This window comes from Streptomyces flavochromogenes (genome assembly GCF_000717595.1).
Taxonomy (GTDB): domain Bacteria; phylum Actinomycetota; class Actinomycetes; order Streptomycetales; family Streptomycetaceae; genus Streptomyces; species Streptomyces flavochromogenes.
Genome location: NZ_JNZO01000002.1, coordinates 1 through 54,833 on the forward strand (window position 1 = coordinate 1; position 54,833 = coordinate 54,833).

Sequence of the window (54,833 nt, forward strand, 5' to 3'; positions counted from 1 at the left end):
CCTCCCGTCCGCCTGGCCGCTCCCCTCCCGCCGGCCGCTCCCTCCCCGTCGGCTCCGCCCCTCCCGCCTTCCCGCCTCCTCGGGCCGGCCCAACCCTTCCCGCGGTCTCGGCCCCCTCCTCGCCCTGGCCTACGCCCGTACCCCGGCCACCCTCCTCCTCCACGCCGCGCTCAACCCGTCCGCGGCGCTCACCGAGCGGGCCGTCGGTGGGGGGATCCGGGCCACCATCCCGCTGCAGGCCGCGCTCGCCGCCCGCGCCGGAGCGCCGGGGACCGCGCTCGCACTGCTCGGCCTGGTCCCGGCCGCGCGCGCCCTCGCCCGGAAGGTGAGCCCCACATGAGCACCGCCCGTCCCGCCTCCCGTCGGCCGGCCCCTTCCCTCACCGGGGCCGCCGTGCCGATCGCGGCTCCTGCCTCCTCCCACTCCTCTCCGCGTTCCCCGGGCCGCCCGCGGCTGGGCTACGGCACCAACGGCCTCACCGATCTGCGACTCGACGACGCCCTCGGGCTCCTCGCCGATCTCGGCTACGACGGCGTCGGGCTGACCCTCGACCACATGCACCTCGACCCCCTCGCCCCCGACCTGGCCGCCCGCACCGCCCGGGTCGCCCGGCGCCTCGGCGAGTCGGGTCTCGGCGTGACCGTCGAGACCGGTGCCCGCTACGTCCTCGACCCGCGCCGCAAGCACGGCCCGTCCCTGCTCGACCCGGAACCCGAGGGCCGCGCCGCCCGGGTCCGGCTCCTGCTGCGAGCCGTTCGGGTCGCCTCCGACCTCGGCGCGCACGCCGTGCACTGCTTCAGCGGCATCCTCCCGGCCGACACCCCACCGGACGAGGCCTGGAAACGGCTCACCTCCTCGCTCGCCCCTGTCCTGGAGGCCGCGGAAGCCGCCCGCGTCCCCCTGGCCGTCGAACCCGAACCCGGCCACCTCCTCGCCACCCTCGACGACTTCCACCACCTGCGCGGACTCCTCGGCGACCCCCCGCCCGCCGTCCTCGGCCTCACCCTCGACATCGGCCACTGCCAGTGCCTCGAACCCCTCCCTCCCGCCGACTGCCTGCGCGCAGCCGCACCCTGGGTGCATCACATCCAGATCGAGGACATGCGCCGCGGTGTGCACGAGCACCTGCCGTTCGGCGACGGTGAGATCGACTTCCCGCCGGTGCTCGCCGCCCTCTCCGAACTCACCGCCGCCGGCTACCCCGGGCTGACCGTCGTCGAGCTGCCCCGCCACTCCCACGCCGGCCCCGAACTCGCCCGCACCTCCCTCTCCTTCCTGCGCCGGGAGGCCCCGACATGCTGACTGTCGCCGCGGCCGCCCGCGCGTGGCTGGACTCCGCCCTCGCCGAGGCCGAGGCCCGTGCCCCCGGGTGGGAGGAGCGCTTCGTCGCCGCCGGCCGGCACTGCGGGCGGGAACACGCGGACGAGGCCCGCACCCTTCTCCTCCGGGCCGCCGGGGCCGACTCCGACACCCTCACCCGTCTCTACCGGCACGGGGCCGCCACCGAGCGCCGCGCGGTCCTCCTGGCCCTCCCGGCCCTCGTCGCTGGCCCCGAGGCCGTGCCCCTCGTCGAGGACGCCCTCCGCACCCACGACACCACCCTGATCGCCGCCGCCGTCGGCCCCTACGCAGCCGCTCATCTCACCCCCCACGCCTGGCGGCACGCCCTCCTCAAATGTCTCTTCACCGACGTCCCCGTCACCGCAGTCGCCGGACTCGCCGAGCGCGCCGCCGGTGACGGCGAACTCGCCCGGATGCTCGTCGACCACGCCGCCGAACGCACCGCCGCCGGCCGCGACGTCCCCGCCGATCTGACCCGCGTCCTCGCCCTCACCGCCCCCACCGAGGAGTCCTGATGCGCATCTTCGACCCGCACATCCACATGACCTCGCGCACCACGGACGACTACCAGGCGATGTACGACGCCGGTGTCCGCGCCCTCGTCGAGCCGTCCTTCTGGCTCGGCCAGCCGCGCACCTCGCCCGCCTCCTTCCACGACTACTTCGACTCCCTCCTCGGCTGGGAGCCCTTCCGCGCGGCCCAGCACGGCATCGCCCACCACTGCGCCCTCGCCCTCAACCCGAAGGAGGCCAACGACCCCCGCTGTGTGCCCGTCCTCGACGACCTGCCCCGGTATCTCGCGAAGGACGGTGTCGTGGCCGTCGGCGAGATCGGCTACGACTCCCTGACACCCGCCGAGGACACCGCGCTCGCCGCCCAGCTCCAGCTCGCCGCCGACCACGGCCTGCCGGCGCTCGTCCACACCCCGCACCGCGACAAGGTCACCGGCCTGCGCCGTACTGTCGACGTCGTGCGCGAGTCCGCGCTCGCCCCGGACCGCGTCCTCCTCGACCACCTCAACGAGACGACCGTCAAGGAGGCCGCCGACAGCGGCTCCTGGCTCGGCTTCTCCGTCTATCCCGACACCAAGATGGACGAGGACCGGACGGTCGCGATCCTCAAGGAGTACGGCACCGACCGCGTTCTGGTGAACTCGGCCGCCGACTGGGGCCGCAGCGACCCCCTCAAGACCCGCGCCGTCGCCCGGGCGATGCTCGACGCCGGCTTCACGGACGACGACGTCGACCAGGTCCTCTGGCGCAACCCCGTCGCCTTCTACGGGCTCAGCGGACGTCTCCACCTCGACCTCCCCAGCCCTCCGGACCTGCACGAGGGCAACTCCGTTCTCCGCGGCGGGGAATGAGGAGTCCCCATGCGCTTCCGGCACCCCGACGGCTCCACCGTCCACCTCGCCTACTGCACCAACGTGCACCCGGCCGAGACCCTCGACGGCGTCCTCGCCCAGCTCCGCGATCACTGTGAGCCGGTCCGCCGACGCCTCGGCCGTGACCGCCTCGGCATCGGCCTCTGGCTCGCCCGGGACGCCGCCCGCTCCCTGACCACCGACCCGGCCTCGCTTCGCGCCCTGCGCGCCGAACTCGACCGCCGAGGCCTCGAAGTGGTCACCCTGAACGGCTTTCCGTACGAGGGGTTCGGCGCCGACGAGGTCAAATACCGCGTCTACCAGCCCGACTGGACCCACCCCGATCGTCTCGCCCACACCACCGACCTCGCCCGGCTCCTCGCCGCGCTGCTTCCCGAGGACGTCATCGAAGGCTCCATCTCCACCCTGCCCCTCGCCTGGCGCACCGCGTTCGACGCCGAGGCCGCCGCCACCGCGCACGGCGCCCTGACGACGCTCGCCGGGCGGCTCGACGCGCTGGAGGAACTCACCGGGCGGAGCATCCGGATCGGGCTCGAACCGGAACCCGGCTGCATCGTCGAGACCGTCGCCGACGCCGTCGCCGCGCTCACCACCGCCCCGAAGCCGAGCCACGCCCCGAAGCCGAGCCCCGCACCGAACCCGAGCCCCATACCGAACCCGAGCCCCGTACCGAACCCGAGCTCCGCTCCGAGCGCCGGATCGACCCGAATCGGCGTCTGCCTCGACACCTGCCATCTCGCGACCTCCTTCGAGGACCCGCGCACCGCCCTGGACGCGCTCGCCGCCGCCGGCATCCCGGTGCCCAAGGCGCAGCTCTCCGCCGCGCTCCACGCCGAGCACCCGCACCTCCCCGAGGTCAGGGCGGCGCTCGCCGCGTTCGCCGAGCCCCGTTTCCTCCACCAGACCCGCACCCGAACCGCCGCCGGCCTCCGAGGCACCGACGACCTCCCCGAGGCGCTCGCCCCCTCCGACCACCACGCCACGACCGCCCACGGTCTCCCCGACGCGACCCCCTGGCGCGCCCACTTCCACGTCCCCCTGCACGCTCCCCCCGCCCCACCGCTCGGCTCCACGCTCCCCGTCCTCCGGGACACTCTCGCCCTCCTCGTCGGCGGCCCGCACCCGCGCACCCACCACCTGGAGGTCGAGACGTACACATGGCAGGCCCTTCCTCCCGAGAGCCGCCCCCGCACCAGGGCCCGGCTCGCCGACGGCATCGCCGCCGAACTGACCCTGGCCCGCGACCTGCTGACCGACCTCGGCCTCAAGGAACTGCCATGAGCGACCCCGCGCCCGCAGCCCCGCACGCATCCACCGCCACACCCGCACCCACCCCCCTTCTGGTCCTCGACGTCGTCGGTCTCACCCCAAGGCTCCTGCCGCACATGCCGCACCTGGCCGCCCTCGCCCGCGGCGGCTCCCAGGCCCCGCTCTCCACCGTCCTGCCCGCCGTCACCTGCACCGCCCAGACCACCTTTCTCACCGGCACCCTCCCCGCCGAACACGGCATCGTCGGCAACGGCTGGTACTTCCGCGACCTCGGCGACGTGCTGCTGTGGCGCCAGCACAACGGCCTCGTCTCCGGCGACCGCCTCTGGGACGCCGCCCGCCGCACCCATCCCGACTACACCGTCGCCAACATCTGCTGGTGGTACGCGATGGGCGCCGACACCGACATCACCGTGACCCCCCGCCCCGTCTACTACGCCGACGGACGCAAGGAACCCGACTGCTACACCCGGCCTCCGGCCCTGCACGACGAACTCACCGAGAAATTCGGCACCTTCCCCCTCTTCCACTTCTGGGGCCCCGGCGCCGACCTCGTCTCCAGCCGCTGGATCGTCGACGCCACCCGTCACATCCTTCGCACCCGGCGCCCCGACCTCGCCCTCTGCTACGTCCCGCACCTGGACTACGACCTCCAGCGCTACGGCCCCGACGACCCGCGCTCCTTCCGGGCCGCGGCCGCGCTCGACACCGTCCTCGCACCGCTCCTCGCGGAGGCGCGCGCCGAGGGCCGCACGGTCGTGGTCCTCTCCGAGTACGGCATCACCCGGGTCGAGCGTCCCGTCGACATCAACCGCGCCTTGCGGCGGGCCGGCCTCCTGGAGGTCCACACCCAGGACGGCATGGAGTACCTGGACCCCATGACCTCCCGGGCGTTCGCCGTCGCCGACCACCAGATCGCCCACGTCTACGTCAAGCGCCCCACCGACCTGCCGGCCGTTCGGGAAGCCCTCGCCGACCTTCCCGGTCTGGAGCGGCTCCTCGACGACGACGGCAAGAAGGAACACGGCCTCGACCATCCGCGCTCGGGGGAGCTGGTGGCCCTCGCGGAGCCCGACGCCTGGTTCACGTACTACTACTGGCTCGACGACGCCCGGGCCCCCGACTTCGCGCAGCTCGTCGAGATCCACCGCAAGCCCGGCTACGACCCCGCCGAACTCCTCATGGACCCGCTCGACCCCTACGTGCGGATCAAGGCCGCCAGGGAGATCGCCCGCAAGAAGCTCGGTATGCGGTACCGGCTCGCGGTCGTCCCTCTCGACCCCTCGCCTCTTCGCGGCAGCCATGGCCGCCTCCCCGCGAGCGACACGGAAGGTCCGCTCATCCTGTGCTCCACCCCCCGCGCCCTGGACGGCCGCGTCGCGGCCACCGATGTGAAGAACCTGCTGCTCAGGCTGGCCGGGGTCACGGAGACCCCGACCTGAACCCGCGCAGTCGACCGAGTCCCTCCGACCGCTCGGGATCCTTCCGGTCCCTCCGGAGCCCCGCTGATCCCTCCAGCCGAATCCAGTGAAGCAGGCCTTTCCGACAGCCAAGGAGTTATCCACAGATGAGTCGCACGCGCCGTACCGAAGCCGCCAACGACCCCGAGCTCGTCCACAGGCTCAGCCGACGGAACATGCTGGGCGTCGCCGCCGGCGCGACCGCCGCCGCGCTGCTCGGGGCGGCGGCCCCCGCCGCCGCGGCGGCCGAGGCCACCGCATCGCCCGGCCAGGGGCACGGCCGCCCCGTCCTGCCGCCCGGCCGTCTCGGCATCCAGCTCTACTCGCTGCGCGACAAGGTCGCGACCCTCGGCTTCGCCGCCGTCTTCGCCGAGCTGCAGAAGTACGGCTACGACGAGGTCGAGTACGCCGGATACAGCCAGGGCTCCGCCGGCCCCATCAGCCTCGCCCAGCTCAAGCGCCTCACCCGCGACCACGGGCTGCGCCCGATCGGCAGCCACGTCGGCTACTACGCGAGCGACCCCGGCGCGTACACCTTCGCCCAGAACCTCGACCGCGTCCTCGACGACGCGGCAGCCCTGGGCCTGCCCCACATCGGCACCGCCTCCGGGCCGTGGCGCTACGGCTCCACCGTCGACGGCTGGAAGCGATGCGCCGAGGAGTTCAACCGGTTCGGCGCCGCCGCGAGGAAGCGCGGCATGAAGTTCTACCAGCACAACCACTCGGAGGAGTTCTCCTTCGCAAGCGACCGCCCCGACGTACGCCTCTACGACGTCCTCCTCGCCGAGACCGACCCCGACCTGGTGCACCTGGAGATGGACATCTTCTGGGCGTACGTCGGCCAGTACCGCTACTCAGTCCGCCCGGACGGCACCCCCGCCCCGTTCGACCCGCTCGACTACGTCCTCGACCAGCCCCACCGCTATCCGCTCTTCCATGTGAAGGACGGTGACCGGGACGACTCCGCCGTCCCCTACGGCTACCGGATGACGGACGTCGGTGACGGCGACATCGACTACCGGCGCTTCATATCGGCGGTCAACCGCACCCGCCACGGCCGGAACGCCCACCACTGGCAGGCCGAGCACGACAACCCCGTCGACTCGCTGACCTTCGCCCGCAAGTCGAGCGCCCACCTCCACTCGCTGCGGGAGAAGGGCCACTGAACGGCCCGAGGGCCTCGGCCTCCCGACCGGAGACCTGTGGGCCGCCGAACGCCGTGCCGCCGCACTCTGTGTGAGTGAGTGGCAGCACCCCGTGCGGACGGTCGGGAGAATCGGGACTCGATCAAGGTCAGTGGGGTGGCTCCACCCCACTGACCACGGAAAACGCTGGTGAAAGCCGCCTGGAACCCCTGGTAGAGTTACATCTGTCGCCGCGAGGGAAACCCCGCAGTGGCAGACACCTTGTCCGGGTGGCGGAATGGCAGACGCGCTAGCTTGAGGTGCTAGTGCCCTTTATCGGGCGTGGGGGTTCAAGTCCCCCCTCGGACACCAGCGGAAATGCCGGTCGATCTCGTATCGACCGGCATTTTGCGTGGTGCGCGGCGCCCCGGCGGCCCGGGGCGGCAGCGGGAACGCCCGCCTATCCTGGGGGAGTGATCGACAACATTCCCCCGTGCCCCCAGTGCTCCGGCGAGTACACCTACGAGATGAACAATCTGGTGGTGTGCCCCGCCTGCGGACACGAGTGGGTGCCGGCCGCCGACGGCGCTGGCGCCGCCGCAGGTGCGGAGGCGGAGGAGCGCGTGATCAAGGACGCCGTCGGCAACGTGCTGAACGACGGCGACACGGTGACCGTCGTCAAGGCCCTCAAGGTCAAGGGCAACCCCTCCGGGATCAAGGCGGGCACGAAGGTGCGCAACATCCGCCTGGTCGACGGCGTCGACGGACACGACATCGACTGCAGGATCGACGGCTTCGGCGCCATGCAGCTCAAGTCCAGCGTGGTCAAGAAGGCCTGAACCGCGCGGCGGCCCATGCCGTCGTGCGAGCGGCGGAGGCACGCCATGGTCGAAGGACGGACTCCCGGACCGACCCTGTCGGACGGCGGCAGACCACCTGCGGGAGCGCCGTCCGGTCCGCTGAGCACCCCGTCGTCCCAGGATCCCCCGCCGCTCCGCCGGCGGGTCCTTCTCGTCGCGGTGGTGGGCGGGCTGGACCTCGCGACCGTGGTGGTGCAGGTCAGGGACGGTGAGGGCTGGGAGGGTGCTCGGGTGTTCGACGGCGCGCCGCCCCACCTCGGACTCGGGCTCCCGGGCACCCTGCTGCCCGGAAGGAAGGCCGTGGGCGGCTACGGATTCGACATGCCGCCGGCCGAGAACCCGGTCCTCGACGTCGAGGTGAAGGTCGGCCCCGGCCGGCCCGCCCTCTTCTGGAGCGGCGACGTCGGATAGCGGCGGTCCCTATGTCTTGCGTGCCACCACCAGGCGGCAGCGCGGGCTTCCGTCCTCGCGGGTGCCCAGGGTGTCGACGGACAGGAAGGTGACCTCGAAGCCCGTGTCCTCCAGACGGGCGCGGACGTCGCCGAGGCGGAAGGTGCGGTAGTACATGACGAACGGTGGGCGCCAGACCGCGTTGCGGACGCGCATCGTGGCGTCGAAGCCCCACAGGATCCAGTAGAGGGGGGAGCCGACCGGGGGCGGGGCCCCGATGGGGAAGGCGAACGTGCCGCCGGGGCGCAGGGAGGCGTGGACCTGGGCGAACAGGGTGCGCTGCTCGTGCGGCAGGAAATGGCCGAAGGCGCCGAAGCTGACCGCCAGGTCGAAGACCGGTGCGAAGGGCAGGGCCAGGGCGTCGGCGCGGACCAGGCCGGCCGTGGGGTGGGCCTCGCGGGCCCGGGTCAGCATGCCCGTACTGAAGTCGACGCCGGTGATCGGGCCCGCGCACACCGAGCGGAGGACGCCCAGGCCGGCGCCGGTGCCGCAGCAGACGTCGAGGCCGGAGTCGAAGGGGCCGAGCGTCTCCAGGGTCTGGGTGACGGCGGTCAGGAGGTGTTCGGAGGTGCGGAAGGGCGTCGCGTCGAACTTGTCCGCGAGCAGGTCGTAGCCGTGCTCGACGGAGGAGAGGGCCTGGACGGTCAGCTCGCGGAGGCTGGGACCCTGCGGGGTGAACATGTCTCCGAGCCTATGTGGTCGGAGGCCGCGCGGGCGGGGATTGTCCGATCTTGTGCCGGTCACCGGACGTGCGCGGAGGGTGGCCGCCGCGCGTGGCCGTGTGCTGCCGTCCGCGTCAGAGTGCGCTGCTCACCGGCGGTCCGGCCCAGGACGGCGCGATGCCGGTGAGTTGGCAGACCAGCAGGTAGAGCGGGATCGGCGGCGTGTAGGGGGAGGTGCCGTCGGGGTGGTGGATGAGGCGCGGCCGGCGGTCCGGGATCTCGGCGCCAGGCGCGTAGCAGGCGGGCAGCGGCCAGGTGACGTCGTGGTCGGAGCCGGCCGGGACCAGCCACCACCACCAGTCGGAGTCGGCGTAGACGCAGCCCTTGGCGGGGAGGCGGGAGAGGATCTTGAAGCCGAAGCGGGCGGGGACACCGACGGCGTCGCAGCCGAGGCCGGTGTGGAGTCCGACGGGGACGGCGAGGCGGGTGGCGCCCAGTTCGCGGGGGCGGGCGGAGCCGGTGGCTCCTCGGGTGCCGAGGAGTTCGGCGGAGCGGCGGGGATCCGGTACGCGTTCGCCGGAGAGGGACCTGCGGGTCCCGGGGAGCAGCGGGATCATGCGGGTGGCCATCGACCTCAGCACGTTTCCCCCATGCCGTGGGCCAGTTCCGCCCAGACGACCTGGGCCGTTCCGTGTCCGGTGCGCTCGGCGCCCCAGGCGGTGCACAGTGCGTCGACGATGAGGAGTCCGCGGCCGCGTTCGTCCTCGCCGCAGTCGCGTATCCGCGGGTCCGCCGGGCCGCCCTCGTCACGCACGGCTATCCGGAGCGTGTCCTCGCCCTCGCGGAGCTCGCATATGAAGCGGTCGCTGGCGGTGTGCACCACGGCGTTGGTGACGAGTTCGGAGACGACCAGGGCCACCGTGTCGCGGATGGTGGGGTCGCAGCCCCAGAGGATGAGCCGTTCCTCCGCGAGCCGGCGGGCGCGCGCGACCGACGACGTGCGGGCGGGGAGCTCGTAGGCGAAGCGGCGGACACCATCGGTATCGGTCTGGGGCTGCGGGCGCTGGGCCATGACTCGGGGACTCATGAGACCTGAAGGCTGCGCGTTACCAGAAGCCACGACCGGTTCCTCACAACAAGGGGCAGGAGTGCCGTACGGCGCTGTCGCCGTGGCGCGGTGGCGCACGGCGGCAGCGTGTACTGGTTCACACCGGAACACTGTCCTCCTGAGTCGGACACTTGGCAAGTGGCACTCTGAAAATTCCAGAGTGCTGTGTTCTCTCTGGCCCGGCTTCGTGGCACACTCGTCGAAACAGTGCGTCGGGGAGGTCTGAGAGTGAGCGAGCCGCGGTCCGCCCCCACGGTGGGACAGGTCGTTCTCGGCAGGCGCCTGCAGGATCTGCGGGAGCGGGCCGGCCTGAAGAGGGAAGAGGCCGCGAAGATCCTCCGGGTGGCCCCGGCCACCGTCCGGCGGATGGAGACCGCCGAAGTCGCGCTGAAGATTCCGTACGTGCAGCTCCTGTTGAGGGAGTACGGGATCACGGACTCCGAGGCCGAGGGGTTCATCGCCCTCGCGGAGGAGGCCAATCTCCCCGGCTGGTGGCAGCGGTTCCACGATGTGCTGCCCGGCTGGTTCTCCATGTACGTCAGCCTGGAAGGGGCGGCCAGCCTCATCCGGGCCTACGAGCCCCAGTTCGTCCCCGGTCTGCTCCAGACCGAGGACTACGCCCGCGCCATTCTGCGCAGCGGGGCGGTCGGTGGCGGCAGTGATGCCGGCAAGGACGAGGACGCCGAGCGGCATGTAGCCCTACGGATGGAGCGCCAGTCCCTGTTGACCAGGGAGGACGCCCCGAAGTTCTGGGTGATCATGGACGAGACGGTGTTCCGCCGACCGGTCGGCGCCGGGCCCGAAGTGATGCGCGACCAGCTCGACCGGCTGCTCGAAGCGTCGGAGCTGCCGAACGTCACCCTGCAGATCGCGGAGTTCGCGTCCGGCCACCACCCCGGCACCTACGGACCGTTCGTCCTCTTCCGCTTCGCCATGCCCGAACTGCCGGACATGGTCTACAGCGAGTACCTGACCGGTGCCGTCTATCTCGACGCGCGCCCCGAGGTGGCATCCCACCTGGAGGTCATGGACCGCATGGCGGCGCAGGCCGCGACTGCACAACGCACGAAGGAGATTCTCCGGAATCTCCGCAAGGAGCTGTGAATGGATCGCATATACAACGGCATGCCCGCCGCTGAGCTCGGTGCCGAGGGCTGGCACAAGCCGTGGAGCGGCGGGAACGGGGGCAACTGCGTGGAGGCCATGAAGCTGGCCGACGGCAGGGTCGCCGTGCGACAGTCCGCAGACCCTGAAGGACCAGCGCTCATCTACACCCACGGAGAGATCGCAGCTTTCATCCAGGGGGCCAAATCCGGTCAGGCTGACTTTCTGCTCACCTGACCCCTTCCGTCCCACCCCTACCGTCGCGTAACTCTTGTTGTAGTGCCACTCGTTCATCCCGACCAGGAGCGCCGATGACCCAGGACCCCGCATCCCCGCGGAGTGAGATACGGATCGACACCAGCACGCCGCATCCGGCGCGCATGTACGACTGGTTCCTGGGCGGCAAGGACAATTACCCGGTCGACGAGGCGATGGCACGCCAGCTGCTCACCGTCGACGCCCGTGGCCGGGACATGGCCCGCGTCAACCGGGCCTTCATGCACCGCGCCATCCGCTGGCTCAGCGCCCATGGCGTCCGCCAGTACCTCGACATCGGTACGGGCATCCCGACCGAGCCCAACCTGCACCAGATCGCGCAGGAGGCCGCGCCGGAGTCCCGCATCGTCTACTGCGACAACGACCCGATCGTGCTCGCGCACGCGGCCGCTCTGCTGCGCTCGACCCCGGAAGGGGCCACCGAGTACATCCAGGCGGACGCCCGCGAGCCCGAGGTCATCCTCGAAAGGGCCGGAAAGGTCCTTGATTTCGATCAGCCCATCGCGCTGTCGATGCTCGCCCTGCTGCACTTCGTGGGGGACGAGGACAACGCGTACGACCTGGTCCGCAAGCTCGTGGACCAGCTCGCGCCGGGCAGCTACCTGGTCCTCTCCCATGTCACCGGGGACTTCAACCCCGAGGGCGCGGCGGAGGCGGTCGCGATGTACAAGGCGCGCGGGCTGACCCTGCGGCCGCGGTCGCGCGACGAGCTCGCCGCGTTCTTCGACGGTCTCGAGTTCGTCGAACCCGGGGTCTCGCTCACCGCCGAGTGGCATCCGGAGCTGGGCGAGCCGGTCCCGGTGCCGGGCGACGAGCCCATCCCGGGCTGGGCCGCGGTGGCCCGCAAGCCCTGATCGGATCCGTACGGGAGGAGGCCCCGCCGACATGTCGGCGGGGCCTCCTCCCGTTGCGGGCTTCCTCCGGCGTCCGCTACGGCTCCACGAGCGTCACCAGGAATTCGCCGGTCCCGCCGATGTTGCCGGCCGCGTCGATCGTGCGGTACTCGATCCTGTGGGTGCCGTAGTCGGGGGTCGCGTCGTCCCAGGGCACCGCACGGCTCCGGCCCAGCTTCCCGTACACGAGGTCGTCGATCACCGTGCCGCCCGGCGAGAAGCGGAACGGCGCGTCCGCGTCCGTCGGCCAGCCGTAGTACGTGTACCAGCCGTCGCCGTCCACCCGGAACTGCCTGACCACCGCGCCCTCCTGGTCGTCCCGTGCGGTCAGCCGCATGGTGAACGGTCCGTCGTACACGTACTCCACGGGCCGGCCGTGCCGCCCCACCGTGCGCAGGGGTTCCGAGAGTTCGTACGAGGCCGTCGCCGGGCGGGCGTCCACGGTCCAGCTCAACTCCTCGTCCGTGCCCGCGATACGTGCCGTCAGCGTGTGGGTGCCCGCGGTCTTCGGCACTGAACGCAGGTCCAGGTCCCGGTCGTTGGGGCCGGTGGCGACGGGGCGCCCGTCAAGTCGCCAGCGTACGGCCGGGGTGCGGTCCACCGGGTGGGTGGTGTCGGCATGGACGACCGACCGGGCGCCGACGGGCGCCCCGAGGGGGGTGTGGCCGGTGAACGCGGCCGGGGTTCCGTCGCGCACGGTGGTGAGTGCCGGGTCCACCGTCCAGCCGACGGTCCGGGTGAGCGCCGCCGAGCCGCGGACCGCCGGGTCGCGGACGAAGGGCGTCGGGTCGGTGACGGTCGCCGTGAGCGTGTGCGTCCCGGGGGAGAGGCGCAGGGCGCGCAGGTCGACGGTGCGCGCGCCCCGGGTGGGCAGCGTCCGCCCGTCCAGGCGCCAGGTCACGGCGAGCGCCCCGCCCACCGGGTGCAGGGTGTCGACCCACACCGTCCGGTCCGCCCCGACGGGTGAGGTGTTGGGTGTGTGGCCCTGGACCAGGTTCACCTTGGCGGAGATCGCCCGGACCATCACCTCGCGCTCCACCTGGTCGAAGGCGTAGCCGAGGGTCTTCATCAGCGAGTGGCGGCTCGGGCGCCAGACGCCCTTCGTGCTGTACATGCCGCCCTCGTGGCGGCCGATGACGCCGCCCGACTCGCTCTCCTCGCCGAGCCACCGCCACCATTTGGCCCGCTGCTCCCGCATCTGGGGCTCGGTCAGGAGGGTGTGGTGGGTGGAGGAGGGCTCCGGGCCGGAGTACGTCTCGCCCGGCACTCCGCGCGCGTAGTAGTCGTACTCGTCCTGGAGGCCGCCGAGCGAATGGCCTATCTCGTGCGGGGTGATGAGGGACGAGAGCGCGTTGCCGCCGGAGGCGGTGGCGTAACCGCCGCCCGCGCCGCCGTAGGTGGAGCTGTGGGCGAGGGCGACGATCTGCCGGTTGGCGCCGCTCGTGCCCGGGACGAGGTCGGCGAGCGCGGCGGCCTTCCGGCTGTCGACGGTCAGCAGCCGCTGCACGCTGTTCGCGTTGCAGCCGCCCCAGAACCCCATGTCGAGCGCCGTGTCACGGGCGGGGGCGTCCAGGCCGGGGTCGCAGTCCACACCCGACTCGGCCGAAGGGGCCTCCACCGCCCAGACGTTGATGTACGAGCGGTAGGAGGCGAAGGGCTCGATGCTCCACAGGGTGTTCAGGTGCCGGTCGAGGTCGGCGCGGAACGCCGGCATCTCCGCCGCGGTGTAGCCGTCGCCCATGAACACCAGGTTGAACCGCCGGTCCGCGGGCCCGGTGGTCTGTACGGGGACGACGGCCGGACCGTCACCGGGCGTCGGCGTCCCGGCCGCCGCGGGTGCGGTTCCCACCAGACCGGCGGCCAGCAGGCAGACCGCGACGACGCGGGCCACCTCTCGTCGAACTCCCGTGCGCTGTGAGGTCATGGGGCGCGAGCCTAGGCCGCACCCCTGTTCTCGTAAAGTTGTTCGTCAGTCGTATGCCTTCACGACGGTTTCGTCGGTGTCCGCCGCCGCTTCAGTGCCGTAGGTACGCAAGACCCGCGTGCTCCGCCGTGTAGCCCTCCACCAGGCGGCGGGCGACGGTCACCGAGTCGACCAGCGGATGGAGGGCGAAGGCCTTGACGGCGGTCGCCCGCGAACCGCTCTCCGCCGCCGCGAGGACCTCCCGCTCCACCGCCTTCACGGCCGTCACCAGGCCGACCGCGTGGTACGGCAGCGGGGACACCGACACCGGGTGGGCGCCGTTCGCGTCGACGAAGCAGGGGACCTCGATCACCGCGTCGGCGTCGAGCGCGGCGAGGGTCGTGCCGTTGCGGACGTTGAGGATCAGCGTGGCCCGCTCGCCCCGTGCGATGGCCCGCATGAGGGCCAGCGCCACCTTCTCGTAGCCGCCCGACTCCAGGTCCTCCTCGTCGCGCTCCCCGATCCCGGCGGCCTCCCGGTTGGCGGCCATGTAGGTGGCCTCCCGGTCGGCGAGCGTACGGTGCCAGGCCGCGAGGGCCGGAGTGTCGGGCTTCCCCATCTCCTGGTAGAAGGCGTCCTGTTGGTCGCGGAGATAGGCGCCGCGCGTCCGCTCGGCCGACCGGTAGGCCGACACGGCCTCCCGGTTGAAGTAGTAGTAGTGCAGGTACTCGTTGGGGATCGCGCCCAGGGAACGCAGCCACTCCGGGCCGAAGAGCCTGCCCTCCTCGAAGGAGCCGAGTGCCTCCTCGTCGGCGAGCAGCCGCGGCAGCTCGTCCCGCCCGTCGATCCGCAACCCCCGCAGCCAGCCGAGGTGGTTGAGGCCCACGTAGTCGATCCAGGCCCTGTCCGGGTCGGCGCCCAGGATGAGGGCGACCCGGCGGCCGAGTCCGACGGGGGAGTCGCAGATGCCGACGACCCGGTCGCCGAGGATCCGGGACATCGCCTCCGTGACCAGGCCCGCCGGGTTGGTGAAGTTGATGACCCAGGCGTCCGGGGCGAGTTCGGCGATCCGGCGCGCGATGTGCACCGCGACGGGCACGGTCCGCAGCCCGTAGGCGATGCCGCCGGCGCCCACCGTCTCCTGGCCGAGCACCCCCTCCGCGAGCGCGATCCGCTCGTCCGCGGCCCTGCCCTCCAGACCGCCGACCCGGATCGCGGAGAACACGAAGTCGGCCCCGCGCAGCGCCTCGTCCAGATCCGTCGTCGCCGTGACACCGGGCGCGTCCGGCACTCCCTCGCCCTGTTCGGCCAGGACCCTGGCGATGGCCGAGAGCCGCCCCTCGTCCAGGTCGTACAGGGTGACGTGGGTGACCCGCCCCTCGGCGTGGTCGCCGAGGAGAGCGCCGTACACCAGCGGCACCCGGAACCCGCCGCCTCCGAGAATCGTCAGTTTCATGCTCGTACGCTACTCGGACGCCTCCCCCGAGCAGCGGGATCCCGCCCCGGCGTCCACGCGGCCGTCCACATGCCGGGCGCCCGCCCCTGCGCCGGGGGCGCCCCCTCCGCCGCCTGCTCCCCGGCCGCGCGCCCCGCCACTCGCCCCCGGCGGGCGCACCGGTACCGCGCACCCGGTGGGGGACAATGACGGCATGTCCCGACGCAAGACCCGCCCCCGTACGTCCCCCGCCCGCCCGGCCGAGCCCGCCGTGACCGCGGAGTCACCCTGTCCGTGCGGTCTCGACGCCGCGTACGGCGCGTGCTGCGGCCGGTTCCACACGGGGACGGGCGGCAGCGCGCCCACCGCCGAGCTGCTCATGCGCTCCCGTTACAGCGCCTTCGTCGTCCGAGACGAGGCCTATCTGCTGCGCAGCTGGGCGCCGGAGACCCGGCCCGGTGAGGTCGACTTCGACCCGGGGATGCGCTGGACCGGCCTGGAGATCGAGGCGGCCACCGACGGCACCGCCTTCCACCAGCACGGCACCGTCACCTTCACCGCGCGCTACGTCCACGGCGGTGAGCCCGGCGCCCTGCACGAGCGGAGCCGCTTCGCCCGTCACGAGGGCGCCTGGGTGTACGTGGACGGCGACGTCGGCGAGTAGCGCATAGCCGGGGAGCGCGGAGCCGGCGGGCCGCGGGGGCCCGGGGTGACCCTGAGCGGTCCCGGGTCAGGCGCCGGTGGTCCTGCTCAGGGCACGCCCGTCGTCCATGCCGAGCGACCGGTCGGGGAGGCCGTTCGCGAGGTCCTCGGCCACGACCCTCTTGGCGATGGCGTCCGTCGCCACCCGCAGTTCGGGGCCGCTCGGCCGACCGCTCTCCTGCTCGACGCGGTCGGACAGCCAGTCGCCCCACGCGTGCGTGATGACGTCCGCCTCGCGCTTGCCGGCCGGGGTGTGGGAGAGCAGATGGCCGTCGCGGGTCAGGAACCCCTCGTCGACCATCCGGTCGAAGACCGGCAGCAGCACCTCGGGCGGGACCCGCCGCCCCGCCGAGATCAGTCCCAGGCTCGCGTGGCCGACCGTCCGTGTGTAGAGCTCGACCTGCATCACCGCCCATGCCCCGGCCGTGTCGAGCCGTGTGTCGGAGACGTCGAGGATCCGCCGGGCGGTGGCGAGGTCGATCCGGCGCATGATGCGGCCCACGACCAGTTCCAGGTGCTGCGCGGAGTCGCCCGACGAGGTGGGCGCCGAGAAGCCCTCGCCCATGTCGGGCGCGGCGGCGCGCGCAGAGTCGCGGAGCGTCACCTGCTTGAGGAAGAGCGCGACGACGAAGCCGACGGCGGCGACCGGCACCGTCCAGAGGAAGACGGTGTGGAGGGTGTCGGCGTAGGCGTTGACGATGGGTTCCGCGACCTGGTCCGGCAGGCCGTGCACGCCGTCCGGGCTCTGCGCCGCCTGCGCGACGCCCGCCGGGTCCAGGCCCTGGCTCCCGGCGACGGCCGAGGCCTCCGCGACCCCGGCCCGGAGGTTGGGGGTGAGGGAGTTGACGTAGATCGTGCCGAAGACGGCGGTGCCGAAGGAGCTGCCGAGCGTGCGGAAGAAGGTGACGCCGGAGGTGGCGGTGCCGAGGTCGGCGTAGTCGACGGTGTTCTGCACGGCGATGGTGAGGACCTGCATGCACAGTCCGATGCCGACGCCGAGCACGAACATGTACAGCGACGCGAGCCAGGTGTCGGTCCCCGGTTCCATCAGCGACAGGAGATAGAGCCCGAGGCCCATCACCAGACAACCCACGATCGGGAAGGTCCGGTAGTGGCCCGTCTTGCTGACCACGTTGCCGCTGAAGATGGACGCGATGAGCAGACCGATGACCATCGGGAGCGTACGGATGCCGGAGACGGTCGCCGAGTCCCCGTCCACGTACTGGAGGTACGTCGGCAGGAACGTCATCGCACCGAGCATGGCGAAGCCGACGACGAAGCTCAGCACGGAGCAGACGGTGAAGACCGGATTGCCGAACAGCCGCATGGGCAGCATGGGTTCCGCCGCGCGGGTCTCCACCCAGCAGAACAGCCCGAGCGCGATGACACCGCCGACGAACAGCCCGATGATCACGGGAGACGTCCAGGCGTACTCGTTGCCGCCCCAACTGGTCGCCAGGATCAGGGCGCTGGCTCCGGCGGCGACCAGCGCGATGCCCGCGTAGTCGATGACCGGCTTGCTCGCCGAGCGTACGGAGGGGATCGTGCGGGCGGCGGCGATCACGACGAGGATGGCGATGGGAACGTTGACGTAGAACGCCCAGCGCCAGCTGAGGTGGTCGGTGAACAGACCGCCGAGCAGTGGGCCGATGACGGTGGAGACCCCGAACACGGCCCCGATCGCACCCTGGTACTTGCCGCGTTCGCGCAGCGGGATCACATCGGCGATGAGCGCCATCGAGGTGACCATCAGGCCGCCCGCGCCCACACCCTGCAGGCCGCGCCAGACGATCAGCAGCGTCATGTTGGTGGCGAGTCCGCAGAGGAACGAGCCGGTGATGAAGACGATCGCCGAGATCTGGAAGATCACCTTGCGGCCGAAGAGATCGCCGAACTTGCCGACGAGGGCGGTCGCGACCGTCTCGGCGAGCAGGTACGAGGTGACCACCCACGACATGTGGGCGGCGCCGCCGAGGTCCGAGACGATCGTGGGCAGGGCGGTGCCGACGATCGTCTGGTCGAGCGCGGCGAGGAGGACACCCAGCATGATCGTGCCGAAGACGATGTTGCGGCGGCGGCGGTCGAGCACGGGTGGCTCGGTGGCGGCCGGGGGCGCGGGCGCTGCGTCGCTGGTCGTGGTCACTCTCGCAGCGTCACATCGGCCCCGACCGGGTGCATGCGGGGGACGGCCGAACGGCGGACCGGCGAGGAGTGTCCGGTCGGCCCCGTCAGGGCGTGACCGGCAGCTTCGGGTGGTGCTTGGCGAGGATCTTGTTGGCCCGGGCGAGCGCGGCGAGGGCGTTCTCCCGGTCCGCCCGGTCCTCCGCGCAGAGCGGTCCCCGGAAGCTGTACACCTCGCGCGCGGCGCAGTCCGCGTCGATCTCGGCCTGGAGGACGTGCAGCGGCAGGCAGGAGCCGATCAGCGCGGCCACACGGTCGGGGATCGGGACGGGTACGAGGCGCGAGGGCGAGGTGATCACGGGTCAGTCCTAGTGGGTCCGGGAAGCGTACGGAAGGGTCTGCCCTCCATACGTACCGGATCGCCGTACGGGTTCCGGCACGGCGATGTCGCGGTGGGGCAACGACGCGACGGTGCTCCGGCGGGGCGTGCGGGAGCCCGGGCGGGGGAGCGGGTACGGCCGCCGGGCGCGGCCGGGGACGTTCTCGCAGGTACGGGCCCGGGTGGCCGGCGCGGGAATGTTCACCGTCCCTGCGTATCGCTCGTGAGTACGACGAACACAGGCGTGATGCGGGGATGTCGAGGGCGGCGGGACGCTTGCCGAATGTGAAGCATCTCACTCGGCGGATCGGCGTCCTCCGGACAGTGTCCGGACGCTACGTCAGGATCTCGGACAGGTCGTACGAGACGGGCTCGTCCAGCTGTCCGTACCCGCAGGACTCCGGCGTCCGGTCCGGGCGCCACCGCTTGAACTGCGCCGTGTGCCGGAAGCGGTCGCCCTCCATGTGGTCGTAGCCGACCTCGCAGACCCGCTCGGGCCGCAATGCCACCCACGACAGGTCCTTCTTCCCCGACCAGCGGCTGGGTGCGCCCGGCAGTCGTGCCCCCGCGTGTGCCGCCTCCTCCGCCCAGGCCGCCCAGGGGTGTCCGTCCGGCGGGTCCATCCGGAGCGGTTCGAGCTCCTCGATGAGCTCGGCCCGCCGCTGCGCGGTGAACGCCGCGCACACGCCGACGTGCTGGAGGGCGCCCTTGTCGTCGTACAGGCCGAGCAGCAGCGAGCCGACCACCGGTCCGCTCTTGTGGAAGCGGTAGCCGGCCACCACGACATCCGCCGTCCGCTCGTGCTTGATCTTGTACATGAGGCGGGCGTCCGGCCGGTACGGCAGGTCGAGCGGCTTGGCGATCACCCCGTCCAGGCCCGCGCCCTCGTACTGTTCGAACCACTGGGCGGCGAGTTCGGCGTCCCGCGTGGCCGGTGCCAGATGCACCGGTGCGTCCACGCCCGCGAGCATCCGCTCCAGGGCCTCCCGGCGCTCGCTCAGCGGAGTGTCGAGCAGCGACTCGTCCCCGAGGGCGAGCAGGTCGAAGGCGACGAACAGCGCCGGGGTCGTCTCGGCCAGCATGCGGACCCGGGAGTCGGCCGGGTGGATCCGCTCGCTGAGCCGGTCGAAGTCGAGGTGGCCGCCGTGCTCGATGACGATCTCGCCGTCGACCACACAGCGCTCCGGCAGCCGGGCCGCGAGCGCCTCGACCAGCTCGGGGAAGTAGCGGGTGAGCGGCTTGCCGGTACGGCTGCCGATGACGACATCCGGCCCGTCGCGGTGCACGATCGCGCGGAAGCCGTCCCACTTCGCCTCGTACTGCATCCCGGGCGGGATCCGCTTCACCGACTTGGCGAGCATCGGTTTCACGGGCGGCATCACCGGAAGATCCATGAGGCGATTGTCCGGTATGCGGGACTTGTCGGCGAGCCCTAGGCTGACCGGCATGGCAGGCAAGGCGGCAGCGGTGGAACTGGAAGTCGGCGACCGGACCGTACGCGTGTCCAATCCGGACAAGGTGTACTTCCCCGAACCCGGCTACACGAAGCTCGACATGGTCAGCTACTACCTGGCGGTCGGCGACGGTGTCACCCGCGCCCTGCGCGACCGTCCCACCACCCTGGAGCGCTACCCCGACGGGGTGACCGGCGAGTCGTTCTTCCAGAAGCGCGCCCCGAAGTACCTCCCCGACTGGATCCCGACCGCCCACATCACCTTCCCCAGCGGCCGTTCCGCCGACGAGATGTGCCCCACCGAACCGGCGGCCGTGCTCTGGGCCGCCAACCTCGGCGCGGTCACCTTCCACCCCTGGCCGGTACGCCGCGACGACACCGACCACCCCGACGAACTCCGCATCGACCTCGATCCGCAGCCCGGCACGGACTACGCGGACGCCGTCCGCGCCGCCCACGAACTGCGCGCCGTCCTCGACGAGCACGGACTGCGCGGCTGGCCGAAGACCTCCGGCGGACGAGGCATCCACGTCTTCGTCCCGATCCTGCCGAACTGGACGTTCACGCAGGTCAGGCGAGCTGCCATCGCCTGCGGGCGGGAGCTGGAGCGCCGCATGCCGGAGGAGGTCACCATCAAGTGGTGGAAGAAGGAGGAGCGCGGCGAGCGGATCTTCGTCGACTACAACCAGACGGCCCGGGACCGCACGATCGCCTCCGCCTACTCCGTGCGTCCCCGACCGCACGCGCCCGTGTCGGCGCCGCTGCGGTGGGAGGAGGTCGACGACGCCGTGCCGCGGGACTTCGACATCAGGACGATGCCGGTCCGGTACGCCGAGGTGGGCGACGTCCACGCCGACATGGACGACGAACGGTTCAGCCTGGAGTCCCTGCTCGAACTGGCGCGACGGGACGAGGCGGAGCACGGCCTCGGTGATCTGCCGTACCCGCCGGAGTATCCGAAGATGCCGGGTGAACCGAAGCGCGTGCAGCCGAGCCGGGCGAAGAGAGAACCATCCGAAGAGGAGTGACGGGGTGGGCCGGCCCTTTCCGGGAGGGGGGTCGACCCACCCCGCTGTCTCGACCTTAAAACAACACGAACGGTCGTGCTAGCATTTTTTCATAAGCCCGACCGAGGAGATCCGGCATGTACCCGATGGCTCCGCTCGTACGCACCGTCCTGAACACTGCCGCCCGCGTCGCCCCAGGGCCCGCCGGACGCCTGGCATTCCACCTCTTCGTCCGCCCGCTCGGCCGGGCCCGGCCGAAACCCCAGGAGCGGGATCTCTTCGCCGCCGCCCGCACCGGACGGCTCCAGGTCCGCGGCAAGGACGTGGTCACGTACGCCTGGGGTGACGGCCGCCGGCCCGTCCTGCTGGTGCACGGCTGGTCCTCGCGCGCCTCGCGGCTCACCGCCTTCGCCGAGGCGCTGCTGGAACGCGGCTACAGCCCCGTCGCCTTCGACGCGCCCGGCCACGGCGAATCCCCGGGGCGGGCCAGCAATATCGTCGAATACCGGGAGATCATCCGGCAGTTGCACGAGCGACACGGTGACTTCGACGCCGTCGTCGCCCACTCCTTCGGGGTCCTCGCCGCCCTCTTCGCCCTCCGGGACGGCGTCCGTGCGACCCGATTCGTCGGCATCGGCGGAGTCGGCTCCTTCGATCTGCTGATCAAGGGCTTCCAGGCCGGTCTCGGCGTGGACGACCGGGTCCTGCGGTGCATGCGGGACCATGTGGAGCGGCGGCTCGTGCCGGGTGAACCCGGCATCTGGGACCGCTTCGGAGCGGACCGCGACTCCGGCGAACTCACCGCGCGCATCCTGCTGTTCCACGACGAGGGTGACGACATGGTGCCGCTCGTCCACTCCCGGCGGCTCGCGCGCGCCCACGGCGACCGAGCCCGCCTCGTCGTCACCCAGGGGCTCGGCCACCGGCGCATCCTGCGGGACCCGGAGGTCGTCGGCGAGGCGGTGGAGTTCCTGGCGGCTCCGGCGGGTGAACCGGCGGCGGGGGAGCCGGTGGCCGCGAGCTGAGAGGGGCGCGGGGGCGGTGCGGGAGCTCAGCCCGGCGCCGCGTCCCGCTCCGCGGCCCGGCCTCTTCCCCCCTGCTCGGGCCCAGCCTCGTCGCGCTACCGGCCTACTCGGCGTCGAGGTCGACCCGGCCCCTGTCCGTGGCCGAGGCGCGCAGCCGGGCGGTGATTCCCCGCTCGGCGCGGTCGTACGTCTGCGTGTCGCCGAGCAGGACGGACTGCGCGTTGGCCGCTTCCATGAGGGCGATCACCTCGAAGGCGAGCTGCTCCACATCCAGGTCGCCGGCGAAGTCGCCGACGGCCTGAGCCTCCGTCAAAGAGCTTTCCATGTAGGCGTTCCAGTCGCGGCGGGTCCGGGCGACGGCGTCGTGGACCGGGCCCGTGCGGGCGTCGAACTCGGCCGAGACCGCGTAGAAGAAGCAGCCGCCGGCGAAGACCCGCTCCGAGGAGTACGTGAGCCAGTTCCGGCACAGCTCGCGCACCCGCCGGGCCCCTGGCGGCACGTCCTTGAGGGGGGTCACGACGTTCTCGGCGAAGACGGCTGCGGCGGCCCTGATCGTGGAGAGCTGGAGCTCCTCCTTCGAGCCGAAGAGGGCGAAGACGCCGCTCTTGCTCAGCTTGAGCTCGGTGGCGATGCGCCCCAGGGAGAGGCCTTCGAGCCCTTCAACCGAGGCGATGTCCATGGTCCGGCCGAGCACGAGCCGCCGGGTCTGGTTTCCACGCTCGACGCGCCCGTCCGTCTTGGTCACGGTGTCGCTCATGCCTCCATCCTACTGAACGCACGACCGTGCGGAAACTTTGTCGCCCGCCATCGAGCGCCCATCGCCCGCCGCCGGTGGTCCTCCGCCGGTGGTCCTCCGCCGGTGGCCCGCCGCCGGTGGTCCTCCGTCCGTCCGGGCTAGCCGGCCCGCTCGCCGGGGTCCCTCCGTTCCGCCGGGGCGAGCAGCAGCACCTCCAGGGCGCGGGCGCAGGCCCTGGCCTGCGCGAGGTACCAGTCGAGCCGGGCGTCGGTGATCAGCTCCGGTGTCGCCCGCACCGCGAGCGCGAAGCGCGCGTGCCCCGTCCGTTCCAGGACCGGCACGGCCACGGTCCGCACCCCGTGGGCCGACTCCCCGTCGTTCAGGGCGTACCCGGCTTCCCGTACGCGAGCCAACTCGGCGGCGAGCGCCGGAGGTTCCACGATGGTCCGTTCGGTGAACGCGTACAGCGGCGGCAGGGAGCGCGGGCCCGCCTCGCCCGCCCGGGGCCACGCGAGGAGCACCTTTCCGAGCGCCGTCGAGTGCAGCGGCCGGCGCAGCCCCACCTTCGGCGTCACCGAGCCGCCCGCGACGATCACCACGTGCGGGCCGCTGCGCAGGGCCAAGTCGGCTGTGGCGCCGGTCCGTTCGGCGAGATCGGACAGCTCGGGCGCGGCCAGGTGCAGCCCCCGTTGGTGGTACGAGAGCCGTCCCAGCTCCGTCATCGCCGGGCCCAGCCGGTAGCGGGCGGTCCGGGCGTCCTGCTCCAGGAATCCCGCACCGAGCAGGGTCCGGGCGAGGCGGTGTGCGGTGGACGTGGAGAGTCCGAGTCGTCGCGCGAGGTCGGAGGCGCTCAGGTCGGGCCCGTTGTCGTGGAAACAGTGCAGGACATCCAGTGCACGGCGGACCGCCTGGGCGCCCGCCGGGGGTCGGGCGATGCCGGCCTCGGTCGTCATAGGGTTCGCTCCCCGTGGGTGATCGGGCTCCCACGCTCCCACATGGCGGGAGCCGAATCAGGGCCCGGGCGAGGTCGGAAACATGCCGTTCATACGCAATCCCACATGGTGGGAGGCGAGTTGTCGCCGACGGAGCTTCCGTGGCAAGGTTCCGGCCAAGCCACCACAGCGACACCGAGCCGGAGGGAGCAGGGCCGGTCATGAACGCACGACGTACCGATCGACGTACCGCACGTCGCACCGCGCGATGTGTGCCCACCGCCTCTCCCGCGCCGCTCGTCCTCACCCGCCGCCGCCACATCGACCTGGCGCGCGTCGCAGGGGCCGGCTGTCGCTGAGGTACCGCGGGGCTGACGTCGTCGGCTGACCCCATCCGCACGGCGCTCGCGGCGGTGCTCCGCGACGACGCGACGGGCGCCGACGTCGCGGTCGGTGCGAGATCCGGTCCCATGCGGGTCTCCCGCCCCGGGCGGGCACCGTTCCCACGCGAGGGTCCGGACCCACGCGAGGATCGCCACCCGACCGGATCCCCGCGTCCTCGTCAGGTCCCGCGTCCTCGCCAGGTCCCGCTTCCTCGCCGGGTCCCGCTCCTCGCCGGCAGACGCGTCCGCGCGTCCGTCCGCGCGTCCGCCCGGCTCCCCGCCGCGTGCCGCCCATCGGTCCGACCGGCCTCCCCCATACCTCCGTACCCCCGTACCCCCGTACCCCCGTACCTCCTTCGCCCTCGCCCCGGCAGCGCCCCCGCCGACGCTCGACGTCGCCGCGCGCCCGGTCGCCGCCCACGCCGTCCCACCTCACCCCGGGAAGTCCCTCCATGACGCCTGCCCGCGTGCCCGACACGCTCTGGTTCACCCGCTGCCCCGTGCCCACGGCCACCGGTGTCGCCGCCGATCGTGGCTGGCTGGAGCGGGAGTTCGCACCCGACGGCATCGCCGTCCGCTCCCTCCAGGACGCCGACCCCGGCGCCGACCGCGCCACCCACTTCACCCACGCGCTGCCCGGCCTCTTCCGGGAGGGCGGCAACGTGCCCGCGCTGTGGGCCCGTTCACGCGGCGAACGGACCCGGCTCGTCGCGCTCACCTGGATCGAGGAACGTCAGGTGGTGCTCGTCGCTCCCGGTTCCCCGGTGCGGGGAGCCGCCGCCCTGCGCGGGCTGCGGCTCGCCCTGCCCCGGCACCCGGTCCCCATCGACTTCTGGCGGGCGATGGCCCTGCGCGGCTTCGAGGGCGCACTCGCCTCCGCCGGGTACGGGCTCGGCGACGCGCGCCTCGTCGACGTACCCGCCGACGGGCATCGGGGCCAGTGGGCCGCGGAGCTGGACGCCCTGCGCCGGGGTGAGGTCGACGCCGTGTACGTGAAGGGCGCACTCGCCGTCGAGGCGGCCCGCCGCGCCGGGGCCGAGGTGGCCGTGGAGCTGGACGCCCTCCCCGACCCCGCGCACCGCGTCAACAACGGCACCCCTCGTCCCCTCACCGTGCACCAGGACCTCCTGGACGAGTACCCCGAGCTCGTCGCCCGCTTCCTGACCGTCCTGCTCCGCGCCGCCGACTGGGCCGCCGGCGAGCCGGACGAGGTCGCGCGGATCCTCGGCGCCGAGACCGGTGCGGGTGCCGAGGGCGTCGCGGAGGCCTACCGCCCCGGTACCCACCGCACCCTCCACCCGGACCTGTCCGACACCCGCCTCGACCTGCTCACCCGGCAGGAGGAGGCGCTGCGGGCCCACGGTTTCCTGCCCGAGGCCGTGGACGTACGCGCCTGGGCCGACCCTGAGCCGCTGCGACAGGCCCGCCGGCGGGCGGCCGCCGCCCCGGTGGGGACGTCGCCGCAGCCGATTCCGTGACCGGCCGCCTCGTCACCACCGCCCCACGCCCACTCTCCGCACCCCGAAGGACGACCGCCATGCGCCCACTCGCCCCTCTCACCCCGCCCGCCACTCGCACCACCCGCGTCGCTCTGGCGGTCCTCGCCACCCTCTCCGTTCTCACCGCCTGCGGTGGCAGCCCCGCAGCGGACTCGGCCGTCGGCCAGGGCACCGGAAACGGGCCGAAGGGAGCGAAGGGCACGGTCACCATCCGCATCCCCGACCCCGGGAACGCCGGCGTGCTCGCCCGTGGCAAGAAGGACGGGAGCCTCGACAAGGCTCTCGCCGCGGTCGGTGCCAAGGTGGTGTGGACCGGCAGCGCAGGTCCCTTCGCGCCCGCCGCCCAGGCGATGAACGCCGACCAGCTCGACATCGCGACCGGCTCGATCACCTCCGGCATCACCTCCCTCTCCCAGAGCCCCGGCTTCGCCTTCTTCACCGCCACGGCCCCCGACCCCGTCGGCGAGGGCATCCTCGTCCGCGAGGGCTCGGACATCGACTCCGTCGAGGACCTCGTCGGCCGCAAGGTCGCCGTCAACAAGGGCGGCACCGGCGAATACCTGCTCCTCAAAGCCCTCGCCAAGGCCGGCGTCCCCGCCGACCAGGTCGAGCGGGTCTATCTGCGCCCGGACCAGACCGCCGCCGTCTTCAACGCCGGCCAGGTCGACGCCTGGGCCGTCTGGTCCACCTACGCCGTGGCCGAGATCGGCGCGGACAAGGCCCACTTCGTGGCCGACGGCACCGCCATCGGATCCGACAACTACAGCCTCAACGCCGTTCGTTCGGGCTTCGCCAAGCAGCACCCCGAGGTCGTCAAGGCGCTCTACGCCTACCTCCACGACAACAGCGTGAAGGAGAAGAAGGACCCGGCCGCCTATCTGAACGTCTTCACCGACGCCGGTCCCACCGCCGTCGACGGCAGGGCCAAGGAGGTCCAGATCTCCTTCATCGGCAAGGGGGGCACCGTCGACCCGATCCGGCCCGAGGACATCAAGCGCTTCGAGACGGTCGCCCAGTTCTACGCCGACCAGAAGGTCACGCCGGACAAGGTCGACATCGCCGCCCACCTCCTCGACATCGAGAAGCTGTCATGACGGCCCCGGCCACCGCCACCACAGGCCCCGCGCCCGCGCCCGCGGCCACGAAGGAGACGCTCGCGGACGGCGGCGGCCCCGCCGGACTCGTCACCCCCCGCCCGCATGTCCGCCGCCCCCGCTCCCGGACGTACTCCCTGACGGTCCGCACCCTCGGCCCGGTCGCCCTCCTCGCCCTCTGGTGGACCTCCTCCGCCACCGGCGTCCTCACCCCCGACGTGCTCGCATCGCCCTCTCAAGTCATCGACGCGGTCGAAGAGCTGTGGGGCAACGGGCAGCTGCCCGACGCGCTCGCCACCTCCCTCACCCGCTCGGGCATCGGTCTCGTCATCGGTCTCGCCGCCGGGCTCACCCTCGGCATCACCACCGGCTTCACCCGGCTCGGCGACGAGCTGCTCGACTCCTCGCTCCAGACGCTCCGCACGATCCCGTTCCTCTCCCTCGTCCCCCTCTTCATGGTCTGGTTCGGGATCAACGAGACCGCGAAGATCCTGCTCATCGCGGTCGCCACCACCTTCCCGATGTACGTCTCCACCAGCGGGGGCGTCCGCAACACCGACCGCAAACTCGTCGAGGCCATGCGCAGCTTCGGGCTCGGCCGACTCGCGATCGTCCGCCAGGTCGTCCTCCCCGGCGCCCTGCCCTCGCTCCTCGCAGGACTGCGGCTCTCCATGACGCTCAGCGTCATCGCGCTCATCGCCGCCGAGGAGATCAACGCCACCGAAGGCATCGGATACCTGATGTCCCAGGCCCAGAGCTACGCCCGCACCGACATCCTCGCCGTCTGCATCCTCGTCTACGGCCTGCTCGGTCTCGCCGCCGACGTTCTCGTCCGGGGCCTGGAGCGGATCCTCATGCCCTGGCGCACGGCCGGCCCCGGGGGAGGAGCCCGATGACGTCGTCCACATCGGTTCCCGCCACGGCGGTACGGGTACGAGGCCTGCGCCGGGTCTTCGGCGCCCGATCCGTCCTCGACGGTCTCGAACTCGACCTGAGACGAGGCGAGTTCCTGGCTCTCCTCGGTGCGAGCGGCAGCGGCAAGACCACCCTGCTCCGTATCCTCGGCGCCCTCGACGGAGCCGACGGGGGAGAGGCGCTCGTCCCCGAGGCCCGGACGATCGTCTTCCAGGAACCGCGGCTCATCCCCTCCAAGAAGGTCCTCGCCAATGTGACCGTCGGCCTCCCGCGCGGCGCCGCGACCCGGGCCACCGGACTGCGGGCGCTCGCCGAAGTCGGTCTCGAACGTCACGCGGACGCCTGGCCCGCCACCCTCTCCGGCGGCGAGGCCCAGCGCGTCGCGCTCGCCCGTGCCCTGGTCCGGGAGCCCGAACTCCTGCTCCTCGACGAGCCGTTCGCCGCCCTCGACGCGCTGACCCGGCTCCGGATGCAGGACCTGGTCGGCGAGCTGCGCCGGATCCACCGCCCCGCCGTGCTCCTCGTGACGCACGACGTCGACGAGGCCGTACGCCTCGCCGACCGGGTCGCCGTCCTGCGGGACGGCCGACTGGTCACCGACGAGCCCGTCACCGTCCCCCGTCCCCGAGACCCCGGCGACCCGGCCTTCGTGGCCCTGCGCCGCCGCCTCCTCGCCGACCTGGGCGTCCACGCGCCCGGCGAGGCGGCCACCTCCATCCCCGGGCCCGCCCCCGCATCTCCCGAAGGAGCCTCCGCATGAGCGTCGTCATCGGTGTCCACCGCAGCAACCCCTCCCTCTACCACCTCTCCCGGCTCGGTTACGCGGAGGAGGAACTCGCCGCACTCGGGGAGACCGTGACCTGGTACCCGTACACCGACGGAGTCCGCACGGGTGCCCATCTCACCGACGGCACCATCGACTTCGGCGGCACCGGCTCCACCCCGCCGGTCACCGCGCAGGCCGCCGGACACGACATCGTCTACACCGCCGTCTCGGCGCCCCGCCCCGACCACGGCGCACTCCTCGTCCCCGAGGACAGCCCGGTCCGTACCGTCGCCGATCTGAAGGGCGGCACCGTCCATCTGGCCGTCGGCTCCTGGCAGACCCACCTCGTCGCCAAGGCCCTGGACGACGCGGGACTCTCGTACGCCACCGACATCACCGCCGTACGCGCCGACCCGGGCAGCGAGGAGAAGCTCCGTACCGGCGCGATCACCGCCTGGGTCGCCCAGGGCGCCGAGCTCGCGGCAGCCCGCCGCGCCGGCGGGCTGCGCACCCTGATCCGTACCGGCGAGGTCATCACCGACCGGTCCGTCTTCTTCACCCGCCGCGACCTCGCCGAGCAACGGCCCGAAGTGGTGGAGGCGCTGACCCGGGCGCTCCGGCGGGCCGACGACTGGGCCGCCGCGCACCCGCGCGAGGCCGCCGAGATCGCCGCCGCGGACCAGGGCGGCACGGTCGACGACTGGGAGACCGCGCTGCGCGCCCTGCCCTGGACGATCGAGGAGATCGGAGAGGAGTTCGTCGCCGAGCAGCAGCGGGCGGCCGACATCTTCCACCGCACCGGGTTCATCGACCGCGCGATCAGCGTCGCGGACGCCCTGCCCCGGAAGGCCGGCTCCCGATGACCTCACCGGCACCCGAAGTCCTCTGGTACATCATCCCGCGCGAGGGCGCGTACCCCTGGGAGCCGGCGGGCCGCCGTCCCGTCGACCTCGGCTACCTCGCACACCTCGCCGGAACCGTCGAACGCCTCGGCTACACCGGTGCGTTGCTGGCCACGGACCTCTACGACGTGTGGCCACTGGGTTCGGCGCTCGCGGCCTCCACGAGCACCCGGTTCAAGCCGCTGCTCGCCGTCCACCCGGGGCTGATCGCGCCGACCCTGCTCGCCAAGATGGCGCTGAGCTTCGACAACCTGTTCGGCGGCCGGCTCCGCTTCAACGTGGTCAACGGTTCCACCGCCTCGCTGCGCGAGTACGGGCTCCACGTCGAGCACGACGAGCGGTACGAACTGAGCGCCGAGTACTGGTCGATCGTCAAGCGGCTCACGGCGGGCGAGGTCTTCGACCACAAGGGCCGCTTCTACGACCTCAGGAACGCCGGCGCCTCCTTCCGCGACCTGCGGCCCGTCCAGGAGCCGCACGTCCCGCTCTGGTTCGGCGGATCCTCGGCGCCCGGGATCGAGATGGCCGCCGAGCACGTCGACGTCTACCTCACCTGGGGCGAGCCGCCGCACCTGCTGAAGGAGAAGCTCGACCACGTACGGGCCCGGGCCGCCGCCCACGGCCGTACTCTCCGCATCGGCCTGCGCCTCCACCTCATCGTCCGCGACACCGAGGACGAGGCGTGGGCGGCGGCCGACCGGCTCCTGGACGTCACCAGTGAGGCGACGTACGCGCGGCAGCTCGGCGAACGGGCGGGCGAGGACGGCGTGGGCTGGCAGCGCCAGTTCCGCCAGCACGGCGGCAAGGTGCCGGCCAGGGCCCGCGAGCTGGAGACCCACCCGAACCTCTGGCCCGGCATGAGCCTGTTCCGGCCCGGTCCCGGAACGGCGGTCGTCGGCTCCACGGCCCAGGTCGTGGAGCGGCTCAGGGAGTACCGGGACCTGGGCGTGGACACCTTCATCCTGTCCGGAAACCCGCTCCTGGAGGAGGCGTACCGGGTCGCCGAGACCGTTCTTCCCGCCCTGGGTGTCAGCCGCTGAGATCCCACACGGTCCATTCGGTGAACGGTTCGTCCTGGACGTGGATCCGGGTGCCACGTGCCACGACCCGGCGGCGCCCGATGGGCCTGCCGTCGGGCCGGGTGAGGAGAGCGGCACCCGTGGGCTCGACGGCGGTGTCGGTGAGTTCGCCGTACGCGATCCGGTCCTCTTCGTCGCCGTATCCGCCGAAGAAGGCGACCCGCCCCTCGTGGACGGCGACCGCCGTGGCACCCCGCACGGTGTTGGCACGCACGCGCACGGGCCGGTCGGGGCGGATCTCCAGGAGCGGGAAGTCGGAGTACGGGCAGGCCCAGGCGACGGAGTCGGACACGTTCAGGGCGTAGCAGTCCATGATCCAGCCGGCCCCGGGCACGCCGCCGCTGCTCCATCGGAGTTCACCCGTCGCGCTCCAGCGGCGGATGCCCGCCGGATTCTCGTCGAAGTGCCCGACCCAGAGAGCACCGCTCGGGTCGGCGAGCAGGTGCTCGATCGCGTCCCCGACGGTGAAGGACCAGGTCTCGCGGCCCAGCGCGTCGAAGACCTGCACCTGGCTGCCGTCGGCGTCGGCGCGGCGGGCGCGGGCCGAGGCGACGACGAATCCGCCGTCCGGCAGTCTGTCCAGGTGCGGGAACCGGGCCCGCAGGGCGCTCAGTTCCGTGACCTCGACGCCGCCGTCGTCCTCGACGGAGACGACCAGGGCGTCGTAGGGGTGCCTGTCGCCACCGCGCTCCGGAGCGCGCTCGACGAGCAGCCAGTGGGCGGCGCCGAAGGCGTCGACGGTGCTGGTCAGGACATGACGGTCGTGGTACGTGCGGGGCAGGCGGGCGTAGGGCACGAGTGCGGACGTCTGCACGGGTGGACTCTCCTCGGCGGCGCGGGTACGGGTGAGGGGGGCGGGAGTCACCCGGTGGCGCGCGAGTGCGGGAGAGCGGAGCGGGGCGCCTACGCGGCATGAGCCTTTCTGGTCGTCATGCGGCGATCATCGCCGATGCCCGTCGACGCCGCAAAGACTTTCGGCGCGCCGCGTTGCCAACAGCCGCGAACGTCGCATTGATCGAACGTTGATGGCTCGTTTACGGCCCTCCGGCAGCGTGTACGCCATGCAGACCTACACCACCGTACTGACCGCACCGGAGCCCGACATGTCCTGGCAGGAGACCGCTCTGTGTGCTCAGGCCGGGCCGGAGTTCTTCTTCCCGGCACCGGGCTCCTCCACCCGCGAGGCCAAGCAGCTGTGCGGCGCCTGCGAAGGGCGAGTGGCGTGCCTGGAGTACGCGCTGCGCAACGACGAGCGGTTCGGGGTGTGGGGCGGGCTCTCCGAGAAGGAGCGGTTCCGACTCAAGCGCCGAGAAGGCTGAGCGGGCGCGCGGACGCCTCGGCGCGGGGGTACGAGGGGTCCGGAGGCACGCAGCGGAACGGGTGCGGCGGAACGGACGCGGCAGGACGGGCGCGGCGGGCTGATCACAGCCTGCCGCGCCCGTCTCGTGTCGTGTCGTCGCTCGCGGCCGGAGGGCCGCACAGCTGTCGCCCGGCCAGGTGTCGCCCGGCCGGTGCCGTCCGGCCGGTCGCTCGGTCCGTCGCTCAGCCGGCCGCGCGGGCGGCCATGCGGGCCTTGCGGGCGGCGAGCTTCTCGTCGAACTTGCTGGCCTCGGAGTCCAGGCCGTTCATGTACAGCCCCAGCTCCTCCTGCGCCTGCAGACCCTCCGGCCCGAGGCCCTCGATCTGGAGGACCTTCAGGAAGCGGAGGACGGGCTGGAGCACGTCGTCGTGGTGGATGCGCATGTTGTAGATCTCGCCGATCGCCATCTGCGCCGCCGCCCGCTCGAAGCCGGGCATGCCGTGTCCGGGCATCCGGAAGTTGACCACGACGTCCCGCACGGCCTGCATGGTCAGGTCGGGGGCGATCTCGAAGGCCGCGCCGAGCAGGTTGCGGTAGAAGACCATGTGCAGGTTCTCGTCGGTGGCGATCCGGGACAGCATCCGGTCGCAGACCGGGTCGCCGGACTGGTGGCCCGTGTTCCGGTGCGAGATGCGGGTGGCGAGCTCCTGGAAGGCGACGTACGCCACGGAGTGCAGCATCGAGTGGCGGTTGTCGGACTCGAAGCCCTCGCTCATGTGCGCCATCCGGAACTGCTCCAGCTTGTCCGGGTCCACGGCGCGCGAGGCGAGCAGGTAGTCGCGCATCACGATGCCGTGCCGGCCCTCCTCGGCGGTCCAGCGGTGCACCCAGGTGCCCCAGGCGCCGTCGCGGCCGAAGAGGCTGGCGATCTCGTGGTGGTAGCTCGGGAGGTTGTCCTCGGTGAGCAGGTTGACGACGAGGGCGATCTTGCCGATCTCGGTCACCTTGGACTGCGCCGGATCCCAGGCCTCCCCGTCCTCGAAGAAGCCGGGGAAGTTGCGGGCGTCGGACCACGGGACGTACTCGTGCGGCATCCAGTCCTTGGTGACCTTCAGGTGCCGGTTGAGCTCCTTCTCCACGACCTCTTCCAGCGCGTAGAGCAGCCGCGCGTCGGTCCACCCTGTCGGGCTGCCGAGGTGGGGAGAGGTGAGCGTCACGGGGACTCCTGGGGACGGAGAGGGGGCATACGGGCATACCTACGGATTCGTAGGTTACGAGACCGTAGGTTAAGGCTCCGTAAGGCATCGGCCAACCCCGTCCCGGCGATGTCCGGTTACGTTCCGTTATGTGGGCTGCTCCGGAGGGGTGCCGGAGACGCAGGTCACGTCCTTGGTGCCCTGCGACGGTCCTCCGAAAAACTACGCAGAGCAGACGTCCGGCAGCTCGGCGCAGTCGGCCGACGGCCCGAAGCGGATGGCTTTCCGGCGCCCCGGGACAGCGCTCCCCGGCGCGAAGAGGATGGCTTCGCGGCGCCCGGCCGGCGGCCGGCGCCGGAAAGACCGGATGGTCCGCCGCGCCGGCCTCCACCGCGCGGATCAGCGTCCGCAGCGCCTCCACCGAGTCACCGAATCCTGGGCGTTGCTCCACCGCCGGAACCGGGTGTGAGCCGGTCCTGCCGAGGGCTCGACGCCGCGCCCCGTACCTCCTCCGCCGTCGTCGGCCGCAGCTCACCGTCGAGCAGCAGCCAGCGGGTGATCCCCAGCGACTCCAGGAACGTCACGTCGTGGCTCGCCACGATCAGCGCCCCTTCGTACGCGTCGAGGGCCGCCGTCAGCTTCCGTACCGATGCCATGTCCAGATTGTTCGTCGGCTCGTCCAGCATCAGCAGCTGTGGAGCCGGCTCCGCGAGGAGCAGCGCCGCGAGCGTCGCCCGGAACCGCTCCCCGCCCGACAGGGTGCCGACAGGCTGATCGGCCCGGGCTCCCCGGAACAGGAACCGTGCCAGCCGCGCCCTGATCGCGTTCCCCGTCGCCGTGGGCGCGAACCGGGCCACGTTCTCCACCACGCTCAACCCGTCGTCGAGGACATCGAGCCGCTGCGGCAGGAAACGGAGCGGCACCCGCGCCTCTGTCTCGCCCGAAACCGGCGCGAGCTCCCCGGCGATCGTCCGCAGCAGCGTCGTCTTCCCGGCGCCGTTCCTGCCGACCAGCGCGATCCGCTCCGGACCGCGCAGCTCGAACTCGCCGGCCACCCGGGCCCCGTAGCGCAGCTCCAGATTCCGCAGGAACAGCACTTCGCGGCCCGGTGGCACCGAGGTGCGCGGCAGTTCGACGCGGATCTCGTCGTCGTCCCGCACCGCCTCCACGGCGGCGTCCAGCCGCTCCCGTGCCTCCGAAAGGCGCTCGGCGTGCAGCGCCTTGTGCTTGCCGGCCGAGACCTGGGCCTCGCTCCTGCGGTTGTTGGCCACGATCTTCGGAACGACCTTGTTCTCGAAGCTCTTCTGTCCGTACCGCTTCCGGCGGGCCAACTTCATCTGGGAATCGGCGAGTTCCCGCTTCTGGCGCTGAACGTCCGCCTCGGCGACGCGGACCATCCGCTCCGCCGCGTCCTGTTCGGCGGCGAGCGCGGCCTCGTAGTCGGAATAGGCGCCGCCGTACCACGCGACGGCGCCGTCCCGCAGATCGGCGATCTGGTCGACCCGCTCCAGGAGTTCACGGTCGTGGCTGACCACGACCAGGACTCCGGACCAGTTCTCCACCGCCTCGTACAGCCGTGCGCGCGCGTGCAGATCGAGATTGTTGGTCGGCTCGTCGAGGAGCAGAACATCGGGCCGGGCGAGCAGCAGCGCGGCGAGGCGCAGCAGCACGGACTCGCCGCCCGAGACCTCGCCGACGGTCCGGTCGAGACCGACGGCGCCGAGCCCGAGCTGGTCGAGGGTGGCGCGGGCCCGCTCTTCGACGTCCCAGTCGTCGGCGAGGGCGGTGAAGTGCTCCTCGGCGGGGTCGCCCGCCTCGATGGCGTGCAGTGCCGCCCGCTTCGCGTCGATGCCGAGGATCTCGTCCACGCGCCGGGAGGTGTCCAGAACCAGGTTCTGGGGGAGGTAACCGAGCTCGCCGGTGACCCGGACCGTGCCGGATGCCGGGGTCAGCTCGCCGGCGATCAGTTTCAGGAGCGTGGACTTCCCGGAGCCGTTGAGCCCGACGAGCCCGGTGCGGCCGGGGCCGACCGTGAGGCGGAAGTCGTCGACGACCTCGGTGCCGTCGGGCCAGGAGAAGGAGAGCGAGGTACAGGTGATGAACGTGGGGTGATGCGCCATGGAGGCCTCCCGGATGCGTGAGCGCAGACGTGATGTGATGCGACGCGTGGAGACACCGGGGCGCGGGCTGTCTGTCGTCAGAACGGCTCGTACGCCGAGGTCGAGATCGGCACACGCGGCACAGGGGGCACGCGCGGCACGGTGTCTCGCAACCTCAGACGAGCAACGTCCTTCTCCGATCGGACGACGACATGGACGTGATGAAACGGTAGGCCGGGGAGCGGGAGGGGGCAACCGAATTACGGGACCGAGCCGTGGGTGGCCAGGGGACCGGTGCCGGGGTGCCGGTGCAAGGTGGCCCGGGAACAGGTGCCGGGGCGGCGTCGCCGGGTGGCCCGGAGTCGATCGCTACGGGTGCTCGCGCAGCAGATCCGCCAGATCCTGGTCCCAGTCCAGGTACTGGTGCTCGCGGCCGGCCGGCACCAGGTGCTGCGAGCGCTCCAGGAAACGGCGCAGTTCCGATGTCCGGACATGAACCATGGCCACGCCTTCCGGGGCATGGAACTCGACCACCGTGCGGTCGTACCCGTACGGACGGAGGCGTACGTCCCCGACGCCGGCCGGGCGTTCGACGCCCTGGACGAGCAGCTCACGCGCGAAGGCCCAGGAGACCTCGACGCCCTCCAGGGTCGCCGGAGGAGGGAACGCCATGCTCACGGCGTACGGGTCCTCGCGGTCGTACCGCAGGGTGGCGGGGACGGTCTCCATCCGCGGAGCGGATGCGACCAGACGGGCCTGGACGGCCTGCTCGATGACGGCGGACACGACCGGCTCCTTTCACGCGGACTTCGGATCCTGTGCGTCTCCCCGACACCAGGGCACCTGACACCTGACAAGACGAGCGGAGCGGCCGGAACGTGCACTCCGGATGTGCGTGAGCTGCGTCACGGATGCGCCAAGGACCGCGCACGGCGCCGCGGTGCACGGATCGCCGCAGGTCAGAACAGGTCAGCGCGCTTCGGGTACGTCGTCGTCCGGCTCTGCGCAGGGACCGGAGTGGTCGCAGTACGGCCGGTTTCCGGAGGCTCCGCAGCCGCAGAGCATGACCCGGGTCTCGTGCCGGTCGCCGTACGCGCCGCTCACGAGCAGGTCCCCGCGCATCACGAGCTGACCGGACGGCGTCCGGCGGACGGAGGTGGGGGAGTCGGGGTGCTCGACGGAGCCGTCCGCCGGGTGGTACTGCAGCGCCCCGGAGGGGCACCGGCGGACGACCTCCGCCACCAGACCGGCCTCGGCGGCGTCGGGCAGCACCCACGGACGCCGGGAGAGATCGAAGACCTCGGGCAGCCCGTGCACGCACTCGGCCGCGTGCAGACACCGGCGCGGCTCGAACGTGACGGTGATGCCCTCGCCCTCGTACTCCTTGAGCTTCGGCGTCTCGTCGGGCGCTCGCTCGCTCGTACGGTCGGTCATGGCACCCAGCCTAGGAACGCCGGGCGGGGGACGCACCCTGGACGGGGAGGGGCCGGGGGCACTAGCTTCCGGCGCCATGACGTCCATGGGGAACACGAGACGAATGATGTCGGTGGGACTGATCGGGGCGGCGCTCGCGCTGACCCTGGCCGCGCCCGCGCGAGCCGGGGAGACCCCCACGGCGGCGACCGACAGGAACGCGGCGGGCTGGGAGCTGACGCCGACCGGTACCGACGCCCGATTCCGCGGGCTCGCGCCCGTCGACCGCAGGACGGCCTGGGCCGCGGGCTCCAAGGGCACGGTGCTGCGGACCACCGATGGCGGCCGGAGCTGGCGAAACGTCTCGCCGCCGGGGGCGGGCGAGCTGGAGTTCCGTGACGTGGAGGCGTTCGACGCACGCGGGGCCGTCGTCCTCGCCATCGGAGAGGGCGAGGCCTCGCGCGTGCTGCGTACCGAGGACGGCGGCGCCACCTGGACCGAGTCCTTCCGCAACACCGATCCGCGGGCCTTCTACGACTGCATGACCTTCTTCGACCGCCGGCACGGACTCGCCATGAGCGACCCGGTCGACGGCAGGTACCGCATCCTCGCCACCCGCGACGGAGGCCGCTCCTGGCAGGTGCTGCCGAACGCCGGGATGCCGGACGCGCTCCCCGGAGAGGCCGGCTTCGCCGCGAGCGGCCAGTGCCTGGTGTCGGCCGGGCCGCGGGACGTGTGGCTGGCGACCGGCGGCGGCGCCACCGCGCGCGTGCTCCACTCCTCCGACCGGGGGCTGACCTGGACCGCCACCGTCACGCCGTTCCCGGCGGGGGACCCGGCCCGTGGCGTCTTCGGCCTCGCCTTCCGCGACCGCGCGCACGGCATCGCCGTCGGCGGCGACTACCGCAAGGACCAGCCGTCCCCGCAGGCCGGCGCGGTCACCGGGAACGGGGGCCGCACCTGGCGTGCCTCGGCCACGCCGCCGCCCGCGTACCGCTCCGGCGTCGCCTGGCTCCCGCACAGCAGGAACGCGGCGCTCGCCGTCGGGCCGACCGGCACGGACCTCACCACCGACGGCGGCCGCACCTGGCGCACGGTCGACACCGGCTCGTACGACACGGTGGACTGCACGCCGGACGGCTCCTGCTGGGCGGCGGGCGAAAAGGGCAGGATCGCCCGACTGGACCGCCACTGACCGGAAGGCCTTCAGCCCGCTGGGCCGCCACTGACCGGAAGGCCTTCAGGAGGGGCCGTCAGGCAGGATCACCGGGCCGTCAGGAAGGCCGTGCTCAGGAGGGAAGCTGCTCCCGGAACGCCGCGAGCCCCTCGGCGGTCTTGGTCGCGTAGAACTCCGTGATCCGGTACGCGCAGACGCCCTCGACGCTGAACGGGTCGGCCGCCACGATCTTCTCGATCTCCGCGCGGTCGACCCCGGCGGCCAGGATCACACCGCCGTCGCGCGGGTTCTTGCGCCCCGAGGCGACGATGACGCCTGCGGCGTACTGCGCGTCGAGCCACTCGATGTGCGCGTCGAGCAGCGCGTCCACGCGCTCGACCGGCGCGGTGTAGGTCAATTCCAGAACGAACATGATCGCCAGGCTACCGGGCGGGCCGCGGACCCCGGTGGACCGTTCCACCCCCCGGACGGCGCTTTCCGGGGCACGGGGCCGGGAGCCGGCCGGCGGGCGCCCATAGGGTGGCCCGCATCATGACGATCATCGAGATTCCGGCGGGCTGGCCCGCCGACGAGCCCACCGCCCGGGCCGTCCAGCAGGAGCTGAGCGGACGCCTCGTACGCGACGAGGAGGGGCCGGCGGTCGGCATGGGCCACGTCACGGGGCTCGACGTGGCCTACGACGACGAACGCGATCTCGTCGCCGCCGCGGCCGTCGTCCTGGACGCGCGGACCCTGGAGGTGGTGGAGGAGGCCACGGCGGTCGGCCGGGTCTCGTTCCGGTACGTCCCCGGTCTGCTCGCCTTCCGGGAGATCCCGACGGTCCTCGCGGCGCTCGACCGCCTGACCGCCGACCCCGGCCTGCTCGTCTGTGACGGCTACGGCCTCGCCCACCCCCGTCGCTTCGGTCTCGCCAGCCACCTCGGGGTGCTCACGGGCCGGCCGTCGATCGGTGTCGCGAAGAACCCGTTCACCTTCACCTACGAGCAACCCGGCCCGGAACGCGGCGACTTCGCCCCGCTCCTGGCGGCCGGCGAGGAGGTCGGCCGGGCCCTGCGCACCCGGGCCCGGGTGAAGCCGGTCTTCGTCTCGGTCGGCCACCGGGTCTCCCTGCCCAACGCCTGCGCCCACACCCTCCACCTCACCCCCCGCTACCGCATCCCCGAGACGACCCGCCACGCGGACTCCCTGTGCCGCAGCGCGCTGAGGGATGCCCTCGGCGAAGCCTGATGCCCGAGGGGCACCTCCCGAGTACGCCGAACGGCAAGCTGAGTACCTGTACGGATACCGGGTCGTGCGCGGGCCCGGCAGAGTGGGGTGCATGACAACACCCCTTTCCGTTTCGTCGCGTTCCGCGGGGCGCGGCCCGAACTCGTACCTCGTCGGGGCCGTTCCGGTCGTCCCCGCCCGGGTCCGCGCCATGCCGTACGTTCTCGCCGACGGGGCCTCGGTGTGATCGGGCGTCTGCGGTGCCTCGTTCTCGACTGCCCGGACGCCTGGGAACTCGCCGATTTCTACCGGCAGTTGATCGGCGGTGAGGTGGACAGTCCCGAGGCCCGGTGGGCCGTCGGCGAGGGGTCCGCCGTGTTGCGTGGTGACGGCGGTCCGGTGCTCGCCTTCCAGAGCGTGGCCGACCACCGGCCGCCCGTCTGGGGTGCGCCCGAGCAGCAGTTCCATCTCGACGTGCGGGTCGACGACCTCGATGCCGCACACGAGGCCGTCCTCGCGCTCGGGGCCGAGCCGCTCGACGACGGCGGTGGTGACGCGGCCTGGCGGGTCTACGCCGACCCCGCCGGTCACCCCTTCCGCCTCGTACGGCCCTGACCCCTCCCGTACCGCCCGGGCCGCTCAGCCCCGGTGCGCCACTCGGAAGCGGATGCCCGCCGACCGCAGCCGCCCGATGAGCGCGTCGCCCATCGCCACCGCCGTCGTCACCTGGCCCGACGTCTTCGGCAGCGGGTCGAAGGCGAGGCTGAGCGCCGACTCGGCGAGCATCTTCGCCGTCTCGTCGTACCCCGGGTCACCGCCCGAGACCTCGGTGAACACCCGGCGTCCGCCGCCCTCGCCGACGAAACGCACCGAGAACCAGCTGCGGGCCCGCCGCTCGGAGGACGGTCCTTGTCCCGCCTGGTATCGCTCCATCAACCAGGCGCGGACCGGGGGAAGTTGGGCCGCGGCCACACTCGCACCGATGGCCGCGGTGCCCCCGAGGGCCATCGGGAGCGTCTTCACGGAGGCGTAGTGCCGGTAGCGGAAGTCCGGCCCGTACCGGTCCAGGGCCGCCGCCGAACGGGCCACGACCTGCGGATCGAGCGTCGGCAGCGGCAGCGCCCAGGTCCCGGTCTCCCGGCTGAACCTCGGTCCGCCCAGCGGCGCGCGCGCCCGGCGCCCGACCAGCCGCGGTTCGTGCAGCCGCCGTTCGTGCGCCGCCCGCAGAATCTCCCGGCCCCGGCCGAACGCCGTCAGCGCGGACGCGAAGGTGCCGCCGGAGAACTGCGCCCCTGCCCGGACGAAGCCGTCCACCCGGAGCGGTACGTCCTCCGGGAGCTGCTGGACGGTGAAGTACGCGCCCAGGTCGTGCGGGACGGAGTCGAATCCGCAGGCGTGCACGATGCGGGCGCCGGTCTCCCTGGCGCGCGCGTCGTGCCGGACGTAGGTCAGGTCGACGAACTCGGCCTCGCCGGTCAGGTCCACGTAGTCCGTCCCCGCCTCGGCGCACGCGCCGACGAGCCCGTCGCCGTACCAGACGTAGGGGCCGACCGTCGTGGCCACCACCCGGGTGGACTCGGCGAGTTCACGCAGCGAGCCGGGGTCGGCGGCGTCCGCGACGACCAGCGGCAGCTCGGCGCAGTGCGGCCACCGGGCCGCGAGCCGCTCGCGCAGCGCCGTGAGTCCGGCCCGGTTGCGGCCCGCGAGCGCCCAGCGGCACTCCGCGGGCGCGTGCGCGGCCAGATACCCGGCGGTGAGTTCGCCGACGAATCCGGTCGCCCCGAAGAGGACCACGTCGTAGGCCCGTCCCGCGTCCGCCCCTGTGTCCATACAGACCCTCATTTCGGCCGTACCGCGCCGCCGTGCGCGGTTCTCGTCGTCGGCGGAGGATAGCGGGTCCCGCACCGCGTCCCGCCGCCGCCCTACTCCCGAGTACCTGTCCCGGGTAACCGTCGGTACACCCACCTTCCCGCTCCGGTATCTTCCGAGCGCTTGCTCGGCCGGGGGGCTTGTGCCGAGTGGAACACGTTCCTAGCATCTCCGGTGTTACATCATTGGTGTCACACACGCCTGGGGGCTCGATGAGCACGACGCACACCGCCGGGAACGGCCCGCTCACCGGGGTACGCGTGGTCGAACTCGCCGGCATCGGGCCCGGCCCCTTCGCCGCGATGCTCCTCGCCGACCTCGGCGCCGACGTCGTCCGCGTCGACCGCCCCGGCGGTCCCGGCCTGGGCATCGACCCCGCCCGCGACCTCACCAACCGCAACAAGCGCTCGGCCGTCGTCGACCTCAAGGCGCCGGACGGCCCCGCCACCGTCCTCGACCTCGTCGAACGCGCCGACATCCTCATCGAGGGCTACCGGCCCGGCGTCGCCGAACGCCTCGGCGTCGGCCCCGACGCCTGCCTCGCCCGCAATCCGCGCCTCGTCTACGGCCGGATGACCGGCTGGGGCCAGGAGGGGCCGCTCGCCGCGACCGCCGGACACGACATCGGCTACATCGCGATCACCGGCGCCCTCGGCATGATCGGCCCCGACCCCGACGGCCCGCCCACCATCCCCGCCAACCTCGTCGGCGACTACGCGGGCGGTTCCCTCTACCTCGTCGTCGGCGTCCTCGCCGCCCTCCAGCACGCCCGCGCGCACGGCGAGGGCCAGGTCGTCGACGCGGCGATCGTCGACGGCACCGCCCACCTCACCACCATGATCCACGGCATGCTCGCCGCCGGCGGGTGGCAGGACAGGCGGGGCGTCAACCTCCTGGACGGAGGCTGCCCCTTCTACGGCGTCTACGAGACCTCCGACGGCGGCCACATGGCGGTCGGCGCCCTGGAGGAGCAGTTCTACGCGGAGTTCGTCCGTCTCCTCGGCATCGAGGAGATCGCCCCCGCCCGCCGCGACTTCGGGCGTTGGCCCGAACTGCGCAAGGCCGTCGCCGACCGCTTCCTGAGCCGTACCCGTGAGGAGTGGACCGCCGTCTTCGACGGCAGCGACGCCTGCGTCGCCCCCGTCCTCTCGATGCGCGAGGCCCCGGCCCACCCCCACCTCGCCGCCCGCGGCACCTTCACCGAGCAGGGCGGCATCGCCCAGCCCGCCCCCGCGCCCCGCTTCTCCGCCACCCCCGGCACCCTCCGCAGGGGGCCCGCCCTGCCCGGCGCCGACACCGCCGAGGTGGCCCGCGACTGGGCCGTACCCGCCCTGGAGCGCCCGGCCAGGACCCAGGAGTCCGAGGCGTGAACCGCCCGGCCCGGACGACCCGGGAGTCCGACGCGTGAACCGACCGACCCAGACCCAGGAGACCGCCGTATGAAGCGCCAGCTCTACACCGCCGACCACGAGGCCTTCCGGGCCACCGTCCGCGCCTTCCTGGAGAAGGAGGTGCTGCCCCACTACGAGCAGTGGGAGAAGGACGGCATCGTCTCCCGCGAGGTGTGGCTCGCCGCCGGACGGCAGGGCCTCCTGGGCATCGCCGTCGACGAGGAGTACGGCGGCGGCGGCAATCCCGACTTCCGCTACGCGTCCGTCCTCGCCGAGGAGTTCACCCGGGCCGGCACCCCCGGGCTCGCCATCGGCCTGCACAACGACATCATCGGCCCGTACCTCACCTCGCTCGGCACCGAGGAGCAGAAGCGGCGCTGGCTGCCCGGCTTCTGCTCCGGCGAGACCGTCACCGCCATCGCCATGACGGAACCCGGCGCGGGCTCCGACCTCCAGGGCATCCGTACGACCGCCGAGGATCGCGGCGACCACTGGATCCTCAACGGCTCCAAGACCTTCATCTCCAACGGCATCCTCGCCGACCTCGTGGTCGTCGTCGCCCGGACCACCCCCGAGGGCGGCGCCCACGGCCTCTCCCTCCTCGTCGTCGAGCGCGGCGCGGAGGGCTTCGAGCGCGGCCGTAACCTCGACAAGATCGGCCAGAAGTCCCAGGACACCGCCGAACTGTTCTTCAACGACGTCCGCGTCCCCAAGGAGAACCTGCTCGGCGAGCTCAACGGCGCCTTCGTCCACCTGATGACCAACCTCGCCCAGGAACGGATGGCCATCGCCGTCGCCGGCATCGCCGCCGCCGAACACCTCCTGGAGATCACCACCACCTACGTCAAGGAGCGCGAGGCCTTCGGACGTCCGCTCTCCCGGCTCCAGCACATCCGCTTCGAGATCGCCGAGATGGCCACCGAGTGCGCCGTCACCCGCACGTTCGTCGACCGCTGCATCGAGGAGCACAGCGACCCGGACGGGGCCGGACTCGACGCCGTCCACGCCTCCATGGCCAAGTGGTGGGCGACCGAACTCCAGAAGCGGGTCGCCGACCGCTGTCTGCAACTGCACGGCGGGTACGGCTACATGAGCGAATTCCCGGTCGCGCGCGCCTACACCGACGGCCGGATCCAGACCATCTACGGCGGTACGACCGAGATCATGAAGGAGATCATCGGCCGTTCCCTCCTCGGCTGACGGCCCCCTTCCCCGTTCCCCTCCCGGTTCCCCCCCGTTCCACCCACCCTCATCGCCCTCATCGCGAAAGGCTTCCCGTGAGCACCGAAGCGTACGTGTACGACGCGATCCGCACCCCGCGCGGACGCGGCAAGGCCAGCGGCTCCCTGCACGGCACCAAGCCGATCGACCTGGTCGTCGGCCTCATCCGGGAGATCCAGACCCGGAACCCCGGCCTCGACCCGGCCACCATCGACGACATCGTCCTCGGCGTCGTCGGCCCCGTCGGCGACCAGGGCTCCGACATCGCCCGGATCGCCGCCATCGCCGCCGGACTTCCCGACACCGTCGCCGGCGTACAGGAGAACCGCTTCTGTGCCTCCGGTCTCGAAGCGGTCAACATGGCCGCGATGAAGGTCCGCTCCGGCTGGGAGGACCTCGTCCTCGCCGGCGGCGTCGAGTCCATGTCCCGGGTGCCGATGGCCTCCGACGGCGGCGCCTGGTTCGCCGACCCGATGACCAACCTGGACACCAACTTCGTCCCGCAGGGCATCGGCGCCGACCTCATCGCCACCATCGAGGGCTTCACCCGCCGCGACGTCGACGAGTACGCGGCCCTCTCCCAGGAGCGCGCCGCGGCCGCCGTCAAGGACGGCCGCTTCACCCGCTCGATCGTCCCCGTGAAGGACCGCGCGGGACTGACCGTCCTCGATCACGACGAGTTCCTGCGCCCCGGCACCACCGCCGACTCCCTCGCCCGGCTCAAGCCCTCCTTCGCCGACATCGGCGAGCTCGGCGGCTTCGACGCCGTCGCCCTGCAGAAGTACCACTGGATCGAGGAGATCGACCACGTCCACCACGCCGGCAACTCCTCCGGCATCGTCGACGGCGCCTCCCTCGTCGCCATCGGCTCGAAGGAGGCCGGCGAGCGGAACGGCCTGGCCCCGCGCGCGCGGATCGTCTCGGCCGCCGTCTCCGGCTCCGAGCCGACCATCATGCTGACCGGCCCCGCGCCGGCCGCCCGCAAGGCCCTCGCCAAGGCCGGTCTCACCATCGACGACATCGACCTGATCGAGATCAACGAGGCCTTCGCCGCCGTCGTCCTGCGGTTCGTCAAGGACATGGGCATCACCCTGGACAAGGTCAACGTCAACGGCGGAGCCATCGCGCTCGGCCACCCGCTCGGCGCCACCGGCGCGATGATCCTCGGCACCCTCGTCGACGAGCTGGAGCGGCAGGACAAGCGCTACGGCCTGGCCACCCTCTGCGTCGGCGGCGGCATGGGCATCGCCACCGTCGTCGAGCGCGTCTGACCGTCCCGTCCGAACCCCCTCTTCACGGATCCACGGAGAAGCAGAGACATGAGCGAGAGCACCACCATCCGCTGGGAGCAGGACGCGACCGGGATCGTCACCCTCGTCCTCGACGACCCGAACCAGTCCGCCAACACCATGAACCAGGCCTTCCGGGCCTCGATCGTCGCGATCGCCGACCGCGTCGAGGCCGAGAAGGACTCCATCCGCGGCATCATCTACACCTCCGCGAAGAAGACCTTCTTCGCCGGCGGCGACCTCAAGGACATGGTCCAGGCGGGCCCCGAGCACGCCCAGGACATCTTCGACGGCGCCCTCGGGATCAAGAACGCGCTGCGTCGCATCGAGACCCTCGGCAAGCCCGTCGTCGCCGCGATCAACGGCGCCGCGCTCGGCGGCGGCTACGAGATCGCCCTCGCCTCCCACCACCGCGTCGCCCTCGACGCCCCCGGCTCCAAGATCGGCCTGCCCGAGGTCACCCTCGGCCTGCTGCCGGGCGGCGGCGGCGTCGCCCGCACCGTCCGCCTCATGGGGATCGCCGACGCCCTGCTGAAGGTGCTGCTCCAGGGCACCCAGTACACGCCCCGGCGCGCCCTCGACAGCGGCCTCGTCCACGAGGTGGCCGCAACCCCCGAGGAGATGATGGCCAAGGCCATCGCCTTCATCGACGCCCACCCCGAGTCCCGGCAGCCCTGGGACGTCCCCGGCTACCGGATCCCCGGCGGCACCCCGTCGAACCCGAAGTTCGCCGCCAACCTCCCCGCCTTTCCCGCGAACCTGCGCAAGCAGCTCAACGGCGCGCCCTACCCGGCGCCGCGCAACATCCTGGCCGCCGCGGTCGAGGGCTCCCAGGTCGACTTCGAGACGGCACAGGTCATCGAGTCCCGCTACTTCACCGAGCTCGTCATCGGGCAGACGGCGAAGAACATGATCCAGGCGTTCTTCTTCGACCTCCAGGCCGTCAACTCCGGAGCAAGCCGCCCGAAGGGCGTCGAGCCCCGTCCGGTCCGCAAGGTCGCCGTCCTCGGCGCGGGCATGATGGGCGCCGGCATCGCGTACTCCTGCGCCCGCGCCGGCATCCAGGTCGTCCTCAAGGACGTCTCCGCCGATTCCGCGGCGAAGGGCAAGGCCTACTCCGAGGCGCTCTGCGCCAAGGCGGTCAAGCGCGGCCGTACGACCCGGGAGAAGGCCGACGCCCTTCTCGCCCGGATCACCCCGACCGCCGAGGTCCGGGACCTGGCGGGCTGCGACGCGGTCATCGAGGCGGTCTTCGAGGACACGGCGCTCAAGCACAAGGTGTTCCAGGAGATCCAGGCCGTCGTCGAGCCCGACGCGCTGCTCTGCTCCAACACCTCGACCCTGCCGATCTCCGTCCTCGCCGAGGGCGTGGAGCGCCAGAGCGACTTCATCGGGCTGCACTTCTTCTCGCCCGTCGACAAGATGCCGCTCGTCGAGATCATCAGGGGCGAGCGGACCGGCGACGAGACGCTCGCCCGCGCCTTCGACCTGGTCCGGCAGATCAACAAGACGCCGATCGTCGTCAACGACTCGCGCGGCTTCTTCACCTCGCGGGTGATCGGCCACTTCATCAACGAGGGCGTCGCCATGGTCGGCGAGGGCGTCGAGCCCGCCTCGGTCGAGCAGGCCGCCGCGCAGGCCGGCTACCCGGCCAAGGTCCTCTCCCTGATGGACGAGCTGACCCTGACCCTCCCGCGGAAGATCCGCAACGAGACGAAGCGGGCGATCGAGGAGGCCGGCGGAACCTGGACCAGCCACCCGGGCGAGGCCGTGATCGACCGCATGGTCGACGAGTTCGGCCGCCCCGGACGCAGCGGCGGCGCGGGCTTCTACGAGTACGGCGAGGACGGCAGGCGCGGGAAGCTCTGGCCCGGCCTGCGCGAGCACTTCGCCAAGCCCGGGTACGAGATCCCGTTCCGCGACATGCAGGAGCGGATGCTGTTCTCCGAGGCGCTGGACACCGTCCGGCTCCTGGAGGAGGGCGTCCTCACCTCGGTCGCCGATGCCAACATCGGCTCCATCATGGGCATCGGCTTCCCCGCCTGGACGGGCGGCGTGCTTCAGTACATCAACGGATACGAGGGTGGTGTCGCGGGCTTCGCCGCCCGGGCCCGCGAGCTGGCCGAGACCTACGGCGAGCGGTTCGCCCCGCCCGCGCTCCTGGTGGAGAAGGCCGAGCGGGGAGAGGTCTTCACCGACGCGTGACGGCCACCGGGGGCCGGTGCCCGGCCGGCCCCCTCACCGACGCCTGAACGCCGTCCGCAGCTCCTCGCTCAGGGAACGCTGGAAGGCCGTGAGGAGGGCCTGGACCACCATCGGCTGCATGTGCGCCGAGAGCGACCTCATCGCGCTCAGGTGGTCCGGGTCCTCCCCGCTCTCCCGGTACGGGCTCCACACCTCGTCCCGGAAGAGCCGGGAGAGCTCCTGCGCGGCGGCGCGCGCGTGCTCCAGGAGAACGGTGCGGGAAGCGAGGATCGTCTCGTGCTCGATGGGCACGTCGAGCAGCTCGACGCCGAGCCGCAGCAGGGACCCGTCGAGCCGGAAGGTGTCGTCGTCGGCGGTCCGGTCGAGCACGCCCATCGCGGCCAGCCGGTCCACGTCCCGCTCGGTCAGCTCCCGCCCGGCCCGCCGCTCCAGCTCGCGCCGGGTGATGGACTCGGCGGACTCCGGCGCCCAGGAGGCGACCAGGGCCCGGTGGATGGCCAGGTCCTGCGCGCTGAGGTCGGGCGGCAGCTGCTCCAGGTACCGCTCGATGGCGGCCAGCGTCATCCCCTGCCGTTGGAGCTCCTCGATGAGCGCGAGGCGCGACAGATGGCCCTGCCCGTAGTGCCCGACCCGCCGCGCCCCGATGACGGGCGGCGGAAGAAGCCCGCGGGTCCCGTAGAACCGCACGGTCCGCACCGTGACGCCGGCCCGTGCGGCCAGCTCGTCGACGGTGTAGCTGGGCCCGCCCTCCTCGTCGCTCCCGACGCCCATCCGAGGTGCCTCGCTTCCGATCCACAGCCGAATCCGGCCGCTGAGGCCGACCTGGACAGTATTGCTGTCTCACCAGAGCTGTAAAAGACCATTCACGGTTCCCGGATGGTCCCGCCGGTGCCGGTTGCAGCGGCGAACGGCGCGTGGCGGTCGTCCACCGGCTCAAGGTCCGCCCCATCGTCGGCCTGGAACGCTTCCGCCCCGGAGGCGTTGTCGGTGCGGCGCCGTAGCGTGATCGTCATGAACGGGATCACGTACGTCCGGGGGGACGCGACCGCGCCGCAGGCCAAGGGCGTCAAGATCGTCGCGCATGTCTGCAACGATCTCGGGGGCTGGGGCAGGGGCTTCGTCCTGGCGGTCTCACGCCGCTGGGACGAGCCGGAGACGGCCTACCGCCGGTGGCACCGCGAGCGCGCGCACAACGACTTCGGCCTCGGCGCCGCGCAGTTCGTCCAGGTGGAGCCGTACGTCTGGGTGGCCAACCTGGTGGGCCAGCGGGGGATGCGCACCGGCCGCAGCACCGGCGTGCCCGTGCGGTACGAGGCGATCGACGCCGCCCTCGGGCGGCTCGCCGACAAGGCGGTCGCCCTGGGGGCCTCCGTGCACATGCCGCGCATCGGCTGCGGGCTCGCGGGAGGCTCCTGGCAGCGGGTCGAGCCCCTCGTGGGCCGACGGCTCGTGGAGCGGGGGATACCGGTCACCGTGTACGACTTCGGCGCGTAACGGGCGGTGGACCGGGCCGTCGTGGGGAATGTCGGTCCCGGCGGCTAGAGTCTGCGCCTGTTCGAACTGGGGGCACGGGAACAGGGGAGTCAGATGTACACGCAACTCAGGGAGACGGCTGACGAGTTGGCCGGAGTCCTGTGGCGGGAGCACACCGTCTACCGGGAGCGGGGCGGCGGTGTGGTCATCCGGGGCGATCATGTGCGCCGCTGGATAAGCCTCGGTCCCACCGGGGGCAAGGACCAGGCACTGCTCCGTGCCGGGCGGCTCCTCGACGGAGGCACCACCGCCCCTGCCCGTACCGAGGTGGTCGTGGACCTGAAGGCCGGCACCGCCGAGCTCGCGGCGGTCTGCCGGCGGATGCTCGCCGAGGTCGCCGCCGTCGCGGAGCCCGCCCCGGCGCAGGCGAGGCGGGCGGGGCGGACGTCCGAGCCGGGCAAGCCGGGCAAGGAGGGAAAGCCGGGCCGCGCGGCGCGTGCCGCCCGACCCGGCCGGCCCCGCAGGGAGCGGCACACGAGCCTGGGTTCCTTCGTCGTGCTGCTCTGTGTCGCCGGGGTCCTCGGTGCCTGGCTCTACAGCCTCTTCGGCGGCGGATACGGGTACTGACACCCGGCGCCCGGCGCCCCTGCCCTCCGGTCGGCTCAGAAACCGGTGACAGGGTAGTGGTCGCTGAGGTTGGTGTACGTGTAGCTCGTGCCCCAGCTGGAGACCGTCCACGGGGCGCTCTTCTCCAGGACCACGTGGTTGGACCAGTTCGCGGGCCGGGCGTTCCCCGAGCGGTAGAGGACGTAGTCGAGGTCCTCACGAGGGTCGTCCGGGTAGCGCTCGGAGGCGATCGAGTTCAGGTCGGTGTCGAAGGAGTACGGGTGGCCGGTGCGGGCGTCGGCCCCCGCCAGGCCCGCGTCGGCGAGCATCGTGCCGTACTCGGGCGTGTGCGAGTCGACGTTCATGTCGCCGGCGACGATCACCTGCTCGTTCGCCGGGATGCTCTTGGCGTCGAGGAAGGCGTCGATCGCCTTGAACTGCCGGCTGCGCATCTGCGCCGCCTCGCCCGCCGAGCAGCCCGGGTCGGTGGACTGGGCGTGGGTGCCGACGACGTGGACCTTGCTGCCGTTCACGTCGAGCACGGCGTAGGCGAAGCCCTTGTTCGACCACCAGTCGGCACCGCAGGCGTCCTTGTAGACGTGCTGCTCCTTGCGGATGATCGGCCACTTGCTGAGGATCGTCACCCCGCCGTCCTCGGGGGTGGTCGAGGAGTAGGAGCCGCCGGTGGCGTCCCAGCCGCTCTTGCTACGGCCCACGATCGGGGTCTGGTGCGGGTACTGGCCGGCGGAGTTCGCCTTGAGGGCGTCCGAGGCGGAGTTGTCGAAGGCCTCCTGGACGACGACGACGTCCTGGCCCTGGTACCAGGGGGCGGCGGGGATCGCCTTGGCCCGGTGGTCCTGGCCCCAGTTCGGGTAGAGCGTCTTCGAGAAGAGGAACGCGTTGTACGTGAGCACCTTCAGCCGCGGGGCCTCGGCGGCCGCCCCCGCGGAGGCGGCGGTCGCGCCCGGAGCGGTCGCGGCCAGGGTGGCCGCGGCGAGGGCCAGGGACAGGGCGGCGCCAGGGGCGCGGCGGAGCGCGGCGAACGACACAGGAACTCCCATGAGGGTGTGGGGGGTTGTGCTGGCGCGGCACATACAATCAGTCAGGGTTACCTTCCGGTAGCCTTTGGGTGCCGGGAATCTGGCCCCGTCCGCACGAACGCGACAACTCTCGCCGGGGAGCCCGAATTGTCGCTTTTTCTAGCAGGTAGAATGCGCGCATGACCCTCGCTTCGAACTCGACTGTCTTCAAGATGGACCTCGGTCCGCTCAACCCTGTCTGGGCGGAGCTCATCCTCGGCCTGGTGCTGTTCGCCCTCACCTTCCTCATCCTGGCGAAGGGCATCCTGCCGAAGATCCGGCGCACCCTCGACGAGCGCGAGGACGCCATCGACGGCGGCACCGAGCGCGCCGACGACCTGCGCTCCGAGGCCACGCAGATCCGCGAGCAGTACGAGGCCGAGCTGGCCGAGGCCCGCCACGAGGCCGCCCGTATCCGCTCCAAGGCCGTCGAGGAGGGCTCGGTCGCCATCGCCGCCGCCCGTGCCGAGGGCAACGCCGAGCGCGAGTCGATCATCGCCGCCGGTTCCGCCAAGATCGCCGAGGAGCGCGCCGCCGCCGAGCGCGAGCTCAACGCCGATGTCGACGCCTGGGCCCACGCCCTCGCCGCCCGTATCGTCGGCGAGCCGGTCGGCGCCGACCGCGGCTGACCCGTACTCCCCGCAAGGGGCCGTCACCAGGGGCCGAAACGCCCGGGTGACGGCCCCTTCGTCGTGGGTGCAGCCTGGAGTGTGAGGAGAGAGCTCATGGAGCATGTGACGTCAGGCGATCAGGCCCCCGGCGGGGGCGATCCGGTGCCGCCGCCCGTCGGCGGCGTGCTGTGGAGCGTCGCCGGGGACATCCGGGCGCTCCTGATGCTGCCCGCCGCCCTCACGATGCAGGTCGCCCACCCCGCCATCGGCGCCGGCGTCGACGCCCACTCGGTCTTCCGCACCGATCCCTGGGGCCGCGGTGAACGCTCCCTGCGCTCGGTCCAGCTGTGGATCTACGGCGGCGAGGACGCCGCGCGGGAGGGGCGCCGCCTCCGGCAGCTGCACCGCGACATCCAGGGCACCGACGCCCACGGGCGCCGCTACCACGCGCTGACTCCCGCCTACTACTCCTGGGTGCACGCGACCGGCTTCCCCGTCTACGCGCACGGCCTCCGCCTCCTCGCCCGCCCCCTCACCGAGGCGCAGGAACGCCGGCTGTACGCCGAGTGGCTCCAGGTCGGCAGGATCCTCGGCATCCACGACCGGGACATGCCACAGACGATCGAGGAGTTCTGGCCGTACTACCGGAAGGTCCTCGCCGACGAGCTGGAGGCGACCGTCGTCGTCCGGGAGCTGCTCGACCCCGACCAGCCCGTGCCCGCCCCCGACCGGGGCCCGCTGCCGCTCCGGCTCGCCCTCCGGCTGCTCTGGCCGGTCCTGCGCCGCCCGTTCCTGCGGCTGCGCGCCTTTCTCACGGTCGGCATGATGCCGCCGGACGCCCGGGAGGCCATCGGTCTCGAATGGACGGACGCGCAGGAACGCGCGCTGCGCCGGTTCGCCCGGGTGGTCCGGCTGGTGGTCCCCGTCCTGCCGGAACGGCTGCGCTATCTGCCGCTGGCCCGGAAGGCCCGAGAGGCCGCCCGCCGCGCGAGGCGCTGACGGACGGCCGGGATGACAGGGGCCTGTACGGCTGTGGTGACCGTACGACCGGGGTGACCGTACGACCGGACCGGTCGTACGGCGGCCGGGGTGACCGGGGCCGTACGGCCGGACCGACCGCAGGCCCCGGTCACCGCACCGTTCAGTGGCCGCCGTGGTGCTCCGACTCGTGGACCGTGTTCGTCGCCGCGATCTTCTTCCAGGACTTCGGCTGGGCCGGCTTCGGCGCGCCCTTGGGGGCCGCCGAGCGCGCGGACGGGGCTCCGGACGCCGCCGGCGCCGCGGCCGGCGCGGACAGACCGGCCGCCGCCGCGGTCGAGGCGGCCGGCTTCGACGGCTCGTACAGCCAGGTGTCGAAGAGCTCGGCCAGCGGCTTGCCGGAGACCTTCTCCGCGTACCGCACGAAGTCGGCGACCCGCGCGTTGCCGTAGGCGAACTGCTGCGGCCAGCCCTTCAGGATCGCGAAGAAGTCCTCGTCGCCGATCTCGTTGCGCAGCGCCTGGAGGGCCAGCGCGCCCCGGTCGTAGACGGCGATGTGGAACTGGTTCTCCGCGCCCGGGTCACCCGGCTTCACCGTCCAGAACGGGTCCTCGGCCGTCCGCGTGGCGTACACGTAGTCCGCCAGCTCCTGGGCCGTGCCCTCGCCCTCCTTCTCCGACCACAGCCACTGGCTGTAGCGGGCGAAGCCCTCGTTGACCCAGATGTCCTTCCAGTCGCGGACGGACACGCTGTCCCCGTACCACTGGTGCGCCAGCTCGTGGACGACCACCGACACGTTCGCGCCGTTGGCGAACTGCCGCGGGCTGTAGAACGGACGGGTCTGCGTCTCCAGGGCGAAGCCGCTCGTCACGTTCGGCACGTACCCGCCGAGGGCGTTGAAGGGGTACGGCCCGAAGACCCCCTCCAGCCACTCCGCGACCTCGGTCGTGCGCTCGATCGAGGCGCGCGCGGCGCCGTCGTTGTCGCCGAGGTCCTTGCTGTACGCGTTGAGGACCGGCAGCCCGTTCGCCGTCCTGTCCGTCGTGATGTCGAACTTGCCGACGGCCAGCGTGGCCAGATACGTCGCCTGCGGCTTGTTGGAGCGCCAGTTGAAGCGGGTCCAGCCGAGGCGGGAGGACTGCGACTGCAGCACGCCGTTGCTGATGGCCTGGGTGCCGTCCGGCACCGAGACGGAGACGTCGAAGGTGGCCTTGTCCAGAGGGTGGTCGTTGGACGGGAACCACCAGGCGGCCGAGTCCGGCTCCTGCGCGGCGACACCGCCGTCGGGCGTGCGGGCCCAGGCCGTCCAGCCGTCGATCTTCACCTCGGAGGGCTTGCCCGCGTAGCGGACGACGATCGAGAGGGGCTTGTTCCTCTCCAGCGGGGTGGCCGGGGTGACCTCCAGCTCGTGGGAGCCCGAGGTGGCGAACTTCGCCACACGGCCGTTGACCCGGACCTCGCTGACCTTCAGGCCGAGGTCGAGGTTGAACCGGGAGAGGTTCTGCCTGGTGGTGGCGACGATCGTCGCCGTGCCCTCCAGCAGGTCCGTGGCGGGCTGGTACGTCAGACGCAGGTCGTAGTGGGAGACGTCGTAGCCGCCGTTGCCACTGGTGGGGTAGTAGGAGTCGCCGATGCCCGGGGCCCCAGGGGTGAAGTCGGCCGCCGATGCCGGGATCGCCAGCAGCAGGGAGGCCGCGAGGGCGCTCGGAACGATGATTCTGCGGTGCACAGGTGCTCCCCAAGTCATAAGAAAGTAAGACGCGCGGGTGGGCGTCGGTCCTTAGTTCGGACACTATTCAGTGCCCCGACGCACCGTCACGTCCAGAGGACCCCCTGTCACACGATCGCCATTCGGCCGACATGAACCCATCCGGCCCCGGAACCAACCGGAATCCCTCCTGATTGCCTCCGGCACTCTTTTGCACGGGAGTTGACCGGGGTACGTTCCCGCCCATGCCGATGCGAATGCGGAGAACCCGCGGAGCCCGACTGTCGTACGGAACCCTCGTGGCCGCGGCCACGGCCGCCCTGCTCGCGACCCTGGTCACGCCCGCGGGCGCCCGGCCGGAGCCCGCCAAGGCCACCGCGCTGCCCGCCTCGCTCTCGCCGACGGCGCGGGAGTCCCGGCCCGTTCACTCCTACGCCGACGCCATCCGCGAGTCCGTCTGGGTCGACACCGGACTCGACGGCGACGGAGACGGGCGCACGGACCGGGTCGCCGTCGACATCATCCGCCCCCGGGAGACCGCCGCGGCCGGCCGGAAGATCCCGGTCATCATGGATGCCAGCCCGTACTACGCCTGTTGCGGACGCGGGAACGAGAGTCAGAAGAAGACGTACGACGCCGACGGGAACCCGGTCCGGTTCCCGCTGTTCTACGACAACTTCTTCGTCCCGCGCGGCTACGCGTTCGTCGCCGTCGACCTCGCCGGCACCAACCGTTCCGACGGCTGCGACGACGTCGGCGGCCGCTCCGACGTCCAGTCGGCCAAGGCCGTCGTCGACTGGCTGAACGGCCGTGCCCGCGGCTACACCACCCGCACGGGGGACACCCGGTCCCGCGCCACCACCTGGAGCACCGGCAACGTCGGCATGATCGGCAAGAGCTGGGACGGGACCATCGCCAACGGCGTCGCCGCCACCGGCGTCGAAGGGCTGAAAACGATCGTTCCGATCGGCGCCATCTCCTCCTGGTACGACTACTTCCACTCCCAGGGCGCCCCGCTCTACAACGCCAGCCCGAGCTGGCTCTCCGAGTACGTCAACAGCCCCGAGGCGCAGGCCCGCTGCGGAGCCGTCCAGGACCGCATCACCGCCGGCACCCCGTACAGCGGCGACCGCACGGCCGCCTGGGCCGAGCGCGACCACGTGCGGAACGCGGGCAAGGTGAAGGCCAGCGTCTTCGTCGTGCACGGCCAACAGGACCTCAACGTGCGCGCGAACCAGTTCGGCCAGTGGTGGGACGCCCTCGGCGCCCAGGGAGTCGAGCGGAAGATCTGGCTCTCCCAGACCGGACACGTCGACCCCTTCGACTTCCGGCGCGCCGACTGGGTCCGCACCCTGCACCGCTGGTTCGACCACCACCTCCTCGGCTACGAGAACGGCATCGACCGTGAACCGGTCGCCGACATCGAACGCGCCCCGGACCGCTGGACCACCGACCGCCAGTGGCCGCCGCGCGGCACCACGACCACCACCCTGCGCCCCGCCCCCGGCACGGCACCGGGGCCCGGCGTCCTCGGCCGCGCGCCCGCCGCCCCCGGCTCCACCGCGACCTTCACCGACGACCCCGGTCTCGGCGAGCTCGACTGGGCGGCCCGGATCGACGGCGCGACCCCCGAGAAGGCCGGGTTCGTCACCCGACCCCTCTCCCGCGACCTGCGGATCTCCGGCTCCTCGAAGGTGACGGTCACCGCCACCCCGACCACCGCCACCGCGCACCTCTCCGCCGTCCTCGT

56 protein-coding genes, 1 tRNA gene and 1 pseudogene (1 of these 58 running past the window's edge) are annotated in these 54,833 nt (G+C 72.2%); 37 read left to right on the forward strand and 21 right to left on the reverse strand.

The window, feature by feature from the left end:
• The 10 genes and pseudogenes from IF00_RS46705 to IF00_RS0102085 form a co-directional block, all read left to right on the forward strand.
• Window positions 1-340: pseudogene (locus IF00_RS46705) on the forward strand (SCO3242 family prenyltransferase); the annotation flags it as partial.
• A complete protein-coding gene (locus IF00_RS0102045) occupies window positions 337-1,302 on the forward strand; it encodes a sugar phosphate isomerase/epimerase family protein (protein WP_245234403.1) in 966 nt (321 codons plus the stop codon). The pseudogene IF00_RS46705 and the gene IF00_RS0102045, both read left to right, overlap by 4 nt.
• Window positions 1,296-1,856: an EboA domain-containing protein gene (locus IF00_RS0102050; RefSeq protein ID WP_030313527.1), complete on the forward strand. Its 561-nt coding sequence runs from the start codon at window positions 1,296-1,298 to the stop codon at window positions 1,854-1,856. Before IF00_RS0102045 ends, IF00_RS0102050 begins: the two co-directional genes overlap by 7 nt.
• Entirely contained in the window at window positions 1,856-2,704 is an 849-nt protein-coding gene (locus tag IF00_RS0102055) for a TatD family hydrolase (protein ID WP_030313529.1), read from the forward strand. The genes IF00_RS0102050 and IF00_RS0102055 overlap by 1 nt, the downstream gene beginning before the upstream one ends.
• Window positions 2,705-2,713: 9 nt before the next feature.
• Window positions 2,714-4,006, forward strand: coding sequence for a metabolite traffic protein EboE (gene eboE, locus IF00_RS0102060; RefSeq protein ID WP_030313536.1), 1,293 nt, complete (start codon window positions 2,714-2,716; stop codon window positions 4,004-4,006).
• Window positions 4,003-5,436 (forward strand): alkaline phosphatase family protein, encoded by a 1,434-nt coding sequence (locus IF00_RS0102065; RefSeq protein WP_030313539.1) that lies wholly within the window; start codon window positions 4,003-4,005, stop codon window positions 5,434-5,436. The genes eboE and IF00_RS0102065 overlap by 4 nt, the downstream gene beginning before the upstream one ends.
• Before the next feature lie 125 nt (window positions 5,437-5,561).
• Entirely contained in the window at window positions 5,562-6,620 is a 1,059-nt protein-coding gene (locus tag IF00_RS0102070) for a sugar phosphate isomerase/epimerase family protein (protein WP_030313541.1), read from the forward strand.
• A 242-nt stretch (window positions 6,621-6,862) separates the two neighbouring features.
• Window positions 6,863-6,950, forward strand: a tRNA-Leu gene (locus IF00_RS0102075).
• A 101-nt stretch (window positions 6,951-7,051) separates the two neighbouring features.
• The gene (locus tag IF00_RS0102080) at window positions 7,052-7,417 is read left to right on the forward strand and encodes a zinc ribbon domain-containing protein YjdM (RefSeq protein WP_030313543.1); all 366 of its coding nucleotides are present in this window, start codon (window positions 7,052-7,054) and stop codon (window positions 7,415-7,417) included.
• Window positions 7,418-7,462: 45 nt separating this feature from the next.
• A complete protein-coding gene (locus IF00_RS0102085; RefSeq protein WP_030313545.1) occupies window positions 7,463-7,849 on the forward strand; it encodes a hypothetical protein in 387 nt (128 codons plus the stop codon).
• 9 nt (window positions 7,850-7,858) lie between these two features.
• On the opposite strand, the gene IF00_RS0102090 is transcribed toward IF00_RS0102085, so the two are convergent.
• The 3 genes from IF00_RS0102090 to IF00_RS0102100 form a co-directional block, all read right to left on the reverse strand.
• A complete protein-coding gene (locus tag IF00_RS0102090; RefSeq protein ID WP_030313549.1) occupies window positions 7,859-8,569 on the reverse strand; it encodes a class I SAM-dependent methyltransferase in 711 nt (236 codons plus the stop codon).
• A gap of 115 nt (window positions 8,570-8,684) precedes the next feature.
• On the reverse strand, window positions 8,685-9,179 hold the full coding sequence (locus IF00_RS0102095) for a hypothetical protein (RefSeq protein ID WP_245234404.1): 495 nt from the start codon (window positions 9,177-9,179) through the stop codon (window positions 8,685-8,687).
• 5 nt (window positions 9,180-9,184) lie between these two features.
• Window positions 9,185-9,637, reverse strand: coding sequence for an ATP-binding protein (locus IF00_RS0102100; RefSeq protein ID WP_245234405.1), 453 nt, complete (start codon window positions 9,635-9,637; stop codon window positions 9,185-9,187).
• Between the two features lie 249 nt (window positions 9,638-9,886).
• On the opposite strand from IF00_RS0102100, the gene IF00_RS0102105 reads away from it, so the two are divergent.
• From IF00_RS0102105 to IF00_RS0102115, 3 genes are all read left to right on the forward strand, one after another.
• Window positions 9,887-10,762, forward strand: coding sequence for a helix-turn-helix domain-containing protein (locus tag IF00_RS0102105; protein ID WP_030313556.1), 876 nt, complete (start codon window positions 9,887-9,889; stop codon window positions 10,760-10,762).
• The gene (locus IF00_RS0102110) at window positions 10,763-10,999 is read left to right on the forward strand and encodes a DUF397 domain-containing protein (RefSeq protein WP_015037566.1); all 237 of its coding nucleotides are present in this window, start codon (window positions 10,763-10,765) and stop codon (window positions 10,997-10,999) included.
• 74 nt (window positions 11,000-11,073) lie between these two features.
• Window positions 11,074-11,892, forward strand: coding sequence for an SAM-dependent methyltransferase (locus tag IF00_RS0102115; RefSeq protein ID WP_030313559.1), 819 nt, complete (start codon window positions 11,074-11,076; stop codon window positions 11,890-11,892).
• A 76-nt stretch (window positions 11,893-11,968) separates the two neighbouring features.
• On the opposite strand, the gene IF00_RS0102120 is transcribed toward IF00_RS0102115, so the two are convergent.
• Together IF00_RS0102120 and IF00_RS0102125 are read right to left on the reverse strand one after the other, a co-directional pair.
• Window positions 11,969-13,855 carry a M64 family metallopeptidase gene (locus tag IF00_RS0102120; RefSeq protein WP_030313564.1) on the reverse strand — a complete coding sequence of 629 codons (1,887 nt, stop codon included), beginning with the start codon at window positions 13,853-13,855 and terminating at the stop codon, window positions 11,969-11,971.
• Window positions 13,856-13,946: 91 nt separating this feature from the next.
• The gene (locus IF00_RS0102125; protein WP_030313566.1) at window positions 13,947-15,290 is read right to left on the reverse strand and encodes a 6-phospho-beta-glucosidase; all 1,344 of its coding nucleotides are present in this window, start codon (window positions 15,288-15,290) and stop codon (window positions 13,947-13,949) included.
• Between the two features lie 193 nt (window positions 15,291-15,483).
• Between IF00_RS0102125 and IF00_RS0102130 the strand changes: the two genes are divergently transcribed.
• Window positions 15,484-15,933, forward strand: a complete 450-nt coding sequence (locus IF00_RS0102130) for a YchJ family protein (RefSeq protein WP_030313569.1) — start codon at window positions 15,484-15,486, stop codon at window positions 15,931-15,933.
• 66 nt (window positions 15,934-15,999) lie between these two features.
• Here IF00_RS0102130 and IF00_RS0102135 read toward each other — a convergent pair whose 3' ends face one another.
• From IF00_RS0102135 to IF00_RS0102145, 3 genes are all read right to left on the reverse strand, one after another.
• Window positions 16,000-18,114, reverse strand: coding sequence for an MDR family MFS transporter (locus IF00_RS0102135; protein WP_030313570.1), 2,115 nt, complete (start codon window positions 18,112-18,114; stop codon window positions 16,000-16,002).
• A gap of 85 nt (window positions 18,115-18,199) precedes the next feature.
• Window positions 18,200-18,451: a hypothetical protein gene (locus IF00_RS0102140; RefSeq protein ID WP_037637397.1), complete on the reverse strand. Its 252-nt coding sequence runs from the start codon at window positions 18,449-18,451 to the stop codon at window positions 18,200-18,202.
• A gap of 355 nt (window positions 18,452-18,806) precedes the next feature.
• Window positions 18,807-19,865 carry an ATP-dependent DNA ligase gene (locus IF00_RS0102145; RefSeq protein WP_030313573.1) on the reverse strand — a complete coding sequence of 353 codons (1,059 nt, stop codon included), beginning with the start codon at window positions 19,863-19,865 and terminating at the stop codon, window positions 18,807-18,809.
• A 52-nt stretch (window positions 19,866-19,917) separates the two neighbouring features.
• On the opposite strand from IF00_RS0102145, the gene ligD reads away from it, so the two are divergent.
• Window positions 19,918-20,952, forward strand: coding sequence for a non-homologous end-joining DNA ligase (ligD, locus tag IF00_RS0102150; RefSeq protein ID WP_030313576.1), 1,035 nt, complete (start codon window positions 19,918-19,920; stop codon window positions 20,950-20,952).
• 116 nt (window positions 20,953-21,068) lie between these two features.
• Window positions 21,069-21,956: an alpha/beta hydrolase gene (locus tag IF00_RS0102155; protein ID WP_030313578.1), complete on the forward strand. Its 888-nt coding sequence runs from the start codon at window positions 21,069-21,071 to the stop codon at window positions 21,954-21,956.
• Window positions 21,957-22,059: 103 nt separating this feature from the next.
• Here IF00_RS0102155 and IF00_RS0102160 read toward each other — a convergent pair whose 3' ends face one another.
• On the reverse strand, window positions 22,060-22,713 hold the full coding sequence (locus IF00_RS0102160) for a TetR/AcrR family transcriptional regulator (protein WP_030313579.1): 654 nt from the start codon (window positions 22,711-22,713) through the stop codon (window positions 22,060-22,062).
• A gap of 137 nt (window positions 22,714-22,850) precedes the next feature.
• Window positions 22,851-23,645: an IclR family transcriptional regulator gene (locus tag IF00_RS0102165; protein ID WP_030313581.1), complete on the reverse strand. Its 795-nt coding sequence runs from the start codon at window positions 23,643-23,645 to the stop codon at window positions 22,851-22,853.
• A 200-nt stretch (window positions 23,646-23,845) separates the two neighbouring features.
• Here IF00_RS0102165 and IF00_RS47975 point away from each other — a divergent pair, with 200 nt between their 5' ends.
• From IF00_RS47975 to IF00_RS0102195, 7 genes are all read left to right on the forward strand, one after another.
• Window positions 23,846-23,983, forward strand: a complete 138-nt coding sequence (locus IF00_RS47975) for a putative leader peptide (protein ID WP_384226220.1) — start codon at window positions 23,846-23,848, stop codon at window positions 23,981-23,983.
• A gap of 476 nt (window positions 23,984-24,459) precedes the next feature.
• Window positions 24,460-25,485 (forward strand): ABC transporter substrate-binding protein, encoded by a 1,026-nt coding sequence (locus tag IF00_RS0102170; RefSeq protein ID WP_030313583.1) that lies wholly within the window; start codon window positions 24,460-24,462, stop codon window positions 25,483-25,485.
• A gap of 59 nt (window positions 25,486-25,544) precedes the next feature.
• The gene (locus tag IF00_RS0102175) at window positions 25,545-26,600 is read left to right on the forward strand and encodes an ABC transporter substrate-binding protein (protein ID WP_030313585.1); all 1,056 of its coding nucleotides are present in this window, start codon (window positions 25,545-25,547) and stop codon (window positions 26,598-26,600) included.
• On the forward strand, window positions 26,597-27,496 hold the full coding sequence (locus tag IF00_RS0102180; protein ID WP_051819691.1) for an ABC transporter permease: 900 nt from the start codon (window positions 26,597-26,599) through the stop codon (window positions 27,494-27,496). Before IF00_RS0102175 ends, IF00_RS0102180 begins: the two co-directional genes overlap by 4 nt.
• The gene (locus IF00_RS0102185; RefSeq protein ID WP_037637398.1) at window positions 27,493-28,275 is read left to right on the forward strand and encodes an ABC transporter ATP-binding protein; all 783 of its coding nucleotides are present in this window, start codon (window positions 27,493-27,495) and stop codon (window positions 28,273-28,275) included. The genes IF00_RS0102180 and IF00_RS0102185 overlap by 4 nt, the downstream gene beginning before the upstream one ends.
• Complete coding sequence (locus IF00_RS0102190; protein ID WP_030313592.1) at window positions 28,272-29,144, forward strand: ABC transporter substrate-binding protein; 873 nt, start codon at window positions 28,272-28,274, stop codon at window positions 29,142-29,144. Before IF00_RS0102185 ends, IF00_RS0102190 begins: the two co-directional genes overlap by 4 nt.
• Window positions 29,141-30,223: an LLM class flavin-dependent oxidoreductase gene (locus tag IF00_RS0102195; RefSeq protein WP_030313595.1), complete on the forward strand. Its 1,083-nt coding sequence runs from the start codon at window positions 29,141-29,143 to the stop codon at window positions 30,221-30,223. Before IF00_RS0102190 ends, IF00_RS0102195 begins: the two co-directional genes overlap by 4 nt.
• Here the strand turns inward: IF00_RS0102195 and IF00_RS0102200 are convergent.
• Window positions 30,213-31,076: a hypothetical protein gene (locus tag IF00_RS0102200; protein WP_030313597.1), complete on the reverse strand. Its 864-nt coding sequence runs from the start codon at window positions 31,074-31,076 to the stop codon at window positions 30,213-30,215. The genes IF00_RS0102195 and IF00_RS0102200 overlap by 11 nt on opposite strands.
• A gap of 247 nt (window positions 31,077-31,323) precedes the next feature.
• Here IF00_RS0102200 and IF00_RS0102205 point away from each other — a divergent pair, with 247 nt between their 5' ends.
• Window positions 31,324-31,581 (forward strand): WhiB family transcriptional regulator, encoded by a 258-nt coding sequence (locus IF00_RS0102205; RefSeq protein WP_051819792.1) that lies wholly within the window; start codon window positions 31,324-31,326, stop codon window positions 31,579-31,581.
• A gap of 223 nt (window positions 31,582-31,804) precedes the next feature.
• Here the strand turns inward: IF00_RS0102205 and IF00_RS0102210 are convergent, their stop codons facing one another.
• From IF00_RS0102210 to IF00_RS0102225, 4 genes are all read right to left on the reverse strand, one after another.
• A complete protein-coding gene (locus IF00_RS0102210; RefSeq protein WP_030313602.1) occupies window positions 31,805-32,779 on the reverse strand; it encodes an acyl-ACP desaturase in 975 nt (324 codons plus the stop codon).
• Between the two features lie 404 nt (window positions 32,780-33,183).
• Window positions 33,184-34,878 (reverse strand): ABC-F family ATP-binding cassette domain-containing protein, encoded by a 1,695-nt coding sequence (locus tag IF00_RS0102215; RefSeq protein ID WP_051819693.1) that lies wholly within the window; start codon window positions 34,876-34,878, stop codon window positions 33,184-33,186.
• Between the two features lie 348 nt (window positions 34,879-35,226).
• The gene (gene ssgD / locus IF00_RS0102220; RefSeq protein WP_030313606.1) at window positions 35,227-35,643 is read right to left on the reverse strand and encodes a spore wall synthesis regulator SsgD; all 417 of its coding nucleotides are present in this window, start codon (window positions 35,641-35,643) and stop codon (window positions 35,227-35,229) included.
• Between the two features lie 183 nt (window positions 35,644-35,826).
• Window positions 35,827-36,291, reverse strand: a complete 465-nt coding sequence (locus tag IF00_RS0102225; protein ID WP_030313608.1) for a (4Fe-4S)-binding protein — start codon at window positions 36,289-36,291, stop codon at window positions 35,827-35,829.
• 76 nt (window positions 36,292-36,367) lie between these two features.
• On the opposite strand from IF00_RS0102225, the gene IF00_RS0102230 reads away from it, so the two are divergent.
• Window positions 36,368-37,465 (forward strand): WD40/YVTN/BNR-like repeat-containing protein, encoded by a 1,098-nt coding sequence (locus IF00_RS0102230; protein ID WP_209439723.1) that lies wholly within the window; start codon window positions 36,368-36,370, stop codon window positions 37,463-37,465.
• Between the two features lie 94 nt (window positions 37,466-37,559).
• On the opposite strand, the gene IF00_RS0102235 is transcribed toward IF00_RS0102230, so the two are convergent.
• Window positions 37,560-37,859 (reverse strand): YciI family protein, encoded by a 300-nt coding sequence (locus IF00_RS0102235; protein WP_030313612.1) that lies wholly within the window; start codon window positions 37,857-37,859, stop codon window positions 37,560-37,562.
• Between the two features lie 119 nt (window positions 37,860-37,978).
• Between IF00_RS0102235 and IF00_RS0102240 the strand changes: the two genes are divergently transcribed.
• The 3 genes from IF00_RS0102240 to IF00_RS0102245 all read left to right on the forward strand — a co-directional run bounded on the left by IF00_RS0102240 (window position 37,979) and on the right by IF00_RS0102245 (window position 39,268).
• Window positions 37,979-38,674, forward strand: coding sequence for an endonuclease V (locus IF00_RS0102240; RefSeq protein ID WP_030313614.1), 696 nt, complete (start codon window positions 37,979-37,981; stop codon window positions 38,672-38,674).
• A gap of 91 nt (window positions 38,675-38,765) precedes the next feature.
• Window positions 38,766-38,900 (forward strand): hypothetical protein, encoded by a 135-nt coding sequence (locus IF00_RS47575; protein ID WP_280922601.1) that lies wholly within the window; start codon window positions 38,766-38,768, stop codon window positions 38,898-38,900.
• The gene (locus tag IF00_RS0102245; RefSeq protein ID WP_030313617.1) at window positions 38,897-39,268 is read left to right on the forward strand and encodes a VOC family protein; all 372 of its coding nucleotides are present in this window, start codon (window positions 38,897-38,899) and stop codon (window positions 39,266-39,268) included. Before IF00_RS47575 ends, IF00_RS0102245 begins: the two co-directional genes overlap by 4 nt.
• A gap of 24 nt (window positions 39,269-39,292) precedes the next feature.
• Here IF00_RS0102245 and IF00_RS0102250 read toward each other — a convergent pair whose 3' ends face one another.
• Complete coding sequence (locus tag IF00_RS0102250; RefSeq protein WP_030313619.1) at window positions 39,293-40,483, reverse strand: saccharopine dehydrogenase family protein; 1,191 nt, start codon at window positions 40,481-40,483, stop codon at window positions 39,293-39,295.
• Window positions 40,484-40,734: 251 nt separating this feature from the next.
• Between IF00_RS0102250 and IF00_RS0102255 the strand changes: the two genes are divergently transcribed.
• The 4 genes from IF00_RS0102255 to IF00_RS0102270 all read left to right on the forward strand — a co-directional run bounded on the left by IF00_RS0102255 (window position 40,735) and on the right by IF00_RS0102270 (window position 46,628).
• Complete coding sequence (locus tag IF00_RS0102255) at window positions 40,735-41,892, forward strand: CaiB/BaiF CoA transferase family protein (protein ID WP_030313621.1); 1,158 nt, start codon at window positions 40,735-40,737, stop codon at window positions 41,890-41,892.
• A gap of 69 nt (window positions 41,893-41,961) precedes the next feature.
• On the forward strand, window positions 41,962-43,113 hold the full coding sequence (locus IF00_RS0102260) for an acyl-CoA dehydrogenase family protein (RefSeq protein ID WP_030313623.1): 1,152 nt from the start codon (window positions 41,962-41,964) through the stop codon (window positions 43,111-43,113).
• Between the two features lie 77 nt (window positions 43,114-43,190).
• Window positions 43,191-44,405: an acetyl-CoA C-acetyltransferase gene (locus IF00_RS0102265; protein WP_030313625.1), complete on the forward strand. Its 1,215-nt coding sequence runs from the start codon at window positions 43,191-43,193 to the stop codon at window positions 44,403-44,405.
• Window positions 44,406-44,453: 48 nt separating this feature from the next.
• Complete coding sequence (locus tag IF00_RS0102270) at window positions 44,454-46,628, forward strand: 3-hydroxyacyl-CoA dehydrogenase NAD-binding domain-containing protein (RefSeq protein ID WP_030313626.1); 2,175 nt, start codon at window positions 44,454-44,456, stop codon at window positions 46,626-46,628.
• Between the two features lie 33 nt (window positions 46,629-46,661).
• On the opposite strand, the gene IF00_RS0102275 is transcribed toward IF00_RS0102270, so the two are convergent.
• Together IF00_RS0102275 and IF00_RS46360 are read right to left on the reverse strand one after the other, a co-directional pair.
• Window positions 46,662-47,399, reverse strand: a complete 738-nt coding sequence (locus IF00_RS0102275) for a MerR family transcriptional regulator (RefSeq protein ID WP_030313628.1) — start codon at window positions 47,397-47,399, stop codon at window positions 46,662-46,664.
• Window positions 47,400-47,491: 92 nt separating this feature from the next.
• Window positions 47,492-47,641: a hypothetical protein gene (locus IF00_RS46360; RefSeq protein WP_209439724.1), complete on the reverse strand. Its 150-nt coding sequence runs from the start codon at window positions 47,639-47,641 to the stop codon at window positions 47,492-47,494.
• On the opposite strand from IF00_RS46360, the gene IF00_RS0102285 reads away from it, so the two are divergent.
• The gene (locus IF00_RS0102285; protein ID WP_030313630.1) at window positions 47,640-48,122 is read left to right on the forward strand and encodes a macro domain-containing protein; all 483 of its coding nucleotides are present in this window, start codon (window positions 47,640-47,642) and stop codon (window positions 48,120-48,122) included. The two genes, IF00_RS46360 and IF00_RS0102285, sit on opposite strands and share 2 nt — an antisense overlap.
• A 93-nt stretch (window positions 48,123-48,215) precedes the next feature.
• A complete protein-coding gene (locus IF00_RS0102290) occupies window positions 48,216-48,728 on the forward strand; it encodes a hypothetical protein (protein ID WP_030313632.1) in 513 nt (170 codons plus the stop codon).
• A 35-nt stretch (window positions 48,729-48,763) separates the two neighbouring features.
• Here IF00_RS0102290 and sph read toward each other — a convergent pair whose 3' ends face one another.
• Window positions 48,764-49,768 (reverse strand): sphingomyelin phosphodiesterase, encoded by a 1,005-nt coding sequence (gene sph / locus IF00_RS0102295; RefSeq protein WP_030313633.1) that lies wholly within the window; start codon window positions 49,766-49,768, stop codon window positions 48,764-48,766.
• A gap of 158 nt (window positions 49,769-49,926) precedes the next feature.
• Here sph and IF00_RS0102300 point away from each other — a divergent pair, with 158 nt between their 5' ends.
• Both IF00_RS0102300 and IF00_RS0102305 read left to right on the forward strand, forming a co-directional pair.
• Window positions 49,927-50,415, forward strand: a complete 489-nt coding sequence (locus tag IF00_RS0102300; protein WP_030313635.1) for a F0F1 ATP synthase subunit B family protein — start codon at window positions 49,927-49,929, stop codon at window positions 50,413-50,415.
• Between the two features lie 96 nt (window positions 50,416-50,511).
• Window positions 50,512-51,396 (forward strand): oxygenase MpaB family protein, encoded by an 885-nt coding sequence (locus IF00_RS0102305; protein WP_051819696.1) that lies wholly within the window; start codon window positions 50,512-50,514, stop codon window positions 51,394-51,396.
• 142 nt (window positions 51,397-51,538) lie between these two features.
• Here the strand turns inward: IF00_RS0102305 and IF00_RS0102310 are convergent, their stop codons facing one another.
• Window positions 51,539-53,104: a M1 family metallopeptidase gene (locus IF00_RS0102310; RefSeq protein ID WP_030313640.1), complete on the reverse strand. Its 1,566-nt coding sequence runs from the start codon at window positions 53,102-53,104 to the stop codon at window positions 51,539-51,541.
• Window positions 53,105-53,328: 224 nt separating this feature from the next.
• On the opposite strand from IF00_RS0102310, the gene IF00_RS0102315 reads away from it, so the two are divergent.
• Window positions 53,329-54,833, forward strand: partial view of a Xaa-Pro dipeptidyl-peptidase gene (locus tag IF00_RS0102315; RefSeq protein WP_388308167.1) — the 5' portion only. The gene runs 541 nt beyond the window's last position; the window shows 1,505 of its 2,046 coding nt (coding positions 1-1,505); the start codon lies at window positions 53,329-53,331; its stop codon lies off the right edge, out of view.

Coding starts and splice junctions, on each gene's coding strand:
- IF00_RS0102285 (WP_030313630.1), top strand. CDS start 47,640: ATGAACGGGATCACGTACGTCCGGGGGGACGCGACCGCGCCGCAGGCC.
- IF00_RS0102270 (WP_030313626.1), top strand. CDS start 44,454: ATGAGCGAGAGCACCACCATCCGCTGGGAGCAGGACGCGACCGGGATC.
- IF00_RS0102260 (WP_030313623.1), top strand. CDS start 41,962: ATGAAGCGCCAGCTCTACACCGCCGACCACGAGGCCTTCCGGGCCACC.
- IF00_RS0102195 (WP_030313595.1), top strand. CDS start 29,141: ATGACCTCACCGGCACCCGAAGTCCTCTGGTACATCATCCCGCGCGAG.
- IF00_RS0102160 (WP_030313579.1), bottom strand. CDS start 22,713: ATGAGCGACACCGTGACCAAGACGGACGGGCGCGTCGAGCGTGGAAAC.
- IF00_RS0102290 (WP_030313632.1), top strand. CDS start 48,216: ATGTACACGCAACTCAGGGAGACGGCTGACGAGTTGGCCGGAGTCCTG.
- IF00_RS0102070 (WP_030313541.1), top strand. CDS start 5,562: ATGAGTCGCACGCGCCGTACCGAAGCCGCCAACGACCCCGAGCTCGTC.
- IF00_RS0102130 (WP_030313569.1), top strand. CDS start 15,484: ATGTCCCGACGCAAGACCCGCCCCCGTACGTCCCCCGCCCGCCCGGCC.
- IF00_RS0102145 (WP_030313573.1), bottom strand. CDS start 19,865: ATGGATCTTCCGGTGATGCCGCCCGTGAAACCGATGCTCGCCAAGTCG.
- IF00_RS0102300 (WP_030313635.1), top strand. CDS start 49,927: ATGACCCTCGCTTCGAACTCGACTGTCTTCAAGATGGACCTCGGTCCG.
- IF00_RS0102305 (WP_051819696.1), top strand. CDS start 50,512: ATGGAGCATGTGACGTCAGGCGATCAGGCCCCCGGCGGGGGCGATCCG.
- IF00_RS0102170 (WP_030313583.1), top strand. CDS start 24,460: ATGACGCCTGCCCGCGTGCCCGACACGCTCTGGTTCACCCGCTGCCCC.
- IF00_RS0102225 (WP_030313608.1), bottom strand. CDS start 36,291: ATGACCGACCGTACGAGCGAGCGAGCGCCCGACGAGACGCCGAAGCTC.
- IF00_RS0102120 (WP_030313564.1), bottom strand. CDS start 13,855: ATGACCTCACAGCGCACGGGAGTTCGACGAGAGGTGGCCCGCGTCGTC.
- ligD (WP_030313576.1), top strand. CDS start 19,918: ATGGCAGGCAAGGCGGCAGCGGTGGAACTGGAAGTCGGCGACCGGACC.
- IF00_RS0102255 (WP_030313621.1), top strand. CDS start 40,735: ATGAGCACGACGCACACCGCCGGGAACGGCCCGCTCACCGGGGTACGC.
- IF00_RS0102230 (WP_209439723.1), top strand. CDS start 36,368: ATGACGTCCATGGGGAACACGAGACGAATGATGTCGGTGGGACTGATC.
- IF00_RS0102190 (WP_030313592.1), top strand. CDS start 28,272: ATGAGCGTCGTCATCGGTGTCCACCGCAGCAACCCCTCCCTCTACCAC.
- IF00_RS0102275 (WP_030313628.1), bottom strand. CDS start 47,399: ATGGGCGTCGGGAGCGACGAGGAGGGCGGGCCCAGCTACACCGTCGAC.
- IF00_RS46360 (WP_209439724.1), bottom strand. CDS start 47,641: ATGACGATCACGCTACGGCGCCGCACCGACAACGCCTCCGGGGCGGAA.
- IF00_RS0102085 (WP_030313545.1), top strand. CDS start 7,463: ATGGTCGAAGGACGGACTCCCGGACCGACCCTGTCGGACGGCGGCAGA.
- IF00_RS47975 (WP_384226220.1), top strand. CDS start 23,846: ATGAACGCACGACGTACCGATCGACGTACCGCACGTCGCACCGCGCGA.
- IF00_RS0102205 (WP_051819792.1), top strand. CDS start 31,324: ATGCAGACCTACACCACCGTACTGACCGCACCGGAGCCCGACATGTCC.
- IF00_RS0102125 (WP_030313566.1), bottom strand. CDS start 15,290: ATGAAACTGACGATTCTCGGAGGCGGCGGGTTCCGGGTGCCGCTGGTG.
- IF00_RS0102050 (WP_030313527.1), top strand. CDS start 1,296: ATGCTGACTGTCGCCGCGGCCGCCCGCGCGTGGCTGGACTCCGCCCTC.
- IF00_RS0102095 (WP_245234404.1), bottom strand. CDS start 9,179: ATGGCCACCCGCATGATCCCGCTGCTCCCCGGGACCCGCAGGTCCCTC.
- IF00_RS0102100 (WP_245234405.1), bottom strand. CDS start 9,637: ATGAGTCCCCGAGTCATGGCCCAGCGCCCGCAGCCCCAGACCGATACC.
- IF00_RS0102090 (WP_030313549.1), bottom strand. CDS start 8,569: ATGTTCACCCCGCAGGGTCCCAGCCTCCGCGAGCTGACCGTCCAGGCC.
- IF00_RS0102235 (WP_030313612.1), bottom strand. CDS start 37,859: ATGTTCGTTCTGGAATTGACCTACACCGCGCCGGTCGAGCGCGTGGAC.
- IF00_RS0102185 (WP_037637398.1), top strand. CDS start 27,493: ATGACGTCGTCCACATCGGTTCCCGCCACGGCGGTACGGGTACGAGGC.
- IF00_RS47575 (WP_280922601.1), top strand. CDS start 38,766: ATGACAACACCCCTTTCCGTTTCGTCGCGTTCCGCGGGGCGCGGCCCG.
- IF00_RS0102250 (WP_030313619.1), bottom strand. CDS start 40,483: ATGGACACAGGGGCGGACGCGGGACGGGCCTACGACGTGGTCCTCTTC.
- IF00_RS0102110 (WP_015037566.1), top strand. CDS start 10,763: ATGGATCGCATATACAACGGCATGCCCGCCGCTGAGCTCGGTGCCGAG.
- eboE (WP_030313536.1), top strand. CDS start 2,714: ATGCGCTTCCGGCACCCCGACGGCTCCACCGTCCACCTCGCCTACTGC.
- IF00_RS0102065 (WP_030313539.1), top strand. CDS start 4,003: ATGAGCGACCCCGCGCCCGCAGCCCCGCACGCATCCACCGCCACACCC.
- IF00_RS0102240 (WP_030313614.1), top strand. CDS start 37,979: ATGACGATCATCGAGATTCCGGCGGGCTGGCCCGCCGACGAGCCCACC.
- IF00_RS0102165 (WP_030313581.1), bottom strand. CDS start 23,645: ATGACGACCGAGGCCGGCATCGCCCGACCCCCGGCGGGCGCCCAGGCG.
- sph (WP_030313633.1), bottom strand. CDS start 49,768: ATGGGAGTTCCTGTGTCGTTCGCCGCGCTCCGCCGCGCCCCTGGCGCC.
- IF00_RS0102180 (WP_051819691.1), top strand. CDS start 26,597: ATGACGGCCCCGGCCACCGCCACCACAGGCCCCGCGCCCGCGCCCGCG.
- IF00_RS0102045 (WP_245234403.1), top strand. CDS start 337: ATGAGCACCGCCCGTCCCGCCTCCCGTCGGCCGGCCCCTTCCCTCACC.
- IF00_RS0102055 (WP_030313529.1), top strand. CDS start 1,856: ATGCGCATCTTCGACCCGCACATCCACATGACCTCGCGCACCACGGAC.
- IF00_RS0102215 (WP_051819693.1), bottom strand. CDS start 34,878: ATGGCGCATCACCCCACGTTCATCACCTGTACCTCGCTCTCCTTCTCC.
- IF00_RS0102155 (WP_030313578.1), top strand. CDS start 21,069: ATGTACCCGATGGCTCCGCTCGTACGCACCGTCCTGAACACTGCCGCC.
- IF00_RS0102115 (WP_030313559.1), top strand. CDS start 11,074: ATGACCCAGGACCCCGCATCCCCGCGGAGTGAGATACGGATCGACACC.
- IF00_RS0102175 (WP_030313585.1), top strand. CDS start 25,545: ATGCGCCCACTCGCCCCTCTCACCCCGCCCGCCACTCGCACCACCCGC.